The following is a 57,671-nucleotide window of genomic DNA, read 5'->3' on the forward strand; positions in this document are numbered from 1 at the left end:
CCGCGAAATACTGCATGTACCAGCCCTGTCCGGCGGGATCGTAGATCTCGGCCCGCGGCCAGGCGATGTTGATCATCAACGCTGCGCCCATGACCACGGCCACGACGTTGACCGGCAGACCCCAGCGCCCCAGCGACATCACGCCCGGCCCGCCCGACAACGTCTCACCCCGCAGGCGGCGGATCAGCGCGGGCACGGTGACCATCAGATACGCGCTGTACACGATGACGACCGACACGCTGGTGATCGCCGTGAACACGCCCGCCTGCCCGACGTTGAGCAGCAGGATCGCGATGGCCAGCACACTGACGGTGACACCCGTCGCCAACGGAGTCCCGGTCCGCTTGTTGACTTTCGCGAGAACCTTCGCGCCCGGCAGCCGACCGTCGCGCGCCATCGAGAACATCACCCGCGACGCCGACGTCTGGATCGCGAGGGTCGCCGAGAAGATCGACGTCGCGACGATGGTCAGCAGAGCCTTTCCCAGCCATGTGTCGAGCTGGCTGGTGATGATCCAGGCGATGCCCTGGGTCGACATCTCCGGGGCGTCGAGCGACGGCGCCGCCATCACCGCGGCGATGATCATCAACCCGCCTCCGATGCCTGAGACGAGCAGCGCTCCGACGATGGCCCGCGGCGCGGTGCGCCGTGGATTGGTCGTTTCCTCGGACAACTCCGCGGCGCTGTCGAACCCGTACATGACATAGGCCGCCATCAGCATCGACGCCAGAAACGCCCACACGTATCCGCCGCCGTGCCCGTGCCCGCCGGTGTCGAGCACGGCCGACGGCCCGCGCCGCGCCGTCACGAACATCGCCCCGACGATCAGGAACACCCCGACGATCTCCAGGGTCACACCGATGACGGTGATCCTGCCCATCAGTGCGACGCCGACCGAGCTGATTGCCGTGCATGCGACGATTGTCACCGACCCGAGCAGAATGCCGTTCGACGCCCCGCTGATCGAGGTCAACGACGGATCGTCGCCGATGATCTGGAAGCCGCTCCAGATCGACGGCAGCACGCTCTGCATCGCGATCGCGAGCGCCGCGACGCTCACGATGTAGCCGATCAGCATGAACCAGCCGGCGAACCAGCCGACCGTCTCACCGGCCAGCCGACGCGACCATTGATAGATGGCGCCGGCCACCGGAAACTTGCCCGACAGTTCCGCGAACACCAGGCAGACCGCGAACTGGCACACGAACACGATCGGCCAGGTGAACACGAAGGCCGGTCCGCCCAGCCCGAATCCCAGTGCGAACAAGGCGAATACGGTCGTCAGGATGGAGACGAAGGAGAACCCCGCCGCGAAGGCCGCATACCCGCCGATCCCGCGATGCAGTTCCTGCTCGTAACCGAATTCTTCGAGTGTGGCGGTGTCTTCGGCGGAGGAGAACTGCGCCGACGGTGGGTCGATGGTGGTGGACATGAGTACGTTCCTGCCTGTCAGTTGATAGAAATGCTGGTGCACGACGATGTGCGGAGGATTGCCTGAAGATGAGCGCGGTGTTACGAACCGGCCGCGACGGCCGCCGACCGGAACGCGACCCACCCGCCGAACGCGGTGATGTCCTCGGCGTCGACGAGTGCGTCTGCGCTGCAACCGAATCCGGTCACCCAGCTGCCGTCGGCCCGCTCGACGTTCCCGAGCATCATCGGCGCGGGCAGTGCGGCGAGAAACCGCCCCAGTGCGGCGGGGGAGAGCAGCCACTCTTCGCCGATGATCGACGCCCCGCCGTCGCCGACGCGCACCAGCCCCGGCTTGGCGGGCGTCGTGTCGAGACTGCTGAGCCGATACGACGCCGCGGTGCGCATCGGCCCGGCCCAGTGGGCCCCGAGGTCGGTCAATTGGTGAGCCAGCGGCTGCCCGCGCAGGTGTGCACCGAACACCGCGAGCCGGACCGTGTCCACGACGCCGCCGACCCACGGCTCGGCCGACGACCCGGCGCCGAAAATGCGCCGCGCAATATCCTCGACGACTCCGTCGTGAAACGCCCGGCCTAGCAGGGTCACCCCGAACTGTGCGGTACCGCGGTCGTCTTCGTCGACGACCCCGGCCGGCACGGAGATCGCGCACAGGTCGAACAGATTGCAGAAGTTCGTGTAGGTGCCCATCAGCGAGTTCACGCCGACCGGATCGGCGGCCACCTCGTCGAGTCGTGGATGTGTGGGAGCGGTCGGTACGAGCAGCGCGTCGCAGTCGGCGATCAGCCCCATCGCGGCCGTTCGCAACGCGGCCACCCGACGCCGGTCCGCGAGCAACTCGACGGCACTGAAGTCCTTGCCGCCCTTGATGATTCGTGCAACCGTCGGATCCAGCGACACGGCCCCGCCACTGACGAATTCACCGACCGCCGCGAACCGCTCGGCAACCAGGGCGCCGTCGTACAGCAGCCGAGCTGCGGCGAGGAAGTCGTCGAACGGGATTCGCTTGATCTGCGCGCCCGCTGACCGAGCCCGATCCACCGCGCTCTCGAAGGCGTTGCGCCACAGCGTGTTCAGACCAGGCAACTCGACGGGCACGGCGAGAACCGGCGTGGTCCGCGCAGCCAGCCGCACGTCCGACGGCCACTCCCGGTCGGGGGCGCCCGCCGCCATCGCCGCCATCGCGGTCGACGCCGTGTCCAGATCGCGGGCGAAAATCGTGACGCAGTCATAACTCTCGCACGCCGGAACCACACCCCGCGTCCCGACCACCCCGACCGTCGCCTTGATCCCGACGATCCCCTGCAAGCCGGCCGGCACCCGTCCTGACCCGGCGGTGTCGGTGCCGATCGCGATGTCGGCGAAACCCAGCGCCACCGCAACCGCCGAACCCGAACTCGACCCACCCGAGATGTAGTCGTCGCGACGCGAATCACGCACCGCCCCATACGGACTGCGCGTCCCGACCAGCCCGGTCGCGAACTGGTCCAGATTCGTCTTGCCGATCACCACCGCGCCGGCCGACCGCAACGCGGACACCGCGGGCGCATCGGACTCGGGCGTGTAGGCGTAGTCCGGACACGCGGCCGTCGTCGGGAGTCCCGCGACGTCGACATTGTCTTTCACCGCCAGCACCAAACCGGCCAGCGGCCCGGTCGCGGCGTCGAACTCGCGTTGTACCTGCGCCTGCGGCCGCAGCGTGAGGAACACCCCGTCGCGGCCGGATCGGGCGATCGCCGTGTAGATGTCGCCGATGCGTGTCATGCGCTCTCCCGATCGACCGTGGTATCCGATGCCGGTGCGGCGGGTCCCAACTCGCCGCTGGCGCGCCAGCGCTCGCGTTCGTCGGCCCGCGCGGACTCCATCTGCGCCTGGGTCGCCGCGATCGATCCGGCGTTGGCGGCCAGGAACGCGTCGTAGTCGGCGATGCTGAACTCGCCGTCGGTGATGTCGACGCTGCCGCGACCGGCCGCGGTGTCGGCGCGCAGGTCGAGCAATTCCTCGGCGGTGACCGGGAACCAGCGGATCCGGTCGAAATGCCTGAGCAGCCACGGATGTTCGGGGTCGAAGCCCGGTGCGGGCAGCGGATGGCGGTGATTCCACACCTGTGTGGTCCGCCCTACGAACTGGTAGCCGCCGGGCCCTTCCATGCCGTACACGCACAGGTAGGCGCCCCCGATGCCGACGGCGTTCTCCGGCGTCCAGGTCCGCGCCGGATTGTATTTGGTGGTCACCAGACGATGCCGCGGATCCAGCGGCGTCGCCACCGGCGCGCCGAGATACACGTCACCGAGACCGAGCACGAGGTACTCGGCGTCGAAGACGACGTCGTGCACGTCGTCGACGCTGCCGAGGCCGTTCATCCGCCGAATGAACTCGATGTTCCACGGGCACCACGGCGCGTCGGAGCGGACGCCGTGCATGTACCGTTGGATCGCCTCGCGCGTCGCCGGATCATCCCAGCTCAACGGCAGCGACACGGTCCGGCTGGGTACGCGCAGCTCGGTGAGCGGCGCCAACCCGGCTTCGACGTCGACGAGCATGTCCAACACCGCCGCACTAGACCGGTGCCGCGGATCGAACTTCACCTGCACCGAGCGCACCCCCGGCGTCAGATCGAGTCCGGGTTCGGCGTCGGCCAGCGCCGACGTCAGCGCGTGCCCGCGTACCCGCAGCTTGAGATCGAGTTCCATCTCGCCGTATTCGACGAGGATGTTATCGTCGCCGCTGCGGCGATAGGTGATCGACGCCGCCCCGTCCGCCGTGACCCCGCGTCGGAGGATCCCGTCGTCGGCGGCCGCGAATCCGCCGACCAGGACCGGACCGGATGCCCGACGCCGGACGTCGACCGCCGCGAGCGGCGCTGCCGCCGCGGTATCCACGGGCACGAACCGCAGCGTCGCATCGGGCGCCAGCTGACCGAGTTTCCACCGGTCGGCGCTGGTCACCGTCACCGGACACACGAAGCCGCCCAGGCTCGGGCCGTCCGGTCCCAGCAGGATCGGGGTGTCGCCGGTGAAGTCCACCGCGCCGACCGAATACGCGTTGTCGTGGATATTCGACGGGTGCAGCCCGGCCTCGCCGCCGTCGGGCCGCGCCCACTGCGGTTTGGGCCCGATCAGGCGCACGCCGGTGCGATCGGAGTTGAAGTGCACCGTGTAGGTCGCGGTGTAGAGCGTCGCGATGTCGTCGTCGGTGAAGAACTCCGGCGCCGAATGCGGCCCGACCGTCACCGCAAGATGCCAGTCCGCGCCGATCGCCGGTTGCCATTCGTTGGGAATGCGGCTGGGTTCGCCCGTCGGCGCGAGTGCGGCCGTCAACACGTCACCGTCGACGAGGGTGCGGCCCAGGTGCCCGCCGAATCGTCCGAGCGTGAACGTCGACGCACTCCCGAGATAGTCGTCGGCGGCCAGCCCGCCGCCGACCGCGAGATAGGTTCGCAGGCCCGCGGTCACCATCCCGACGTCGAGCACGTCCCCGGCGTCGAGGTGGATCGGCTTGTACTGCGAGACCCGACGCCCGTTGCGGGTCACCGGCGCCGGCGCTCCGGTGACGCACACCCACAGCGGCCGGGTAACCCGCAGTGCCGGACCGAGCAGCGTCGCCTCCAGCCCGGAAGCGCCCTCGGGATTCCCGACGGCGATGTTGGCGAGCCGGAACGACAGGTCGTCCATCGGGCCCGACGGCGGCACGCCGACCTGCCAATACCCGGTTCGCCCCGGCCAGTCCTGGATCGACGTCGCCATTCCGGCGCGCAGCACCTCAATCGACGCGGCGCCCGTCACGACAGCCCGCCGTCGGAGTCGTCGGCGCGAACGCTGTCCGGTCGTGTCACGATCATCCGCACCGGTGTCGGGTCGAATCCGTTGCACGGATTGTTGATCTGCGGGCAGTTCGACACCAGCACGAGGATGTCGATCTCGGCCCGCACCGCGACGCGTTTGCCCGGGGCCGACAGTCCGTCGACGATGCCCAGCGTGCCGTCGGCGTCGACCGGCACGTTCATGAAGAAGTTGATGTTCGGCACGATGTGCTGCTTGGTCAACCCCAGCCGCAGGCCCTGCGCGAGGAAGTTCTCCAGACAGGCGTGCTGGTGTTTGGTGTGCTGCCCGTAGCGCAGGGTGTTGGACTCCTGCGAACAGGCGCCGGCGACGGTGTCGTGATTGCCGACCTCGTCGGCGATCACGGTGAGCATCGGCGCGCCGTCGTCGTCACGCAGCACCGAACCGGCGGTCAGAAAGATATTCCCTTGCGCGGCAATGGTTGCCGACGCGCTGTAGCGGATGGTGGGGTCGTCGGCGCCGAAGAACAGGGTGTCGACGGCCTGGTTGCCGTCGAGGTCGACGATGGTGAGGACGTCACCTGCCGCGATGCGCGCGGACCACGGTGCGCGTGCGGCGGCGATCTCGTCGAGGATCACCGAACCCGGTGCGAGAGAGAGGGTTTCGGCGGTGAGATCAGCGGGGGAGAGGAGGGTCATGTCCGGCCTATCGGTTGGTGGCGGATGCGGGATGGGTTGCGGCCCAGTCGTCTTCGGTATTGGCGAAGGCACGCTGGTACTCCGGGTCGGTGCCGGGCAGGCTCGTTCGCAGTGCGTCGATCTCGGCGCCGGTATGCCAGGCCAGGATCTCCAGGCCACCCACGCGGTACTCCGGCGACGGGTCGAGGGGATGATTGGCATTGGCCACCGCGACGATGAGCGGCACATGAGCCACCAGCTCGACGTCCGCGGGCGTCCCGACATTTCCGTTCGCCCGCAGCGTCCCGTCGGCATCCACCGTCACGCCGAAGAAGAACGACACCGGTGCTCCGACGTCGAGTCGGGTCAGACCGTGTTTCGCGGCGGCCAGCGCCAGTAGTTCGCGGCCCGCCGGTGACTCCGATTCCGGTTGTCCCGCACCGTATTTCGCGGTGTTGTGACCGATGGTCGACGCCCCGGTCAGTGCGTCGTGCCGACGCGCGGTGTCGGCGACGACCGTGGCGAGCAGGCGTCCCTGATCGCTGAGCAGTGGATGTCCGACGCCGAGGTAGGCCTGCCAGGGCACTTTCACGGTGTCCGCGCTGTTGAGTCGTTCGGACGGTTTGTCGGCGCGCCACAGGAACACCTGCGCGCAGGCGCTGCCCGTCAGGTCCCGCAGCCGCAACCGGGTGCCGCGAGCGAGCACCTTCGTCGCGTACCGCCCGCCGGGGACGGTCTCCGCCCAGGTGAGCTGTTGTGCCGCAACGCCGTCCGGCGGAGTGGCCCAATCGCTCGCGGGGACGGTCGGCATGTCGGCGGTCAGCGTCGCTTGGCCCCGCGCATGAGCACGAGCGGCCCGCGTGGTCGCGGTGTCGATGGTGGTCGGCATGGAATCTCCCTGCTCGATGATTATCTGTCGAGTGATAGTTAATGTGTCGATCGTGAAGCCGGTGAGGCAGCCGCGTTTCGGATTCGCTACCGCGGGTTACGACTGTGTTTCCCACTTGTGAGTGCGGCCGCGGGAGACCAGAATCGTCGCCATGACCTCCGTATTCGACGATGTGCTGGGCGACGTCTGCCGTGCGCACGACGCCGAGGAGTTCGCGGCGGCGGCGCTTGCGGCACACGACGAGGCACTCGAACTCGGCCCCACCCGTACCCGCGACGTCGTCGCACTGACGCAGCGGTGGTCGGCGTTCGCCCGCTCCGCGGTCGCCGGCGCCGCCGACATCGTCGCGGCCGCGCACCCGGGCCTGCGCTGGCAGTGGTACGTCTCGGGCAGTTGTGGCCGCAGCGACGCGTTGCCCGGCGCCGACGTCGAGACCCTGATCGTCGTCGACACCGATCGGACGGCCGCGCTCGCCGCCGCGGCGCAGGTCCATGCGCTCCTCGACTCCGTCGGCCTGCGCGCCGACACCAATGGCGCCATCGCCAGCCGGTCCCGCTTCGCCCGCGACACGCACGCCTGGCAGCGGGGCATCGACGCGTGGCTCGCCGACCCGGCAGCCGACCGCGGCGTCGTGATGACCGGACTGCTCGCGGACGCCGCCCCGGCTCATCTGCATGCGAACGGTCTTCGGACGCACCTGCTGGGGGCGTTGAGCCCCGACCGTCCCGACGCCTTGTCGGCCATGCTCGACGACACCCTGGTGATCCGGGAGACCGTTCCCTCCCGCCTGCGCGTGGTCGCCGGGGGCCGCGATGCCGTCGACGTCAAGCGTGCCGTCGTCGAGCCGATCACGAAGATCGCCCGCTGGGCCGCATTGAGCACCGGGTCATCGGCGTCGAGCACGCTCGACCGACTCCACGACGGCGCCGCGCTGCTGCCCGACGACGCCGCGGACACCCTCGCCGACTGCTGGTGCATCGCCACCCGGCTGCGTTGGGCGATCCGCTCCGACTCGGTCCGCGCCGGCGGCGTCGTCCGCGACGACGCGACGCTGTCGACACTCTCGCCGCAGGACCGCGCACAATTGCGTACCGCGGGGCGCGAGGTCTCCGGAGTGCTCCGGATACTCAACTACACCCGCCCCGACCGATTCGCGGGCCGATGACGCAGACGAGTCGACGCCACTTAATCGTCGCCGACGTCGTCGCCGCGGAAGCACTCGAAGGCTGGCGACCCGACGAGGCCGAGACGGCCGCTCTGCACGCACTGGCCGCGGGCGACGTCTCGATGACCGACTACCTCGCCGGATGCCGTGCGCGCTACCGGGATCCCGACGATGTTCGCCGCCCCGCCCTCGCGCGTCGACGTCCCTACCTGATCCGCGGTACGACGGTGCTGGAGAACAACTTCCGTCTGTGCACCCACCACGCGCTGCAGGCGGCGGAGTTCGCCGTCACGGCCGGCCGACTCGTCCAGGCGCACCTGCGCGACGAGCCCGTCGGCACCACCGTCACCGATCTGCACCGCCACGTCTTCGCCGACGTCTACGCGTGGGCCGGCGAACCGCGAATCACCGGAATCAGCAAGGGCGGCACCGTCTTCGCACCCGTCGACGAGATCGCCGAAGCGCTGCGTCGCCTCCACGACGACGTCGACGAGGCCTTCACCTGCGCCGACGGCTACAGCACCACCGCGCTCACGTATCGGCTGTCGCGAATATACGCCGACTACAACATGATTCACCCGTTCCGGGAGGGCAACGGCCGCACCGGAACGCTGCTGCTGACATTGATCGCGCGTACCGCCGGACGACGCCTGGACCTGTCCGGAGTCACCCGCGAGAGATGGATCTACGTCGCCCGTGCAGCCGCCACCGGACTCGACACCCGGGGCGACCTCGCGCCGCTGCGAGCCGTCATCTGCGCGGCGCTGGTCGACGCCGACGTAGCGGGGCTGCATCGCATCACCGCCTGAACGGGTATGTTTGCGTCGGGCCAGCCCGGCCCCTTGCCGACCAGGAGACGATGTCGTGCGCAATTACGATCCCGCCGATCCCGCGGTCCACATGCACACCCTGCTCAACGCCGTGGTCCTGCCACGTCCGATCGCCTGGGTCGGTTCCCGCAGCGCCGACGGCGTCGACAACCTCGCGCCGCACTCGTATTTCACCGTCTCCTCGCTCACGCCGCCGGTGCTGCAGTTCACCTCGATCGGCACCAAGGACACCTTGCGCAATGTGCGCGAAACCGGTGAGTTCACCGTCAGTCTGGCCAATCGTCCGCTGATGTCGCAGGTCAACACGTCGTCGGCGCCGGTCGGGCCGCAAATCAGTGAGTTCGACGTCGCCGGGCTCACCCGGCGTGCCAGCATCAAGGTCGAGCCGCCGTCGGTCGCCGAGTCGCCGGTGGCCATCGAGTGCCAGCTGTTCGACACCATGGAATTCGCCGGCGGCGACGTCGTCGTGTTCGGTGAGGTGGTCTGGCTGCGCGTCGACGAGAACTGCCTGACCCGGGGCTACCCCGACGTCGAACTGCTCGAACCGATCTCACGTCTGGGTGGTCCGTTCTGGGGCGACATCGGCACCGTCAGCGCACTGACCCGCCCGTCCGCCGACGACGCGCTGCGCGGCAACGACAATTAGTAGGTGCCTCTGCGCTGGTTGAGCCGGGCACGACGCGCCGTGCTGAGCGAGCGCAGCGAGACGCGCCCGTGCGACGGCACCACCCTCCCGCTGGTTGAGCCGGCCCCGACGCGCCGTGCTGAGCGAGCGCAGCGAGTCGAAGTAAGCGCAGCGAGACGCGCCCGTGTCGCGGCACCCCCCGCTGGTTGAGCCGGGCCCGACGAGCGCAGCGAGACGCGCCCGCGTCGAAACCATTGGCGAGATGAATTGCCAACTGTCGCTTTGAGTTTGGTGCGGTGACGTGGTCGGCGTGCGTGGTTTCGACACGCTCGTCGCTAGCGCTCCTCGCGACTCAACCAGCAGATGGAGTGGCCCCGACCGGTGAAACCCGGCTCAACCAGCGGGGACGGCCCAACCCCCACCTACGCGCCCAGCACGATCAGTGGCACGAGTTGTTCGGCCGTCGTCCAGGCGCCGTGATGCCCGGCCATCGACGACTCGAGCGGCTCACCGACGCTGCGCGTCAGCAACGCATGGCCCCGTGCGACCGCCACGACGTCGCCGATCCGTGCGGCGACGTCGGCGGACACCTGCGCGCCGAACCAGTGCTCGTCGATCGCCTGTGACCGCGTCACCACATGCGCATGCTCGCCCAAGGTCGACGCCCAGGCGTCGCGGACCTGCGACGCCGCGCCGGATGCCGCGTACACGTGCCGCACCCGGGCCTCGCCGGCGACCGCGTCCACACCGGCGAGCAGCTCTGGACTGGTATCGATGTCGATGACGTGCCCGGCGGGCACCATGCCGTGATCAGCGGTGACCACCAGGGTGCACGTCGGCGGCAGATCCGACGCCAGCTCCGCGACCATCGCATCGACGGCGCCCAGCTCGGCGAGCCATTCGGCGGACCCCGGACCGTGCAGGTGCCCCTGAAAGTCGACGTTGCCGTAGTACGCGTAGGTGAAGCGGCGCACGGCGTCGGCCGGGGCGCAGATCGCGCGTACGGCGTCACGGATCTCCGCCGTCGTCGACGCCGGGTGATGCGTCCCGCGCTCACGGAACACGGCCTGCGTCAACGGTGAGTCGCGCTGATAGCCGGGCGTCACGTAGTGCACCTCGACGCCGGCCGCGCCGAAACGCTGCAGGAACGAGGCGTTCACCTGCACCCGCTGCGGGGGATATGCCTCGACCGCCGTCGGCCCCTCGGCGTGATCGAGCGTCCACCGCAACGAATTGAGCAGTCTTCGATCCGACGCGGGGCCGTCGGGCGCGCCGTCGGGTACAAAGCTGTAGCCGATGATGCCGTGTACCCCGCAGGGGGCGCCCACCGACAGGCTGGTCAGACTGGTCGCCGTCGTGGCCGGAAAGCCTGCGCGAATCGTCGTCGACGCCGCGGCGGCCAAGGTCGGTGCCCGATCGGCGTGTGCTGCAAGCAGTTCGGCCCCGAGTCCGTCGATCAGCAACACCACGACGTCGCGGCGCACCGGGATCCGCAGTGCTCCGCCGCCCCCGAATCCGAGTCCCGCGGCGACGGCGGGCAACACGTCGGCAAGCGCCGCGGCGGGCAATGCGCTCAGCGGGTTCGCAGCGGTACTCATGTCGTCTCCTCGACGGGTCGTCGTGCTACCTCAGACAATTGGCGTACCAGGACGACCGCGGTGAGGGCGCCGGCCGCCATGATCGAGGCGAGCACGATGATCTGGAACCGCCCTGCCTCCACCGGCGACGCGCCGCCGAACAGGGCACCGACGAAAGCTCCGGGCAGCGTCACGAGCCCGGTCGTCTTGGTTTGATCGGTCGACGGAATCAAGGCCTGCCGCACGGCCTTTCGGGCGAACCGGGCCGTCGCCTGCCGCGCGGTGGCGCCGATCGACAGCCAGCCCTCCACCTCCTCCCAGCCGGTCGCGATGTCAGTGGTGAAATGCTGCGATGTCAGGGTCGCCACCGTCATCGTCGCCCCGATGACGATGCCGCCGGCCGCCAGCACGTAGCGGCCTTCGAGATGCAGTGCGCCACTGGCGAATACCGTCGTCAACGCGGTACCCGCACCCGCGGCCATCGCCGTCCCGGTCGCGATCAGATGAGGCATCGACCAGCCGACCCGCCGCGTGGCCGTCACCACGGCGACCGAGAACATCACCGCCAGTGCGGCTCCCACCAGGATGCCGTTCGTCAGCACTCCGGAGAGAATCATGCTCAGAGCGACCAGTTGGGCGGCGCCGCGGGCCAGCGCGGTGACCTGTTTCCACGGAGCTCGAACATCGTAGGCGCGCAACAGGATTACGGTGACCGTTGACAGGACCACCACCGCGATGAGTGTGCGCAGCCAGACGGCCGCCGGTACGCCCGTGGCCGCCGTGATCATCGCCACCCCATCTCAGTCCTGGAATTCTCCCACCCTAACGCAGTCGTGGCGTGCGCAACCTGCTCGTCACGCGGTTCGGGTAAAGCGACTGCGCCAGTTCGGTTTTCCGCTCGACGTTGGCGCGGCGGGCGGCCGGCGCGAATCCGCCCGCCGCGGGCTTCGACGGTGATTGCCCGGGACCGGTGACCAGACTCCACCGCGACCCGACGTCGACCAGCGACTGATGTTTCGTCGCGTAATAGTCGGGATGTCCGGCGATCGCGACCCCGCTGTCCCCGGCGGCCGCGGCGAGCAGGTGCGGGTGAAACCGTGTGCTGATCCAGGTGTGGCCCACCCCGATCGGCAGCCCGTCACGCCACACGTCGAGAAACGGGACGAAGGTAGCGCCGTCGAGCCGGTCGCCCATCAGGTGCGGCACGGTGTAGTCGATGCCGGGAATGCATTCGATCACCGTGATCTGCGACGCGGCGACGTCCCACTCGTCGAGCAGCGCGGTCACCAGCGCGGCGACGGCCTCGACGCCGGTCTTGCCGTGCGCGGTGAAGTCAGCGGTGAGATCGGATTGCAGGCACAGCACCACCCCGTCGCCGTCCGCCGTCGCAGGCGCCTTCGCCGGCATCGAAAGCCACGCGTCGTCGCCGGAATGGCTCGGTGCGATGCTCGCGAACGCCTCCGCCGACGCTCGGTCGCGCACGTCGACGACGTGAAAGCGACTCAGCGCCTCGGTGAGGATCGCGGCGCGCTCGTCGTCGAAGGTCGGCGTCAGTCCCTGGCCGGTCGCGTAGGTCGGCGCGCCGGTGCGCCCGCCGACTGCGGCGATCGCGGTCGCGAGCGAAAGGTGTTGCGGCCAAATGCCGTTCACGTATCCGCCGCCGAGCAGATGAATCGATGCCGCCCGCAGCAGCAGATCGATGCCGACGTCGAGATGCGACGCGACGCCGAGGTTGCTCGCCGCGCGGGCGACCCATTCCCACCCGCGGTCGGGGTCGAGGCCGTCGGGCCGATCGATGTCAGGGCGTTCGGTGCCCGCCGCGAACAGGGTCAAACGCCATAGTGTGTCGACGAACACGGCACGAGGATGACTGCGCCGCAACATGATCGACGCCTGGCCGGGGGAGTGGCAGTCGAGCACCACCAGCGCGTGCGGACGCACCCGGGCCAGATACTCCAGCCAGGTCTTGGCGATCAGCTCGTCGCCGAAGTTGGGGTTGCCCGACGGCGCGACGAGGTAGATGATCTCGTCGCGGGTCAGGCGATTGCGTACCCGCGCGGGCAAGTCCGTTAGCTGCACCCGGAAATGCTATCCGGTGCGGTGTCGTCGGCGGTGTGCCGCATCAACGTTCGACATCGCCCGTCAACGTCGCGACGTGGTCGGGAACATACTTCGACAACGACCGCGGCGGCCGATGATAGTTGCCGCTGTGTATCGGCTTGAGCGGCAACGTGACTGGCGAATGGTCGACCGCCTCGTAGGGGATCGTCGAGAGCAGATGCGCGATCATGTTCAGTCGCGCATGCTTCTTGATGTCGGATTCGACGACGTTCCACGGGCTCTGCGCGGTGTCGGTGTGCACCATCATCTCGTCCTTCGCCCGCGAGTAGTCCTCCCAGCGGTTGATCGACTCGAGATCCATCGGACTCAATTTCCATTGCCGCACGGGGTCGTTCATGCGGGAGCGGAAGCGGCGCAGCTGTTCTTCCTCGGACACCGAGAACCAGTACTTGCGCAACATGATGCCGTCGTCGATCAGCATCTGCTCGAATTGCGGCGTCTGCCGCAGGAACCGACTGTGCTCCTCGGGCGTACAGAAGCCCATCACCTTCTCGACACCGGCCCGGTTGTACCAGGATCGGTCGAACAGCACGATCTCACCGCGCGCGGGCAGATGCGCCACGTATCGCTGGTAGTACCACTGCCCGCGTTCGCGATCGGTCGGGGCGGGCAACGCGGCGATCCGGGCGATGCGGGGACTCAAGTACTCGGTGAGCCGCTTGATCGTGCCGCCCTTGCCCGCGGCGTCGCGTCCTTCGAAGACCACGACGACCCGCGAGTCGGTGGCCTTCACCCATTCCTGCAGTTTCACCAGCTCGGTCTGCAGGCGGAACAGTTCCGCCTCATAGATCGAATTGGAGATCTTGCGTGACGGCTTCGCCTTCTTCGCGTTGTTCGCGGACTTCTTCGACTTGGCTGCCATGTCGCGCTACCGATCGGTTCGCGCGATGAAGCCGACGCCCGAGGTGTTGACCACGGTGAGCTTCTTGCCGTCGATGACGTAGGTCTGCAACCCGTTCATCGCAGCGACGAGTCCGGCGTCGACCCGACGCCTGCCGGCGTCCTTGCAGACACGGCCCGAGGAGAACACCGGACCGAACACGATCATCGACGTCACCGGCACCGCGGGGCCGGTCAATCCGTTGCAGCCGGTGTTGGCGTTGACCTGAAAGTCGCTGAAACGCACCGTCGGTGCCGGCGTGACGGTCGTCGGTAGGTCGACCACCGCGCCCTTCTGAATCAATGCGGTGACCGACCACTGCGTGCCGACGAGCGGGCGGTCGGCGGCTTCCTTGCGGTCGACCAGGCGCATCCGAACGTCGCGGTTGGCCAGCACGAGGTCGGCGTCGGAAAGTCGCCACACGGGCTTGGAGGTCAGAAACGCGGTCAGCCACTGGTCGGCGCCGGTCGGGCAGAAGTTCTTGGTCGACGCCATCGGCTGCGCGACGGTGAAGTGGTTCTTGGCCAGGTCGACGGTGGACCGCATCGTGTTGCAGCCCGAATTGATGCTGATCTGATTGGTCGAGCCGAACCTCATCGTGATCGACGCACCGCCGGGCAACGGGTTGTTGCCGCTGACGGTATCGGAGATGAAGGTCCGTCCCGACAGCGCCGTCTTGACCGCCGGGGCCGGCTTCGCGGGCTTTGCCGGAGCCGTCGACGGTGCCGCGGCAGCCACCGAGCTCACGACGATGGCGATCGTCGCCGCAACCGCGGCGACGGCTACGCCGAAAGCCGTTCTGTTGGCGAACGATAGGGTGTAGTGAGGTCGCGTCGGCGCAGGCATGGAGATAATTTACCAAGCGCTACGTGGGGAGAAATCGCAACTCGCCCTAAGGAGCGTGCAGTGACAGCCGTGACATGCCGCACCGAGTACCTGACGGCACGCCACACGTGGGGTGCGCGCGGTGCGTGGATCGCCTTGCTCGCCGGATTGATCGCGTTCCTGGTGCTCGGAATGGTCGACGCCGAGCCGTCTACCCGGTCGACGATCGCGTTCGCCGCCGTCGCCGTGTCCCTGGCCGTCGCAGCGTGGGGACGTCTCGGGGCTCGCGGTGCTTTCCTGCTGTCCGTGGCCGACGACACCGTCACCCTGGGCAACGAGAGTGAACGCCTCGTCGAATACCCGACGTCGATGCTGGTATCGGTGACGACCCGAGGTCCGGCGCAGGCGACGTCGACGACCGGCCGCAACCTCACCGTCGCCGGCTTGAAGTACCTGGTCCTGGACTTCGCCGACGGGTCGTCGGGCGTCGGGGAGCAGTGGAATTTCGCCGTCGTCGACGCCGACCCCGCCGTGCGGGCCGTCCTTGATCGGCTGCGACCGCGGCCGGCGGCACCGGCGCCACCGGTGTCGGTCGGTGCGGCCACGTCGGCTCGTGAGATCGTCGAGCCGGTCGTGGCCGCCCGCGCCGTGCGCAGCGGTGACAAGGTGGATCTGAATAAGCAGCCCGGCGCCGCGTCGACTCCGAGTACCGGCTACGACGCCCCGTCGATCGCTACCGCGGGCAGCGACCAAGCGGCCGAACGACTCTGGGAGGCGGCCGTGGCACGGCACAACGAGATCCTGCGCAGCTATGGCACCTACGAACTTCAACCCGAATTGATGCTCCGCTACCCGGCGGTGACCGACGTCACTCTGCCACCGGTACAGGATTTCCACGATGCCCTCGGTGACGCGCAAGCCCTGCGCACCGAGCGCTTTCCGGCCGATCGCGGCGTCGCCGACACCTATCAGCAGAAGGTGAAACTGCTGTCGAGGGCGTGGGTCGCCTGCGAGACCAACGGCAAACGGCTGGGCACCGACTATCTCGGCGACGACGAGAAGGCCGGCCTCGACACCGCACTCAAACTGGTCGATCATGCCCGTGGCGGCGGGTCGACTCCTCAGGAGCAGGCGTCGTATTTCCGGCGCGCGCATTCGATCGTCACCGAACTACGTGATCAGGGAGCCGTCCACCTGCCCCCGGGCGGCGTGGCGCAGCTCGAAGCCAGCGCGCGTCGGGCGCTGCGGTAGCGGTCGCCCTCGGTGGTGGTCGTCCCTCGAGTAGCGGTCGTCCGCAAGTGATAGCCGGCCCTCAGTGATAGTCGCTCAATAGGAACTTCGCGGTCATCGAGTAGCGGCCGCTCGCGGCGTCCGACTTCGACATGCTGACCCGGATGAACGGCGGCGGCACGTCGTAGGCGGTGTCGTCGACGGCTTCGATGTCGATGGCGTCGCGGTCGAATGCCTTGATGCCGCCGCGCTGCATGGCCTGGGTACGGACCGATTCGAAGATCGGCGCGCCCAGGTCGCCAAAACTGAATCCGTGCTCCGGCGGGCCGGAGCGCCCCGACCACCTCTGGACCTGGGGGAACTGGCCCGGTACGACCGCGACGCTGCCCGACGACGCGGTCGAGCGGTACTGGATGTAGACACCGCCGCTGGACTGGATCGATCCGGCGTACATCGTCGGCGTCGCGGGCGCCGTGCCTCGGACCTCGAACCGCTCGAGCACCGGGGAATTGAGTGGAACTCGTTGTGAGACAAGGGCTTCCCGTGCGACTCGGAACGACGTCGGGAAGTCGCCGGGGTTGAAGTACTCGGCCACCGTGCCGTCGGCGTGCGCTTGCATCTCGGTGCTGGGTACGCCGACGTCGGTGTCGAAGGAGACCTTCAGCACACCGACCGACGATGCCGTCGAGGTGCGGCGGAATTCCACCGTGCCGGCGGTGGCGGACACCCCGGCCTTCGCCAGCTGCATCTTCATCGCGGCCACAATCGAGTCGATCTTGGTAGCGGTGAACGGAGTGAGGTCGAAGGCGTCGTCGTCGCGCTGCGTAGTCGCCCGGCGCTGCGGCTCGGCGAAATCGCCGTCCGACGTGCGGTAGAGCGAGATCTCCTGCCCGGTGCCGGGGTCGTAGAACGATCCGTAGTCCGACCCGGAGTCGGTCAGGCGGACGCTCAGTGTCGTCGCAACGGTCGCCGGGGCAATGGCGCGCATCTTCCCGATCATCGCCTTCAGCCGGGCGTCCAACGACTCCGCGGCGTTGTCGGTGGTGCGTCCGCCGCCGTCGTCACTGTGACTCCCGCCTCCGAACGTCGACGCCGAAGGCAGTTTCGCGTCGACGCGCCATACGTCGGTCGGCACGCCGAACAGCACGGCCGCGCATACGCCGACGGTCACCGCCGGGTAGATCAGCGCCCATCGGCCGGGATAGTCGGCGAACTGGGGCGTCGAGGATCGACGTCCGCCTGTGGGCCGCGGCGGCACCGACTCCGGCAGCAGTTTCCCGCCGCCGGAAGACAGCACGGCGTCGGTGTAGGACTTCGTCATCGACGTGATCCAGGTCGTTCGATAGGACGTGTCATCCGCGGGCGTCACCCTCGCGGTCACCGACGTCGGTTGCACGCTGGCCGAATTGAGCGCACTGCGAGTGATCGACTCGACATGCACCCGGACGCCCGGCGCGCCGCCGGCCAGCTCCCACTCGGGCATCTCGGTCAGTCGCGACGGTCGGGGCGCGAGCGCCAGGCCCGCGACGATCCCAGCGGCACCGAGGAACGCCACCCAGAACGCGTTGTGGGCACCCAGGCCGATGGTCACCGCGATGACCGCGCCGGCGATCGCCGCGATCGCGAGTCTCCTGATCACTCGGCGCCGCGTAGCAGAACGAGCCGATGTCGCCATCACAGCACCTCACAGTCTCGGCGGTCCCCGGTGACGCGGTTGCGGCGACATCGTCAACTCCCATGGCGAATCCCCGTCCGTCGGATCGGACAAGTACCGTGGAGGCCGTCAGGTGCGCCGCCTCCGGGAATTTTCGGCGGCCGCGGCGTTGAAAGCCGACATTAGCGCGCTCAGAGGAGAAGGTCACCGGTGGGAAAGCTTTCCAACAGCATGTGGCGGTTGCTGGGGTCGCAGACGACCCGCAATCAGTCCAAGTCGATCAGCCTGATCAAGGATGCGGCGGCTCACGACAAGTGGGCGGCGAAACTCGACGACGCCGACTTCGTCACCGAGGCGGAGAAGCTGGACATCGGAGCCGACCTCGGCGACCGCGCGAAGTTTCTGGCACTCGTCCGCGAGGCCTCCGACCGTGCGCTGGACATGCGCGCCTTCGACGTCCAGTTGCAGGGTGCGCTGCGCCTGCTGGAGGGTGACATCGTCGAAATGGCCACCGGTGAGGGCAAGACGCTCGCCGGCGCCATCGCCGCGATCGGCCACGTACTCAGCGGCCACCACGTGCACGTCATCTCGGTCAACGACTACCTCGCGACCCGCGATGCTAAGTGGATGAAGCCGATCTTCGAGCTCTTCGGCATCGACGCCGCCTCGATCGACGAGAATTCCACCCGCGAGGAGCGCAAGGCCGCCTACGCCGCCGACATCACCTATGCCTCGGTCAACGAGATCGGCTTCGACGTGCTGCGCGACCAACTCGCCCAGACCGAAGACGACCTGGTGGCTCCCACACCCGACGTCGCCATCATCGACGAGGCGGACTCCGTCCTCGTCGACGAGGCGCTCGTGCCGCTGGTTCTCGCCGGCTCCACCGAAGGCGACGTCCCCGACCAGGCCATTCACGCCGTCGTCGCGGGCTTGAAGAAGAAGCACTACGACGTCGACGCCGACGGCCGCAATGTGACGCTCACCGACGAGGGCGCCGAGCACGTCGAGGCCGAGCTGGGAGGTATCAACCTCTACAGCGAGCAGCACGTGGGCACCACGCTGGTACACGTCAACGTCGCGCTGCACGCGCACTACCTCCTCGAGCGCGACGTGCACTATATCGTCCGCGACGGCGGCGTACACCTGATCAACGCCTCGCGCGGCCGCGTCGCCCAGCTGCAGCGTTGGCCCGACGGTGTGCAGGCCGCCGTCGAGCTGAAAGAGGGTCTCGCGCAGACGGATTCGGGTGAGGTCATCGACACGATGACGGTGCAGGCGCTGATCGGCCGCTACCCGAAGGTGTGCGGCATGACGGGTACCGCACTCGCGGCGGGCGAACAGTTCCGCCAGTTCTACAAACTCGCCGTCTCGCAGATCCCGCCGAATACCAAGAACATCCGGGTCGACGAAGTAGACCGTGTCTACGACTCCAAGGCCAACAAGGTCGAGGCGATCGTGGCCTATGTGGCACAGGTGCACGAGACCGGTCAGCCCGTCCTGATCGGCACCCACGACGTCGCCGAGTCCGAGGAACTCGCGTACTTCCTGGAGAAGGCGGGCGTGACCTGTGTGGTCCTCAACGCCAAGAACGACGCTCAGGAAGCCGCGATCATCGCCGAGGCGGGCAAGAAGGACGCGGTCACCGTGTCCACCCAGATGGCCGGCCGCGGTACCGACATCCGGCTCGGCGGATCCGGCGACGACGAGCAGGCCCGCACGGAGATCGTCGAACTGGGCGGACTGTGCGTCGTCGGGACCGGGCGCCACGAAACCGAACGCCTCGACAATCAGCTGCGCGGTCGTGCCGGCCGCCAGGGCGATCCGGGTGTGTCGGTGTTCTTCTCCAGCCTCGAAGACCCCGTCGTCACCAAAAACCTTGCGTTCAAACGGGATCCGGTTTCCCAGTCGGACGACGGCTCGATGGGATCCAAGGGCGTCGAACTGATCGAACAGGCCCAGCGCATCGCCGAGGGCGTCATGCTGGAACTGCACGCGAACACCTGGCGCTACAACCAGCTCGTCAACCAGCAGCGCGACATCGTCGTCGCCCGCCGCATGGAAGTCCTCACCACCGACGCCGCGATCGACGAACTGCGCAGCGCCGAGCCGGACCGCTACGCGCAACTGCGTGGTGAGAAGAAGGCAGACGAGAAAGCCGACACCGACGAGGCGGTCGAGGCGAAGGCCGACACCGAGAAGGCTGCCGCAGCGAAAGTTGACGAGCAGGCCGACGACGACAAGACAGCGGCCGTGGACGGCGGTGACGACAATTCCGCGGATGCGGACACCCCCGAGCAGGCCGACACCGTCGAACAGTCCCACGACGCCGACGCGACAGACAACGACACGACAGGCGACGACACGACGGATGCCGAGACCACAGGCGACGCCGACGTCGCTGCCGAACCGGTCGACGAGGACGTTCTCGCCGCCGCGGCTCGCGAGATCGTGCTGTTTCACCTCGACCGTGCATGGGCCGATCACCTCGCGTTCGTCGCCGACGTCCGGGCCAGCATCCATCTGCGCGCCATCGGCAAGGAGAGTCCCCTCGACGAGTTCCACCGCCTGATCGTCGACGAGTTCAACCGATTGCCCGACGACGCGATCGCCAACGCGCGCAAGACTTTCCGGGAGGCGACCATCACCGCCGACGGCGTCGATCTGGGCACCGCCGATCTGCATCGATCGACCACCACATGGACCTACATGGTGCACGACAATCTCTTCTCCTCCGGCGGCGCCAAGACCCTGCAGGGGATCATCGGTGTCTTCCGCTGAGCCGAGCGCGAACGAAGCGAAAGATCAGATCTGGACGGTGCCCAACGCGCTGAGCGTCGGGCGCCTGATCCTGATTCCGGTCTTCATCTACGTACTGCTGGTCGCCAAGGCCGACGGCTGGGCGTTCGTCATCCTGCTGGTGTCGGGCTTCACCGACTGGCTCGACGGCAAACTCGCCCGGCTGCTCGATCAAGGCTCGAAGCTCGGCGCGCTGCTCGACCCCGCCGCCGACCGCCTCTACATCATCGTGATCCCGATCTGCATGGGCATCCGCGAGTTCGTTCCCTGGTGGTTGATCGCGGTGATCATCGGTCGTGATGTACTACTGTTCGCCACCGCACCGTTGTTGAAGTCGCGGGGGCTCGTGGCGCTGCCGGTCCTCTACATCGGCAAGGCCGCGACCTTCGCGTTGATGAGTGCGTTCCCATGGATCCTTGCCGGACAACTGGATTCGTTGTTCGGCGACATCGCCTATCCGATCGGGTGGGCGTTCATGGTGTGGGGGGTCGGACTGTATCTTTGGTCCTTCGTCCTCTACTGGATCCAGACCGTGCTGGTGGTAACGAAGATGCCACGAGCTGGCCGTTCGGCTGTGTGATCCGAGCAATACTTGACACAATCTCATGCGAGCAACAGGAAGGTTTGACCTCGTGACCAATGTGCCCGATTCCCTGCGTTACACCGCTGAGCACGAATGGGTGGAGAAGATCGACGCCGAGCACGTGCGTGTCGGAATCACCGCCTTCGCCGCCGAACAACTCGGCGACGTGGTGTTCGTTCAGTCGCCCAGCGTCGACGACGAGGTGACCCCGGGCGAGTCGTTCGCCGAGGTCGAGTCGACCAAGAGCGTCTCCGACATCTACGGTCCGCTCTCGGGCACCGTCACCGAGGTGAACAACGCACTCGACGACGCGCCCGACCTGGTCAACTCCGAGCCCTACGGGCAGGGGTGGCTCGCGGTGATCCGGGTGTCCGGCGACGTCGACGCGGAGTTGGCACAGATGCTCGACGCCGCCGCATACCAGGCGCTGATCGCCGAGTAACGCTGCGGGCGACTTCAACCACCGCCCGCCCGATACACGACTATGCTGAACCTGATCACCGCACCCTCACTCGACGGCACGTGCACCCGGCCGCGATACGGTTTAGGTGAACCAGCAAACGGCTTATGAAGATTTATGGCGTTGAAGTGGGCGGGCCGCAATCGGCCTGATCGCTTCTCGCCACCCGTGACGCGTGCCAGCCAGGTCGCTGCGGGGCAGCGAAACGAATTGACGACGATAGACCGACGACGACAGGAGACGTGGTGAGCGAGAGCGACAACGGCTACGAAGCACCGGTGGAGACAACTTCGGTATTCCGTGAGGACTTCATCAATGAGGTCAATGCGGCCCCGCAGGCGGCGAGTGCACCCACCGACACGGGTGTCGAGCGCCTCGCGCCGGGGACGGCGCTGCTGGTAGTCAAGCGCGGGCCCAACGCGGGTTCGCGGTTCCTGCTCGACCAGGCGACCACTTCGGCCGGACGCCACCCCGACAGCGACATCTTCCTCGACGACGTCACCGTGAGTCGTCGCCACGCGGAGTTCCGGCTCGGCGACAACGACTTTCAGGTCGTCGACGTCGGCAGCCTCAACGGCACCTACGTCAACCGCGAGCCGGTCGACACCGCTGCGCTCAGCAACGGCGACGAGGTTCAGATCGGTAAGTTCCGCTTGGTGTTCCTGAGCGGTCCGCGCGACGGCGAGAGCGCCTAACAGTCGTGACCGCAGCGTCGGCGGGGCAGCGCGGCGACGGGGTCATGTCCATTGGCACCGTCCTGGGCCGCCTACGCGAGGATTTCCCGGACGTCACCATCTCCAAGATCCGCTTTCTGGAGTCTGAGGGGCTGGTGACGCCCGAGCGGGCACCGTCGGGTTACCGGCGGTTCTCCGAGTCTGACTACGATCGTCTGCGCTTCGTACTGACCGCTCAGCGGGACCGCTACCTTCCGCTGAAGGTCATCAAGGAACAACTCGACGAGATGGACGCCGGCCGTGCCGCGGTCGGCAGCGCACCCACCCTGCTGTCGAGCGCTCGCGGCGCGGTCGCGCCGGCCACCGACTTCGGGACGCGTGGTTCTCGGGTCTCGCGCGACGATCTGATCGAGCGCACCGGCGTGGACAGCGCTTTCATCACCGAGCTCATGCGTAACGGCTTGCTGTCGGCCGGTCCCGGGGGTTTCTTCGACGAGGACGCCGTGCGCCTCGTCGAGGCCGCCGGATCACTCGCCAGCTACGGCCTGGAGACGCGTCACCTACGCGCGTTCAAGGTCTCAGCCGATCGCGAAGCCGGTCTGGTCGGACAGATCGCCGGACCCATCGCGAAGGGACGCGGCACCGGCGCGCGTGATCGCGCCGAAGAGCTGGTCCGCGAGATCGCCGCACTGTCGGTCACCCTGCATACTCAGCTGGTGAAGGCCGCCGTCCGAGATATTCTGGACTAGCCACGTCGCCCACCCAGCGGGTTTGCGAACGCGCTCGCCCAGCTGGGCGAGCGCGGTCACTCACCCGGCTGGGCGGGCGAGCGTGGCCGTCCAGCCTGTTGGTTGAGCGAGTGTGGTCGTCCAGCCTGTTGGTTGAGCGAGCGTACTCGTCCAGCCTGGTGGTTGAGCGAGTGTGGTCGTTCAGCCTGCTGGTTGAGCGAGCGTAGCGAGTCGAAACCGAACCATCACGGTCCACGCGGACATCACGAGAGGTGGGAGTCATGGGTGAAATGAAGGTCGTCGGCATTCGTGTCGAGCCGCCGCAGAGCCAGCCGGTTCTCCTGCTACGTGAGACCGACGGCGAGCGGTACCTGGCCATTTGGATCGGGCAAAGTGAAGCTGCCTCGATTGCATTGCGGCAGAAGGGGATTGAGCCGCCGCGGCCGCTCACCCACGATCTGATCGTGAATCTGGTGAAAGCTTTCGGCCGCCGGCTGGTGCGGGTGCGCATCGTCGACATGCAAGAGGGCACGTTCTACGCCGAGATGGTCTTCGACGACGACCTGTCGGTGTCGGCCCGGCCGTCGGACGCCATCGCCGTCGCACTGCGCGTCGGTGTCCCGATTCTCGCCGACGAGGACGTCCTCGTCGAAGCGGGCCTGATCATTCCGGATGAAGACACCGACGCCGACGAGGAAACGGCCGCCGCGGCCGACGACGGTGAACTGTCCGAGGACGAAGTCGAGCGATTCAAAGAGTTCCTCGACAGCGTGTCGCCGGACGACTTCAAAGCAGGCGAATAGAATGGGACAGGTAACGGAACGGCTTCTGCGGAGTCACGATAAACCCTAGATCTCAAGTTTAGGTTTAACCTTCAGCGCGTCGCATTGAAGTCGTTTCAGCCCGGGCATACGGTCTACACATCGCAGGCCAGTTCGGGCACGCGATAGGAAAGAATGGCCGACGCGGGTACCGTGAAGGTCGGTGTGCGAACTTCTGCGTACACCGCCTGACGCAGTTGAGGCCATCCGAGTGCTGCGAGGAGTGTTCCAGTGGGCGACCAGCCGATCGAAGACAACCGTACCTACACGGGTGCGAGTGGGCAGCAAGCCACCCTCAACGACATCGCACCGGGCCTGTTCCCCAACGACATCGTGCCCGACGAACTGGTCGGCTATCGGGTGCCCAGTGCCTGTCAGATCGCGGGCATCACCTATCGGCAGCTGGATTATTGGGCGCGCACCTCGCTGGTGGTCCCGTCGATCCGCAGCGCGGCCGGGTCGGGCAGCCAGCGACTGTACTCGTTCAAAGACATCCTCGTCCTCAAGATCGTCAAGCGCCTCCTCGACACCGGCATCTCCCTGCAGAACATCCGCGTCGCCGTCGATCATCTGCGCTCCCGCGGCGTCGAAGACCTCGCTCGCATCACCCTGTTCTCCGACGGCACCACCGTCTATGAATGCACCTCCGCCGAAGAGGTCGTCGACCTGCTGCAGGGCGGGCAGGGTGTGTTCGGCATAGCGGTAGGCGGTGCGATGCGCGAATTGTCGGGCACCATCGCCGACTTCCCGGGCGAGCGCGCCGACGGCGCCATCACCGAGACCGCTCCCGAAGACGAGTTGGCCGCGCGCCGTAGCAATCGCACGCGCAAGACGGGATAGCTGGGCGACACGCGTGACGGCCGGTGCCCGACGGGTTTTCGGCCCGAATGCGGTCGCAGTCGACGGGCCACTCGATACGCTGGACACCATGCGCAATCTTGTCCTATCGGTGATCGGCGACGATCGTGCCGGTCTTGTCAGCGCCCTCGCCGACGCGATCGCCACCAACGGCGGCTCCTGGGATCGCAGCCAATTGGCAAGGCTCGCGGGCAAATTCGCCGGCATCGTCGTGGTGACGGTGCCCGGCGGCGACGCCGAACGGCTCATCGCGGCGGTCACCGCGCTCGACGGCCTGCTCGAGGTCGAGGTGCACGACGGCGACGCCGCACCCAGCCCCGCCTGGACGTCGCTGCATATCGAACTGCTCGGCAACGACCGTCCCGGCATCGTGCAGGAGATCTCGACGGCGCTCAGTACCTCGGGCGCCAGCATCGAGCACATGACGACTGGTACCCGCGAGGCTCCGATGGCCGGTGGGCTGCTGTTCGAAGCGCAGTTCGACGTCCGGGTTCCGCCCGGCACCGAACTCGCGGCGGTGCGTGCCGACCTGGAGCTGTTGGCCGCCGAACTGCTCGTCGACCTCGACATCGACGCGGCGTAGCCCCCGCATCGGGCACTGTGACGCACTCGACCCCGCTCGCGGTGAGGTTGTCCCGGTGCACCGTCTAGACTTGACACGCATCGCTACGCAGCGGGAGAGCGTCGGCCCGTAACTCGGGACCCGGCCGCCGAAGGAGCAACACCTCTCCGTCAATCTCTCAGGCACCCTGGACCGCGGCGTTGACGATGTCTCTGGAAAGTGGCGCTCACCAGCGATGGTGAACGTCCGCCCACGGTGAAAAGTCGTGGTCGTCTGCCCTCACCGGGCGCAGCGGCGCGACCGAAACTCTCAGGCGCCGCGAGTCGGCAGTGACAGAGGGAGAGGGCCCCGTCGTCGATGCGCCGGCATCGGCTCTGCGAGAGGCTGCCCTCATGGCACACGACTCCCATTCCGCTGTCTTCGCCGACCGCCATGTCGGCCCGAACGCCGACGAGACCGCCCGCATCCTCGCGGCCATCGGCGTCGCCGACTTCGACGAACTCGCCGCCAAGGTCGTACCGGCGACCATCGCCGACGCCGCCGACAGCAACGGACTCGACGCCCTGCCGCGCGCACTGTCCGAGGCGCAAGCCGGCGCCGAACTCGCAGCGCTGGCCGCGAAGAACACGGTCGCCCGCTCGATGATCGGCCTCGGTTACTACGACACCCATACGCCCGGCGTGATTCTGCGCAACGTCGTCGAGAACCCCGCGTGGTACACCGCTTACACGCCGTATCAGCCGGAGATCAGCCAGGGGCGCCTCGAGGCGCTGCTCAACTTCCAGACGATGGTCTCCGACCTCACCGGCATGGAGATCGCCAACGCCTCCATGCTCGACGAGGCGACTGCCGCCGCCGAGGCGATGACGCTGCTGCGGCGCGCCGGCAAGTCGAAGTCACCGCGGCTGGTCATCGACGCCGACCTCTTCCCCCAGACCAAGGCGGTCATCGGCACACGTGCCGAGCCACTGGGCATCGAAGTGGTCGAGGCGGTTCTCGACCCGGCCGCAGCCGACGCGGGGCTGCCCGGCGGTGAATTCTTCGGCGTCATCACGCAGGTCCCCGGGGCGTCGGGGCGCATCGTCGACGCCGCGCCCGTCATCAGTGCGGCACACGAACGTGGTGCACTGGTCGCGGTCGGCGCCGACCTCCTCGCGCTGACCCTGCTGACCCCACCCGGCGAGCAGGGCGCCGACGCGTGCTTCGGAACCACTCAACGCTTCGGCGTCCCGATGGGTTTCGGCGGACCGCACGCCGGTTACCTGTCGGTGCACACCAAGCATGCCCGTCAACTCCCGGGCCGACTGGTCGGCGTGTCCAAGGACGACGACGGCAACCTCGCCTATCGTCTGTCGCTTCAGACCCGTGAGCAGCACATTCGTCGGGAGAAGGCCACCAGCAACATCTGTACCGCGCAGGTCCTGCTCGCCGTTGTCGCGGCCATGTACGCGAGCTACCACGGCCCCGAGGGGCTCATCGCCATCGCCCGCCGCGTGCACGCCCACGCCGACACCATCGCCGCCTCCCTCGGTGCCGCGGTAGTGCACGCCGACTACTTCGACACCGTTCTCGTCAGCGTCGCGGGCCGCGCGGACGAGGTCGTCGCGCAGGCGAAGTCGCGTGGAGTGAACTTGTGGAGAGTCGACGCCGATCATGTCTCGATCGCCTGCGACGAGACGACGACCGACGCCGACGTCGCCGCGGTGACCGAGGCCTTCGGCGTCACCGTGGCCCCGGGCCACACCGACATCGTCACCCGCACGTCGGAGTTCCTCACGCACCCGGCGTTTCACCGGTACCGCACCGAGACGGCGATGTTGCGTTACCTGCGCAAACTGTCGGACAAGGATATCGCCTTGGACCGCAGCATGATTCCGCTGGGATCGTGCACGATGAAGCTCAACGCCACGGCTGAGATGGAGCCCATCACGTGGCCCGAGTTCGCGCGGCTGCACCCGTTCGCACCGTTGACCGACACCGTCGGCATCCGCGAATTGATCACCACGCTCGAAGGCTGGCTGGCCGCGATCACCGGCTACGACCGAATCAGTTTGCAGCCCAACGCCGGATCGCAGGGGGAGTACGCCGGACTCCTCGCCATCCGCCGCTATCATCGCTCACGCGGCGACGAGCAGCGCACGATCTGCCTGATCCCGTCGAGCGCCCACGGCACCAATGCGGCGTCGGCCGTCATGGCCGGCATGCGGGTGGTCGTGGTGACGTGCCGCGAGAACGGCGACGTCGACACCGCCGACCTCAAGGAGAAGATCGCCGAGCACGGTGACGCGCTGGCCGCCGTGATGATCACCTATCCGTCGACGCACGGTGTGTTCGAGCACGAGATCACCGAGATCTGCGGCGCCATCCACGACGCGGGTGGTCAGGTGTACCTCGATGGCGCCAACTTGAATGCCCTGGTGGGAGTCGCGCGTCCGGGTCATTTCGGCGGCGACGTCAGTCACCTCAACCTGCACAAGACGTTCTGCATCCCGCACGGCGGTGGCGGCCCCGGCGTCGGGCCGATCGGTGTGCGCGAGCACCTCGCGCCGTTCCTGCCGGGACATCCGCTGGCCGCCGAACTGGGATCGGATCTCACCATCTCGGCTGCGCCGTACGGTTCGGCGTCGATCTTGCCGATCACCTACGCGTATATCGCGATGATGGGCGCCGACGGTCTGCGGCGAGCAACGTTGACCGCGATCGCCTCCGCCAACTACATCGCCCGGCGCCTCGGCGACTCGTATCCCGTGCTGTACACCGGCGACGGCGACATGGTCGCCCATGAGTGCATCCTGGATCTACGTGGTCTCACCAAGGAGACCGGCGTCACCGTCGACGATGTCGCAAAACGGCTGGCGGACTACGGTTTCCACGCTCCGACGATGAGCTTCCCGGTGGCCGGCACGCTGATGGTCGAGCCGACCGAGAGTGAGAACCTCGACGAGATCGACGCGTTCATCGACGCGATGATCGCCATCCGCGGCGAGATCGACAAAGTCGGAACAGGGCAGTGGCCGGTAGACGACAATCCGCTGCGCGGCGCTCCGCACACAGCGGAATGCCTTGTCGCCGAATGGAATCACCCGTACAGCCGGGAGCAGGCCGTGTACCCGAACGGTCTACCGTCAGCCGGTGGCCGCGAAAAGGTGTGGCCGAGCGTGCGCCGCATCGACGGAGCCTTCGGCGACCGCAACCTCGTGTGCAGCTGCCCCCCGATCGAGGCCTTCGCGGAGTAGGGTCGCTTCGAGTGTCGCTGTGCGCTCACCCACCTCGCTGAGTGCACCCACCTCGCTCGCCGAGTGGAATAGCCCGCTCCCCGAGCCCACCCACCCCGCTCGCCGAGTGGAATAGCCCGCTCCCCGAGCCCACCCACGCCGCTCGCCGAGTGGAATAGCCCGCTCCCCGAGCGCACCCACCCTGCTCGCCGAGTGGAATAGCCCGCTCCCCGAGTGCCGAAGCGAGGTACGAGCTTCGGTGTAACGAGGGGTAGGTGACCCGAAATGCCAACTGGGGGACGGGGTTTCGGGACGCGGTGGTCCGCACGGTGAGTGTCGCGCCGACGGGCGTTGCGGGGTGCGGCGTCTCGCTACACCGAAGCTCGTACCTCGCTCCAGCACTCGACGAGCGGGTGGACCGTGCCGAGCGACTGCTTCGGCCCAGCCCCGACCTACTTGCCGTACACCGCCGCGTTCACCGCGACGACCGCGCCGGGCTCGGGCACCGGCATCGGGTCGGGGAGTACGGGGAATGTCACCGCCGCGGTCGCCGCAGGCAGAGCGGCGTCGCCGCGGAAGCCCAGCGCGGTCAACTTCTTCATCTGATCCGGTTGCCGGACGTAGGTGAAGAATTCGGCGACGCCGTCGGACTGCGCCGACGACACCTTGTCACCCTTGAGGTGGGTGACGGGGAAGTCGGCGAGCGGCGACGACCCGGTGAGCATCAGCTCGCGCAGCTTCGTGCCGTTTCCGGCCCGACTGAGGATGTAGAGCTGCGCCTCGGTGATCGGTGTCGCGTGAATCGCGGCCTTCGCCGGATCGGGCGCGCCGGCGATGGCCTGCGCCGCCCACGCGGACGTGTTCTCATCGAGCGTCGGTCCGGCGTCGAGCAGGATCTTGATACTCGAGCTCACCCGCGTCGACTCGGCATCCGACGTCGCGAGGAGCCCCTGCGTGCGGGTTACCTCGGTGGCCACGGCCTGCGCGGCGAGTGCGGTGGCGTCGCTGTTCGGCCCGGTGGGCATCGCCATCTTCAGCGAGCCCCACCCGTCGAGACCGAAGCGCGACAGACTGTTCGCGGACCGGGCGAGCGTCGGCAGCTGCCCCCAGTCGATCTTTCCGTCGGCCTTCTCTTTGAACTCGGGTGCGACGGCCAGCACGATCGGCGAGGTCACCAGCGACTCGGGCGTTCCGTCGATGAGATCGGGCTTGGTCACCGACAATTGCGACGTCCATACCGAGGACTGTGGCACCCACGCCGCCGGGAAGGCACCCAGCGTCTGCGAGTCCCACTGCCCTTCGTTCAAGCCCTGGTAGGTGATGCGGGAATCGCCGGGCCGCACGTCCACCGTGATGCAGTGGTCGCGGACCACCGGGTGCGTGTCGTTGTAGGTCTTCGCGATGCCGCGCAGTGTGTCGGTGATGTCCGGATCGGCGATGATCGACACCACCGACTTACCCTCGACACACGTACCTGCGGCCTGATCGCCCTGCTTGTCGACGCGATCGCCGAGCTGCCACCACAGCAAACCGGCGGCGACGATCAATACAACGCAGAGCGCCGCGAAGATCAGTCCTCGACTGACTCCGCGGCGCCCAGCGTCTGTCCGGTGGTGGGCCACCTATTGACTCCTTATGGCTTCGGGCGAGCGCAGCGACTCCGGTCGTTGCGCAGGCTGTCAGCTGTTGGCAGCCTTGTATTCGCGACGGCGACGATGCAGGATCGGCTCGGTGTAGCCGCTGGGCTGCTTCGTGCCTTCGAGAATAAGCTCTTTGGCGGCCTGGAATGCGATGTTGGTATCGAAATCCGGTGCCAGCGGGCGGTAGTCGGGGTCACCGGCGTTCTGCCGATCGACCACCGGAGCCATCCGCTTGAGAGCCTCGACGACGTCGTCTTCACTCACAATGCCATGCCGTAGCCAGTTGGCCAGCAACTGGCTGGAGATTCGCAGCGTCGCGCGGTCTTCCATCAGTGCGACGTCGTGGATGTCGGGAACCTTCGAACAGCCGACGCCCGCGTCGATCCAGCGGACCACGTAACCCAGGATGGACTGCGCGTTGTTGTCGAGCTCCTCGCGCTTCTCCGCGTCCGACCAGTTGGTGTTCGCGGCCAGCGGGATGGTGAGCACGTCGTCGACCGACGCCGGGTCGCGCTTGGCGATCTCATCCTGCCGCTCGAACACATCCACCTCGTGGTAGTGCAGCGCGTGCAGGGTGGCGGCGGTGGGCGAGGGCACCCACGCGGTGTTGGCGCCGGCCTTCGGGTGCGCGATCTTCTGCTCGAGCATGTCGTGCATCAGGTCGGGCATCGCCCACATGCCCTTGCCGATCTGCGCCTTGTGCTGCAGACCGGCGTGCAGACCGGTGTCGACGTTGAAGTCCTCGTAGGCCTTGATCCAGGTCTGCTGCTTCATCTCGCCCTTGCGCACCACGGCGCCGGCTTCCATCGAGGTGTGGATCTCGTCGCCGGTGCGATCGAGGAAGCCGGTGTTGATGAACACGACGCGGTTCTCGGCGGCCTTGATCGCGGCCTTGAGATTCACCGTCGTGCGGCGCTCCTCATCCATGATGCCGACCTTGATGGTGTTCTCCGGCAGGCCGAGGACCTTCTCCACGGCGCCGAACAGTGCCGCGGTGAGCGCCACCTCGTCTGGACCGTGCATCTTCGGCTTCACGATGTAGATCGAACCGGTACGCGAGTTCTGCAGTCCTTCTGAGGACAGCCCGTGGATACCGATCAGCGAGGTGATCAGCGCGTCGAGGATGCCCTCGCCGATCTCGTTGCCGTCGGCGTCGAGGATCGCGTCGGTGGTCATCAGATGCCCGACGTTGCGCACGAATAGCAGCGAGCGACCGTGCAGCTCCAAGGTGGAACCGTCGGGTGCGGTGTACACCCGGTTCGGGTTGAGCGTGCGGGTGAAGGTCTTGCCGCCCTTGGCGACTTCCTCGGACAGGTCACCCTTGTTGAGGCCCAGCCAGTTGTGGTAGCCGAGCACCTTGTCGTCGGCGTCGACGGCGGCGACGGAGTCCTCGAAGTCCATGATCGTGGTGATCGCGGACTCGACGAGCACGTCCTTGACGCCCGCGGCGTCGGTGGAGCCGATCGGCGAGGAGGCGTCGATCTGGATCTCCAGGTGAAGTCCGTGGTGGCGCAACAGGATCGCCGACGGTGCCAGCGCATCGCCGCGATAGCCGACGAAGGCCGACGGATCGGCGAAGGTCGTGGTGTCACTGGGTGGGGTGGCGGGAGAGTCAGACTCAGTGTCGCCGAGCACGACGGTCACCTTGTCGCCGTCGACGACGTAGCGCGTCGCGTCTGCGTGCGATCCGTGCTCCAGCGGAACGGCCTTGTCCAGGAACGCCTTTGCGAATGCGATGACTTTGTCGCCGCGAACCTTGTTGTACGACTTACCCTTTTCCGCGCCGTCGGTCTCCGGGATGGCGTCGGTGCCGTACAGGGCGTCGTAGAGCGAACCCCAGCGGGCATTGGAGGCGTTCAACGCGAAGCGGGCGTTGAGGATCGGCACCACTAGCTGCGGACCCGCGGTGTCGGTGATCTCGACGTCGACGCCTTCGGTCCCGATGGCGAAGTCCTCGGGCTCGGGGACGAGGTAGCCGATCTCGGTGAGGAACGCCTTGTACTCGGCGAAGTCGATGTCGGACGCCGCGTCGCCCCGGTGATCACGGTGCCACGCGTCGATCTTCGCCTGCAGGTCGTCGCGGACGGCGAGCAGTTCGCGGTTGCGCGGTCCGAGCTCGTTGATGACCGACGCGGCGCCGGCCCAGAAAGCATCCTGGTCTACTCCGGTGCCCGGGAGCGCTTCGTTGTTGACGAAGTCGTAGAGAACGGGAGCGACCTGCAAACCATGGACGGTGACGCGTTGCGACATGAGAGCCTTTCTATGCCCGGCGAGCACGTCGTAGTCGGCGTGCCGCGCAGCCTTGTGATATTCGACCTTCGAGATGGCCGACGACGCCGGCGCGCCGCGTGATTCGCGCTGCGGTGCGCTGAAGCCGTCATCTATGCTACTCGACCTGTTTTCGCAGTTCCCAGCGGCTACCAGGCGGTAACTTCAGGGTCGGTGAGGGCCTGCGCCAAGCCCGTGACACGGTCGAGCAGGGCCTGGCGCACCACCGCCGCGCGTTCGGCCACCGCAGACTGCGCGCGCACGTAGTCCGCGCGGCCGGCCGCGGTCTCGATGGGGATCGGCGCATATCCGTACTCGCGCAGGTCATAGGGACTCGCCCGCATGTCGATCTCCCGGGCCGCATATGCAAGCTCGAAACTCCGCAACAGCAGGTTCGAATCCACCAGCGGCATCAGCTTGGCGGTGAGCCGATACAGATCCATCGATGCGTGCAGGCATCCCGGCTGTTCCCGGTCGATCTGTGACTCGCGCGTCAACTCCAGCGCATTGCGCCCGACGGCGGGCTCGGTGAAGAACCGGAACGCGTCATAGTGCGTGCACTGCAACGACATCGATTCGACGACGGCGTCGGTGCCCACGGCGCCGAGTCGCAGTGGTGCCGAGTGGCGTCGAGCGTCGCCTTCGCGGTACACCATCGCCCACTCGTGCAGACCGAAGCAGCCTAGCCGCGGCGTGCGTGACGCCGTCGCCGACAACAACTCCGACGTATAGGCGATCGTCGACGCCCGCTTGTGCAGGTAGGCGCGCGAGGCGGTGACTCCTCCGGCGACACGTTCGTAACCGCGCGGTGCGGCATGGGAATCGGCGCCGGCGTCGCCATCGCCCAGCACGACGCCGAAACCCGGGTGCCAGCGTTGCAGCGACGCCGGCCGGTACGGGTAGTAGGTGAACAGGAAGTCGATCACCGGATGGGTGGCACCGGACTGCCGCGCGTGCAGATAGTCGCCGATCAACGCGTCGACGCGTGCGCGGTGCTCCCGCGCGGCGGCCCGCCAGGTGTCGGCGGGCAACCGCACCCCGGCGTCGATCGTCACAGCCGATTCGTCTCGTCGCGCACGGTGCCGACCACTTCTTCGACCAAGTCGGCCAGGGCGACGACGCCGATGGTGCGCCCGGAGTCGTCGACGACGGCGCCCAGGTGCGAGCTGGCCCGCCGCAGCGCCGAGGTTCCCTCGTCGATCGGTGTCGCCGAGGCCAGCACCGGCAGCGGACGGATCTTGTCGATGCCGATGATGGTGTCGGGCCCCACCTGTTCGTCGAGGATGTCGTCGAGGACGTCCTTGAGGTGCAGGTAGCCGGTGTAGGTGCCGTTCGGCGAGCGGACCGGGAACCGCGAGAACCCGGTGTCGGAGACGGCGCGCTCCACCGAACCGAGCCGCGGTCCCAGTCCACCGGTGATCGGATCGCGGCGTGCCTGGACCGAGCGCAGACTCTCCAGCGGAATCATCACCTCGGCCACGGTGCGCCCGACGCTCTCCAGCGCACGGGTCAGCCGTTCATGCTCCTCGGCGTCGATCAGCCCTTCGGCCTTCGACTCGCTGATCATCTGTGCCAGTTCGCCGGTCGACACGGTGGCGTCGAGCTCATCTTTCGGCTCGACGCGCAGTACCCACAGGCCGATGTTCGCCAGCCAGTTGTAGAACGTGATGAGCGGTCGGACCAGCTTGATGAACGCCAGGTGCGCAGGGACCAGCAGCATCGCCGACGATTCCGGCCCGGCCAGCGCGATGTTCTTGGGGACCATTTCGCCGAGCAGAATATGCAGCACGACGACCAGCGACAACGCGATGGTGAAGGCGATCGGATGTAGGAAACTCTCCGGGACGTGCATCAGTTTCAGCGGCTCGGCGATCAGATGCGCGACGGCGGGCTCGCCGATCCGGCCGAGCAGGATCGAACAGATGGTGATGCCCAACTGTGCGCCGGCCAGCATCAGACCGAGGTTCTCCGACGCCCGAATCACCGTACGCGCCCGACTCTTTCCACTGTCGACGAGTGCTTCGAGACGGTCTCGCCGCGCGGAGATCAGGGAGAATTCGGCGGCGACGAAGAAGGCATTGCCGGCGAGCAACACGCCGGTCAGCACGACGCCCCACAGGTCGTTCATCGCGGTGTCTCCTCGTGCTCGGACGCGTCGTCGGCGATCGGCTGCAGCGACACGACGTCGATGCGTCGACCGTCCATCGTGGTGACCGTGGCGAGCCAGCGGGTCGCGGGCGGCTCGTCGTCGAAGGTGTCGTGGGCATCGACGTGTTCGGAGTCGCCGTGATCGGCGGTCGGCAGCTCGACGCTGTCGCCGACCTCCGCGATCCGGCCCAGACCGAACATCACCAGGCCACCGAGTGTGTCGTATGCACCTTCGGGAGCGCGGTAGCCGATGGCCTCGGTCAGCTCGTCGAGCCGCAGCAGCCCGGCGCACAGATATCCGGCGCCGTCGCGGGTGACGTCGGCGCGCTCGTTGTCGTGTTCGTCGGTGACGTCACCGACGATCTCCTCGATCACATCCTCACTGGTCACGATGCCCGCGGTGCCGCCGTATTCGTCGATCACCACGCAGACCTCCAGGCCGTCGGCGCGCAGCTGCTCCATCACCGCGTCGCCGTCGAGGCTGGTCGGGACGGTGGTCACCGGGCGGGCGATGGCGGCCAGGGTCGTCGAACGTTGCGCCTCGGGTGCCACGGTGAACGCCTGTTTGATGTGCACCACACCGAGCAGATTGTCGAGGTCGCCGTCCATCACGATGGGAAACCGGGAGTGTCCGGTCCGCGCCGACGCCTCGATGAGGTCGCGGATGGAGTCGTCGCCCTCCAGGCATTCGACGGTCACGCGCGGTGTCATCAGGTCTTCCGCGGTGAGTTCCCCGAAGCGCAGCGACCGGTCGACGAGTCGTGCCGTCGTCGAATCGATGGATCCGTGCAGCGCCGAGTTGCGGACCAACGACCCCAGTTCCTGCGGCGAGCGTGCCGACCGCAGTTCTTCGGCGGGTTCGATCCCGAGCCGCCGGACCATCCAGTTCGCGGTTCCGTTGAGGAAATTGATGGTGAAGCGGAAGACCCGGGAGAACGCCGATATCGCGCCCGCGGTTAAGCGTGCGACGTCCATCGGACGCGCGATCGCCAAGTTCTTCGGAATGAGTTCGCCGAGCACCATCGACAACGACGTCGCGACGACCAGCGCGAAGACCACCGCGACGGCGGTGACCGCGGCGTCGGGCAGGTGCATCAGCCGCAGCAGCGGGCGGATCGCAGTCGCCACCACCGGCTCGGCGATGTAGCCGGTGATCAGGGTGGTGATGGTGATGCCCAGCTGTGCGCCGGACAGTTGGAAGGACAGGGTCTTATGGGCGTGCTCGACCTGCCGGGAGCGTCGGTCGCCGCGAGTGGCGACGTCGTCGGCGATGGTCGAACGTTCCAGCGCCGTCAGCGAGAACTCGGCCGCGACGAACACGGCGGTCCCGAGTGTCAGCGCGATGAACCCGATGACGCCGAGGACGTACAGCGCGATGTCCACGATGGTTTTACCAGCCTCCCGGCAGGGGGCGGCCCTCGGCGAAACCGGCGGCGGATTGGATTCCCAACACGACCTTGTCGTGCAGCTGCGCCAAGGTCCGTGCGCCGGTGTACGTCGCGGTGCTGCGGACACCCGCGCAGATCTGGTCGATCAGATCCTCGACGCTGGGCCGGTCCGGATCGACACGGATGCGCGAAGACGAGATGCCCTCCTCGAACAGGCTCTTGCGGGCCCGGTCGAAGGCGCTGTCCGACGCCGAGCGCGCCGCGACCGCACGCTTGGACGCCATGCCGAAGCTCTCCTTGTAGAAGCCCTGCGCGTCTTGTTTGAGGTCGCCGGGTGACTCGTAGGTGCCGGCGAACCACGATCCGATCATCACATTCGACGCCCCCGCGGCAAGTGCGAGCGCAACGTCGCGTGGGTGCCGAACGCCGCCGTCAGCCCAGACGTGAGCATTGAGCGCCCGTGCGGCGGTAGCGCACTCGACGACCGCGGAGAACTGTGGCCGGCCGACGCCGGTCATCATCCGGGTGGTGCACATGGCACCCGGCCCGACGCCGACCTTGACGATCGTCGCTCCGGCGTTGATCAGGTCACGGGTGCCCGCGGCCGAGACGACGTTGCCGGCGGCCAGTGGCACGCCGAGGTCGAGGGAGGCCACCGATTCGAGCGCGGTGAGCATCTTCTCCTGATGACCGTGGGCGGTGTCCATGACCAGAACGTCGGCGCCCGCTTCGGCGAGTGCGCGAGCCTTCCCTACGACGTCGCCGTTGATTCCGACGGCCGCGGCGATCCGCAGGTGTCCGGCGGCGTCGACGTTGGGGTCGTAGATGCCGGCGCGCAGCGCGCCGACCCGAGTGAGCACGCCGGCGAGGGTTCCGTCGTCGCGGGTGAGAACGGCGAGCCCGACGTGCAGTTCGGCCACCGCGTCGAACACCTCGCGGGGCGGCGTGTCGACGCTCATCGTGACGAGGTCGGGGTCGAGGACTTCGCTGACCCGGGTGAATCGGTCCATGTCGCGGCAGCGTTTCTCGCTGACGAGACCGATCGGTTTGCCGGAGTCGTCGACGACGACGGCTACGCCGTGTGCCCGCTTGGGGATCAGGGCGAGCGCGTCGGCGACGGAATTCTGCACGGTCAGGGTGACCGCGGTGTCGGCGACGAGATGGCGCGACTTGACGAAGGCGATGGCCTCCGACGCGGCGGGGATCGGCACGTCCTGGGGGAGGACCACCAATCCGCCGCGGCGGGCCACGGTCTCGGCCATCCGCTTGCCGGCGACGGCGGTCATGTTGGCGACGACGATCGGAATCGTGTTGCCGGTACCGTCCGACGTCGACAGGTCGACGTCGAAGCGCGACGACGCGTCGGACCGGTTGGGGACGATGAACAGGTCGTCGTAGGTCAGGTCGTGATCGGGACGATGGCCTTCGAGAAACTGCACTGAGGGCGTGCCTCCTACTTTCTGTCTTCAGATCTGCTCGCTGGTTGAGCCGGGGGAGTGCTCGGCATTCCCACCTGCTCGCTGGTTGAGCCGGGACGGAGCGCTCAGCGCTCCCATCTGCTCGCTGGTTGAGCCGGGACGGAGCGCTAGCGAAGTCCCGTGTCGAAACCCCGTACCCCGACTACGCCTCGACCTCACTTCGGTCCTCGCTCCAGAGGGTGTGGAACGTTCCGGGCTTGTCGACGCGCTTGTAGGTGTGTGCGCCGAAGAAGTCGCGCAGACCCTGCGTGAGAGCGGCGGGCAGCCGCTCGCTACGCAGCGCGTCGTAGTACGACAACGACGAGGCGAACGCGGGAACCGGCACACCCATCGTGGTGGCGGTGGCGACGACGCGGCGCCAGGCGTCGACGCCGTTCTCGACGGCCTCGCGGAAGTACGGCGCGAGCAGCAGGCTCGGCAGTTCGGGGTCGGTGGCGTAGGCCTCGCGGATGCGGTTGAGGAACTGTGCGCGGATGATGCAGCCGCCGCGCCAGATGGTGGCCAGTGATCCGCGGTCGACGTTCCAGCCGTATTCCGCGCTGCCCGCGGAGATCTCGTCGAAGCCCTGCGCGTAGGCGACGACCTTGGACGCGTAGAGCGCGGCCTTGATGTCGTCGACGAATGCCTTCTTGTCGGCGGGCGCGGCGGAGAGCGTACCCGATGCCAGGCCCTGGGCGGCCGTGCGTTGGCTCGTCGAACTCGACAGTGCACGCGCGAAGACGGCCTCGGCGATGCCGGTGGTCGGGATGCCGAGGTCGAGGGCCGCCTTCACGGTCCACCGGCCGGTGCCCTTCTGACCGGCCTCGTCGACGATGACGTCGACGAGGGGTTTGCCGGTCTCGGCGTCGACCTGCGAGAGCACTTCGGCGGTGATCTCGATCAGATAGCTCTCCAGCTCGGTGGAGTTCCACTCGCGGAACACGTCGGCGATCTCGGCGACCGGAAGATCCAGCGCGCGGCGCATCAGATCGTAGGCTTCGCCGATGAGCTGCATGTCGGCGTACTCGATGCCGTTGTGCACCATCTTGACGAAGTGGCCCGAGCCGTCGGGTCCGATGTGGGTGCAGCAGGGTTCGCCGTCGACTTGTGCCGCGACGGCTTCGAGCAGCGGACCCACCGACTCGTACGACTTCGCCGGTCCGCCGGGCATGATCGACGGTCCGTTGAGCGCGCCTTCCTCGCCGCCGGAGATGCCCGCGCCGATGAACAGCAGACCACGCTCAGCCATGGCGGCTTCGCGTCGGATGGTGTCGGTGTAGAGGGCGTTGCCGCCGTCGATGATGATGTCGCCGGCCTCCATGGCGTCGGCGAGCTCATTGATCACGGCATCGGTGGCCGCACCGGCCTGCACCATGATCAAGACGCGGCGCGGACGCTCCAGCGCGCCCACGAACTCTTCCACGGTCTCGGTCCGCACGAAATCACCGTCGTCGCCGTGCTTTTCCAGCAGTGCGTCGGTCTTGGCGATGCTCCGGTTGTGCAGCGCGACGGTGTAACCGTGGCTGGCGAAGTTGCGGGCGATGTTCGAGCCCATGACCGCGAGACCGGTGACGCCGATCTGGGCGGTCCCGGTGGGAACAGGTGACGAGGACGCAGACGATGACGGCGAGTTCATGGACCCTAGCCTATTGCCTCGCGCTTGCGACTGTGGGAGGGGAGCCTAGTTTGCCGCCGCGATCAACCGCGACAATTCGGTGAGCCACGGAATGGCGACCGCCAGCGTCGGGACGATCAGGACGGCTGCGGCGCCCAGATAGACGACGACGGTGAGCGTCGGCGACGGACGGTCGCACAGCCGGGTGATGCGGGTGAGGGTCGTCGGTCCGCCGACGGCCATCGCGCCGCGCGGCGCGACGGCGTCGGCACACGCGACGAGCGCGCGACCCAGCGTCGTCGGGGTGGTCGCCTTGACGGCTTGGTCGTCGGCGAGTGCCTCGACGAGCAGTTCGACGGCACCCAGTGCCGAACCGCTGCGAACGAACCGGGGGAATGCCTCCTGCAGTGCGATGAATGCTTCGAGCACGAGGTCGTGACGTGCGCGCAGGTGGGCACGCTCGTGGACGATCACCGCGGTCAATTCGTCGATCGACAGACGCATGACAACGCCTTCGCTGATCACCACGCGCTGGCGCAGCCCGGGCAGGCAGTACGCGAGTGGCTGCTCGACCTCGATCATGCGGACGTCGCGCGCGGAAAGCGGATTCGACGCTGCCGCATCCCGGCGGTCGACGCTGTCGAGCAGGTCGATGAGCTGGCGATGGGCGGTTCGGCGGGCGCGGGTACGGGTGGCGACACGGATCGCGGTGTAGATCATCCGTGCGCCGATGACGAGGGTCAGGACGAACACGCCGACGTAGGCGAGCCACAGCGGAAGTCCGAGGTGATTGATCTCATCGAGCGGATTGGTGGTGGGTGCGCCGTCGGGTCCGGGCGTCAGCAGGTTGGCGGCGATGGCCAGCCCGCAACTGAACGCGGACAGGACCGCGGCCAGGGCGATCGACTGCCAGAGGACCATCGCGGCTCGCGGGGTGCGCAGCGGCCACGTGGCACGGGAGAGCAGCTCGGGAACGGGACCAACGAGCAAGACGGTGAGGATACCGAAGAGCAGCGCGGTCATTTGAGCGTTCCTTGGGCTGGTGAAACGTTGGTACACGCGTGTGCGCGCACCTTCGAGCTTAGTCGGACTTATGGTCGCGTTGCGACGCTTCGAGCTGATCGAGTGCACGTCGCAGTGCTGCGGCTTCGTCGGCGCCGACGCGTCCGACGAAGGAGACGAGCGCGGCGTGTCGCGAACCGGGCGCGTCGGCCTCCGACAGGGCGTCGACCATCAGGTTGGCGACGAGGTCTTCGCGCGGGTGGGTGGCGGTGTATTTGTGGGCGCGGTCGTCGCGGATCTGGCGGACCAGATTCTTCTTGGCGAGACGTTGCAGCACAGTCATCACGGTGGTGTAGGCGAGCGAACGATCTTGCGACAGGGTCTCATGCACCTGACGCACGGTCTGCGCATCCGGACTTGCCCAGAGGGTGTCCATGACGGCACGTTCGAGCTCACCCAATCCATTCATTCTTCTCATTTTACTGCTGTTCTCCGTATCGGTGAATTCGGCGTCTCAGGCGGGGTTGACATGTTGGTAAGGCTAGCCTACATTAATAACCACGCGGACCGCGAGAGAGTCCTGAGGGCTGCAGTGACCCCCGGTCCACGCCACGGCAGGCCCCACGTTGATCAACGTGGGGTCTGCCGATTTAGTGCCCGGCTCTCTTCCGTCGACGCTGACGTGGGTAACTTCAAACTATGAGTGCAGACATCCCGACTGGGCAGGCTTTATCCGTCGCTGATTTGAAAGCGGTCGGTTTCGACGAGACCCTGGGACTTGAGATGAGATCGGCGACACCCGATGAGATCGTCGCCACGATGGAGATCGGTGCCAAGCACCACCAGCCCTACGGCATCGTCCACGGCGGGGTGTACTGCGCAATCGCCGAAAGTGTTGCGAGCACCTCGGGTGTGGTCTGGCTGATGCACACCGGGCTGGGCACCGGAGCGGTCGGCGTCAACAACAACACCGACTTCCTCAAGTCGGTACCGTCGGGCACCATCACCGCTACCTCGAAGCCCGTGCACCGCGGCAAGCGTCAGCAGTTGTGGCAGGTCGACATGACCGATGATCAGGGACAACTGCTCGCCACGTCACGGGTGCGCCTGCAGAACCTCGCCTGAGACAGCCTGAGGCAAACGCACAGCGCCCGCCGGTACTCCGGCGGGCGCTGGGCGTCGAATGTGCTCGGGGTCGAGCCGTAGGGCGTGGGTTCCCTAACTGGCCTCGGACTCCTCCTTCTCGATGGTTTCCTCCACCGCGGCCTCGGCGCGCTCGATCTCTTGTTCGGCGGCCTCGTCGGCTTCGATCTCGACTTCGGACTTCTTCGCGAGCTCGCTGAGGTGCCCGATGGCGGTGCGCGCATACACCTGCTGCTCGGTGATAGCGAGCTGAGCGCGCCCCCGCGTACTGAATGCGAAGAACCAGTTGATGATCGTGCTCAACCGGTTTCGGAAGCCGACCAGATACACCAGGTGCAGGGCCAGCCACCCCAGCCATGCGAAGTAGCCCTCGGTCTCGAATTTCTTCTTCGTGCCGGGGATCGGGACCTGCATGACGGCGCTGAACCGTGACACGGTCGCCATCGAGCCCTTGTCGAAGTACGCGAACGGCTTGCGCTGATCGGGTGTCTGCCCACCGGACAGTTCCGCCTTGATCGCGTCGGCCGCGTAGCGTCCGCCCTGGATGGCGCCCTGCGCGACGCCGGGTACTCCGTCGACGGCCATCATGTCGCCCACGACGAAGACGTTCGGATTGTCCGGAATCGAGAGGTCGGGCAGCACCTTCACCCGGCCGGCCCGGTCGAGTTCGACGCCGGACTGCTCGGCGAGCTGCTTGCCCAGCGGGCTCGCCTGCACGCCCGCAGACCACACCTTGCACTGCGACTCGATGCGGCGGGTAGTGCCGTCTTTCTCCTTGACGACCATGCCGTCGTAGTCGAGGTCGACGACCATCGCGTTCAGCTGAACGTCCACACCGAGCTTCTCCAGGCGGGCGGCGGCCTTGCGGCCCAACTTCTCACCGAACGGCGGCAGCACCGCGGGTGCGGCGTCGAGCAGAATGACCTTCGCCTCGGTGGGGTCGATGTTGCGGAAGGTGCCCTTGAGGGTCTTGTGCGCCATTTCGGCGATCTGGCCGGCCAGCTCGACGCCGGTCGGGCCCGCGCCGATGACGACGAAGGTCAGCAGCTTGTCCCGCTCGTCCGGATCGTCGGACAGTTCCGCCTGCTCGAAGGCGCCGAGAATGCGGCCGCGCAGTTCGAGGGCGTGGTCGATCGTCTTCATGCCGGGTGCGTACTCGGCGAAATGGTCGTTGCCGAAGTACGACTGGTCGGCGCCCGCGGCGATGATCAGACTGTCGTAGGGCGTCTCGGTGATCCGCTCCAGCAACTGTGAGGTCACCGTCTTGTTCTTCAGGTCGATCTTGTTGACGTCACCGAGCAGCACCCGGGCGTTCGCCTGGTTGCGCATCACGATGCGCGTCGCCGGAGCGATCTCGCCTTCGGACACGATGCCGGTCGCGACCTGGTAGAGCATCGGCTGGAACAGGTGTTGAGTGGTCTTCGCGATGATGGTGACATCGACGTCGGCCTTCTTCAAACGCTGAGCGGCGAAGAGTCCGCCGAAGCCGGACCCCACGATCACGACGTGATGACGACCGGATGCGTTCTGACTAGGGGTGCTCATATGTGTGAACATCTTCCTATTGCTGGGCGTGCAAGAATGCGGAGCGTGCTGAGCCGGTTGGGCCCGTGCGATAACGGTATCGTCATGCGGTGTGCCGCGCGTGCTTAGGTGGCCACGAAGTCCGATGCGTGACCGGTTCCGAGGAGTGACGCGGTCCCCGGTTGAACCATTGTTCGCTCATCAATTCGTATTCCACCTCGTCGCGCTCGAATCCCGACAGAATCTGTTCGTCGCTGATGTGGATCGCCGACAGGCGCATGCCGAGCTTCTGCATCACCCGGCGCGATGCCGTGTTGGCGGCTAGCGTGGACGCGAAAATCCGTTGTGTCGCAAGGTGTTCGAATGACATCCCGACAACCGCGCGGGTCGCTTCGGTGGCGATCCCGCGGCCCCAGCCGTCGCTGCGCAATCGGTACGACAGTTCCAGTTCTCGTTGATTGCTGTGCCGTGGTGTCCGTAGCGACACCCATCCGACGAATACGCCGCCCGCTCGGCGTCGAATCGTCCACAGCCCCGTTCCGTATGCCTCGTACTCTGCTTGGGCACGCGGAATCACCCAATCGGCCACGTCGCGCCGCGGAGTGGGAAGCCCGCCGTTGACGAAACGCATCACCGAGGAATCGGTGTCGAGGTAGAAGAGGTCGTCGAGGTCGGCGTCGGAGACCGGTGCGAGCATCAGTCGGGCGGTGCCGAGGAACAACATGCCTCCCTGAATGCGACTACGCGGAAACTCGAACCGTCAGTGTACGACGATCCGCCCCTCCGACGACACCCGACACAGCTGCCCGCACGGTGTGAACCTAATGTGACATTCGTGACCGAATCCCCAGTTGAGCCCGTCGAAACCAACGCCGACGCCGACCAGTTCGAGTTGCCGATCCATCTGCGATGGGGCGACATGGACTCGCTGGCGCACGTCAACAACGTTCAAGTGGCGCGACTGTTCGAGGAGGCCCGGGTACGGGCGTTCGCCGAGTGGTTCGGCGAGCGACGCGAGGGCATCTCGATGCTCGTGGCACGTCAGGACATCGAATACCACTCGCCGCTGGCCTATACCCAAGAACCGGTCCGCATCCTGGTGCGCATCAGCCGAATCGGCAGGTCCTCCTTCCAGTGGGGTTACACCCTCGTCGACCCGAACGGCGTGACCTGCGCCATCGCCCAGACCTCGATGGTGGTGATCGACCGGACGACCGGTCGTCCCACGCCGATCCCGGACCGGATCCGCGCCATTCTGGAAAGCCACCACGGGGCGCCGGTGAACTTTCGGCGTTGACACGCGCACCGCGCCACCGCCAAGCGCGGCTCGACGTGCCAAGCGCCGCTCGACCGGCTCAGCCGGCGAGCCCGACGGTGGCAACCTCCGTGCGAGGTGAACATCCCGCGCGCCAATGCTGTTGTGTCCGAACCTATTTCCTGGATCGTCGGCCACGATGTCGGCGCTCGCGGCGCGGTGGAGTGTACGGGGTCTCCCAGTCGAACAGGCCGTCGGCGCCGGGGGTCACGATGAGCATCACGTCGGGCTCGGCGATGAAGTGGTCGAGACGCGCGTACACGTAGTTGATGAACCACAGGGGCATGGGGTGCTCTGGCACGATCGCCTTGTACGGGTGATCGGCGCACCCGACTCCACATAACGTCTCGCGGTGCTCGGGCCGTCCGTGGGCCAGCACCGACTCGGTCGCGCCGGTCAGCACCGCGGAGTGATTGTCGTGTGGATAGTCGAGCAATGCCAGCTCGGGCAGACCGAATGATGTCAGCCCGACCGTGTGTATCAGCTGCCGGCCGGCGAGCGCGGCGTGCACGATACGCCCTTCGCCGACGAGCCCCGAGGCTTGTTCGACCACCGCGTCGAGCAGGGCGCCTTCGAACTCGTCCTGAATGTCGGCCAGCCGGTCGAAGATTACCTCGCCTGCGATGTCCCGCGGGTCTTCGTCGAGCGGAATCGGCCGACCCGCCGCGTCGAACAGACTGAACATCGGTGCCGCTGTGAGGTCGAGAAGTGGTTGTGCCATGGTTCCCCCCATGTCCTTGTGCGGTGAGCCGAGGGAAATCGACTCACCGCGAAGATACGACGACCCCCTGACAATGTGCGTGGCGCGCCGACCCAAAGCGCGGCGACGTCAGATCACCGTGGCATGCCGGCGCGCGCCCTCCGTGATCTACCCGCGGCCGCGAGCGCTACGACCTCAGATCACGCCGTCGTCGGACAGTTGTGCGATCTCGGCGTCGGACAGTCCCAGCAGCCGCCCGTAGACATCGCTGTTGTGCGCGCCCGGAGTCGGCGGCCCGGCGTTGCGGATGCGTCCGGGCGTCGACGAGAATTTCGGCACGATGCCGGGACCGAGCACATCGCGTCCGGTGCGCTCGTCGTGATGCGGCGTGATCATGTCGCGGGCACGCAGCTGTGGGTCGTCGAACACTTCGGCGACGGTATTCACCGGCCCGACGACAACACCCGCGGCACTGAGGATCTCGCCGAGTTCCGCGGACGAGAACCCGCTCGACCAGCGGCCGATGATGTCGTCGATCTCGTCTTGATTGCGACCACGCGCCGCGTGATCGACGAACCGTTCGTCGGTCGCCAACTCGGGCTGACCCATTGCCGCGCACAGCCGCGCGAAGACAGTGTCCTGGTTGGCCGCGATGATCACGTGCGAACCGTCGGCGGTGGGGTAGAGGTTCGACGGCGCGATCCCGTTGAGCCGAGTGCCCGACGGCCCGCGCACCACCCCTCCCATCGCATAGTCGGCGATCGTCGATTCCTGAACTGCCACACAGGAATCCAGCAATGCGGTGTCGACCACCTGGCCATCGCCGGTGACCGTCCGACGATAGAGTGCGGCCAACGCGCCCTGCGCGGCATACATGCCGGCCAGCGTGTCGCCCAGGGACAATGACAGTCGGGGCGGCAGCTGGCCCGGATACCCGTTGATGTAGCGCAGCCCGCTCGCCGCCTCGGCTACCGAGGCGTACCCGGCGCGCATGGCATCCGGTCCGGTCTGTCCGTAGCCGGAGACCCGAACCAGGATGATGCCACGGTTGCGTCGGCGCAGTTGGTCATACCCGAGGCCGAGGCGTTCGAGCGTTCCCGGGCGAAAATTCTCCACGATGATGTCGGCGTCGTCGACCAACCGCAGGAACAGCTCTTTGCCGCGCTCGGAGCGTAGGTCGAGGGTGATCGCCTTCTTGTTGCGCGCATGCACCGTCCAGTAGAAGCGGTGCCCGTCGATCTCGGCTTCGCCCCAGGTGCGGATCGGGTCGGGACGATTCGGCGGCTCGATTTTGATCACGTCGGCGCCCATATCGCCGAGCAGCCGTGCGCCGTGCGGCCCGGCGATCAGCGTGCCGAGTTCGAGCACCCGGATTCCGTCGAGCGGACCGGTCGGCGTCGAGGGAGAATCAGTCGTCATCGCTACAGACTCGCAAAGTCTCGTTGGACAAACCACCCGGTGTCCGTGGCGCCCGAGCTGCCGACCAGATACAACACCTCCGTGCCATGCTGTAGCGCAAAACCGGTCCCCCTCAGCCGAGCAAACGCTGGGGGAGCATGGCGAACTCTCACGGGGACCGGTTTCGCGATACCCGTGCCGATTTCTTCAATACCGCACCTCACAGTCTCTGCGATCGTTGATTCATGAACACGAGAACAGACACCAACATCTGGCCCGGACTCTCCTACGACGACCCGCTTGCCCAACGACGCTGGCTCGCCGACCTCGGCTTCGACGAGGGAATCTGCGTCGACGGCGACGGCCCCGGCGAGGTCACCCACTCCGAAATGCTCTGGCCCGACGGCGGGCGCGTCATGATCTCGAGCATCTGCAAACAGGACCCGACGTTCACCACGCCCAGCGGTAGCGGCAGCGTGTACGTCGTCGTCGCCGACCCCGACGCGGTATGGGCCAGAGCCGAGAAGCTCGGGGCGACGGTTGTCCGCGAGATGCGCGACGAGGACTATGGATCGCGAGGGTTCTCCATCGCCGATCCGGAGGGCAACAAGTGGAGCTTCGGGACCTACGCGGGCTGACCGCGTCGGCGGGCGTCTCGTCGGTCGTCGCCTATGACATCACCGGCGCGCTCCCGGGCACCCACCTGGGGATTCCCTCGCCGAGCGTCACGGTCGTGGTCGACCTCCGTGACGGCCTGGACCTGTCGGGTCCAGGCCTTTCCGGCGTCACGCGGTTTCGCGTCTGCCTCGGCGGGCTGCACTCGACGCCGTATGTCATCCACCACGATGGGACGCAGGTGGGTGTGCAGATCGGGCTGTCGCCGGCCGGCGTACGCCGACTGTTCGGCCTGCCCGTCGCCGAATTGTCCGACCGCGCAATCGATCTCGACGAAGTCAACCCGACGTTGGCCGGTGAACTGGCCGGCCGGATCGCCGACGCGGTACCCGGTGATCGCGCGGAGGCCGCGGCGTCGACGTTGATGGGCTGGGTCGACGACCCCGGCACCGCCAGCGGTCGGTGGGCTCCGCAGCCCGACGCCGCCGCGGCGTGGGACCACATCGTCGCCACCGGCGGACGATGCACCGTCGCGGAGTTGACCGAGCGGTCGGGATGGTCGGCCCGGTACCTCACCACACGCTTCGTCACCGAATACGGCATCGGCCCCAAGCACGCGGCCCGACTCGTGCGCTTCGATCGAGCGATGGGCGCGCTGCGTGCCGGCGTGACCATCGACGCCGCGGCCGCCGACGCCGGCTATGCCGATCAGGCCCACCTCACCCGTGAATTCTCCGAATTCGCGTCGATGTCACCGGCGAGATACCTTGCGCGCGAGGAGTTCGCGCCAGCCTGATCGCCACTGCCGTTCGGTCACGGCATCGACCTGCCGTACCGCGACTTCCCGAGCCGATCCGGTGTGGGTAAGACGAACGCAAGCCGACCGACCCGAACACGCTCGTCGGACTCGCTGGAGCAAAGCCGGACCCGGCCGCAATCGATGAGGCATGATGGACCACCGGACTGTCAGACCAGCAGGGGAGTGACCAATGTCGAGAATCCGGATCGCCGTCGCCGCGAGCGCGCTGGCCGTCTCCGCCGCGGCGATGATCGGGTCACCGGCCGACGCCGCTCCGGCCGGCCGGGTCGACCCGGGTGCGATGTTCTCGTCCGTGCACTACGGCACCGGATGCCTGTACCAGATGTCGGTGCCGGTGAACTCGTCCGGCTGGGTGGCCTTCTACGAGCGCAAGGCCAAGGGTTACCCGGTCCGTTTCATCGGCCGGTCCCGGGCGAACGGGGCGATGGCCTCGGTCGATTGGGTTCCGAATCGCCAGGGACTGCGTGAGCTGTACGCGGTGCAGAACGGCAAGCGCTCGCCGATCACCTACGCGCAGGTCACCCAGGGATACGGTTCTGGCGGAGCGTGTTTCGCCTGGCCGTGAGCCATGCTCGACACCCTGGCGACTGTTGCCGGATTCGCTGTGGTCTTCGTCGGCGTAGTGCTCGCCTTCGGTTACGCACCGTTGTTTCTCATGGTCGGTGACACCGTCACCCCGCGATCGTCGACGCTCAAGGTCGCGTTGGTCTACGTGTTGGTCGCGGTTCCACCGCTCGCGGTGTCGGCGGTCTACCTCGGTGCGATAGTGCTCGCGGCCCTCGCGGACGGTCTGACCTACTTCTATCCGTGGGCCGCGCTCGCGATCGGCGCGGCCACCTGGTTCGCAGCGGTCGCCGGCATCGGCGAGTGGCAGAAGCGGGCGCACTGACGAATAGCGGCACCGAAGTTCCCGTCGGCGGATTGGTTAGCGGTCAGCGGAACCGTCACGCGATCTCGGAATCACGTTGTAATCGACATCGGCGACGACGGTGCCCAGCGTGAGCCGGTGAGGCGCGCAGAGTGTCCGTCGGGGTCGACGCGTGAGACGAAGAGATAGGACCGGCAGACCACACGGACCAACCCAATCAGCGGAGACACTAGGATTGACCGCGATGTTCATAGTGCACAGGGCGGAGCGGGCCGACACGCTGGCGGACGCGTTGGCGGGGGAGTTGGCCACTCCGTTGGCCGACCCGATGCAGACCGAAATCGTGGCGGTACCGGCGCGCGGCGTCGAACGTTGGCTGCAGCAGCATCTCGCGACCACCCTCGGCGCCCTCGCCGGTGAAGGCGACGGCATCGCCGCCAACATCGACTTCTCCTCGCCCACCCGGATCGTCGCCGACATCGTCGAGAGACTCTCCAAAGATCCTGCGGCAGCGGAGAACTGGCGTGCCGACCGGCTCGTGTGGCCGGTCCTGGCCACCCTCGACGACCACCTGCACGACCCCCGGCTGGCCGTCATCGCTCACCACATCGGCCACGACGAATCGCGCGGCGCGCGCCTGCGGCGAGGCCGGCGACTATCCACCGCCCGGACCATCGCCAACCTGTTCGACGGCTACGCGTGGCAACGTCCTGGCATGCTGCGCGATTGGGCCGCCGGCCACGACACCGACGGCGCGGGTAGCGGCACCGACCTTCCCGATTCCCTGGCCTGGCAACCGTGGTTCTGGCGGCTCGTGCGGGAGCGCGTCGGCGTCGCCCATCTCGCCGAAGAGCTCGATACCATCACCGCTCATCTACGCGAGCACCCCGACGTCGTCGACCTTCCCGACCGTCTCGCGGTCTTCGGGCCCACCCGCATCCCGCAGATGATGCGCGACGTCCTGCACGCGCTCGCGCTGCATCGTCGGGTCAATCTGTATCTCCCGCACCCCAGCGACGCGTTGTGGCAGGCGGTGGCAACCGACGGAGCAAGCTCGGGCCCGACGCACCGCGGCGCGAATGGTGTTGTCGCGCTGAATAATCCGCTTCTCGCGAGCCTGTCGCGCGACGTCGCCGAATTGCAGCGGTGCCTCGGCGACACCGACACCGTTTACCACCCTTCACGAGCTCCGCGAGCCGACACGCTCCTGGCTCAGGTCCAAGCCGCGCTGCGTACCGATGTGAGCGCCTCCGTCGACGGCGCCACACCGGACACCTCGTTGGAGATCCATTCCTGCCACGGTCCCGAACGGCAGGTCGAGGTGCTGCGCGACCGCCTCCTGCGACTCTTCGCCGACGACGAGACACTGCAACCCCGCGACGTCCTGATCATGTGCCCGGACGTCGAGGTGTACGCGCCGCTCATCCGCGGCGCCTTCGGTCAGACCGGCTTGGGTCACCCGGCCTTCGCGTTGCGGGTCCGACTCGCCGACCGCGGACTCCGGCAGACCAACGACGTGCTCGACGCCGTCGCTGCGCTCCTCGAACTCGCCGCCGGCCGGGCGAGGATCGGCGAACTGCTCGACTTCGCCGCACGCGAATCCGTTCGTGCCCGCTTCGGTTTCACCGACGACGACCTCGACGCTCTCGCAAACTGGTCCGAACGGGCCAACATTCGCTGGGGCATCGACAACACCCAGCGAAATCGCTTCGGGCTCAGCGGTTTTCCGCAAGGGACGGCGCAGACCGGACTCGATCGGATCGTGCTCGGCGTCGTCGCCGACGAGTCGGAGGACGAGTGGTTGTCGACGGCCCTGCCGCTGTCCGGCGTCGACTCCACCGACACCGATCTCGTCGGTCGTTTCGCCGAGTTCGTCGAGCGCCTCGGCGAGCTGATGGCGACCTTGTCCGGCCCGCGGTCGGCGAGCGAGTGGGCCGAGGTGCTCGTCGCCTCGATCGACCTGCTCACCGACACCGACTACGAGTCGGAATGGCAACGCGCGCAGGCGGTCGGCCTGCTGGGCGATGCCCTGGCGTTGCCGGCCGGAATCGACCCGCCCGACCTCGAGCTCAACGACATCCGCGACCTCATGTCGAGCCTGCTCGCCGCCCGGCCCACCCGCTCGAACTTCCGCACCGGCGAACTCACCGTCTGCTCGATGGTGCCGATGCGGTCGGTGCCGCACCGGGCGATCATCCTGCTGGGCATGGACGACGGCGCCTTCCCGCGCAGTCAGGGCGTCGACGGCGATGACATCCTCGCCGTCGTCCCCCTCATCGGCGAGCGAGATGTCCGCAACGAGGATCGGCAGGTCTTCCTCGACGCCATCACCGCCGCTCGTGACCACCTCCTCGTCTTCTACAGCGGGGCGGATCCGGTGTCGGGCACGGTGATCCCGCCCGCCGTCGTCGTCAGCGAACTGATCGACGCCGCCAACGCCGTCCTCGACGTCGCGCCCGGCGTCGGATCACCTGTCGTACAACGACATTCATTGCACGCTTTCGAGTCGCGCAACTTCGTCGGGTCGGCCGGTTCGACGCCGTGCAGCTTCGACGCCGCGCTGCTGCCGGGGGCGCGAGCACTCGCCGCACTCACCGCCGGCGGTGTCAAAGGCGAACCTCGAGTCCTGCTCGCGGATGCTCGACTGCCGCCGAACGAATCCGCCGACATCGAACTCGACGACCTCGTCCGCTTCCTCGCCAATCCGCTGGAAGGGTTTGTGCGACAACGGCTCGGCGGACAGATTCCGGAGACCGTCGACGCCCATCCCGACCAACTGCAGGTGAAGCTCGACCCGCTCGACGCGTGGGGTATCGGCGACAGGTTCCTCGCGGCACTGCTCGCCGGCGACGACGTCGGCGTCGCACAGCAGGCGGAACTGCGACGAGGAACGTTGCCGCCGTTCAGTTTCGGGGCTCAGGAGATGCGCCCCATCGTCGAACGCGCCCAAGCGGTGTACTACGCCGCGCAGGGGCTGCGGTCGGGTGCCGCCGATGCGATCGACGTCCGCGTCGAGTTGCCCGACGGTCGCCGAATCTATGGGACCGTCGGCGACATCTACCCGTCGGGTGTCGGAGCCAAGCGGCTGTGCACGGTGACCTACTCGTCGCTGTCGAGCAAGCACCGTCTGCAGACCTGGATCAAACTCCTTGCGCTGACGGCGAATACGTCGCCGGCGCCAGCGGTAGCCGAGGCCGTCGTCATCGGGCGCGGCAAGCGGGGACAGCCCACGGCGTCGAGCACGTTTCGTCCACCGGCCGACGCACTCGACATCCTGACCATGCTCGTCGCCTTCCGCGACGCCGCGCTGCAACGGCCCATCTCGCTGCCGCTGTCCGCGGCGAACGCATGCGCGCAGGAGTTCGACCGCAGCGGCAATCATACGAGTGCCATGCGCCGCGCGTCGTATGCCTTCCGCAACGCGTTCTCCGACTTCGACGACGACTACCTCGGGCTCGTCTTCGACGATCGACCCAGTGCCGCAGTCGATTTCGAGAGAATCGTCGACGCTGTGCCGGCCGACCTCGACTCGCCCACCCCTTGGCTGCCGGGCAACTCGACGGCACCGATGTTCGTGCGGATCTCGTCGGCGATCTTCGGACCCCTGCTGCAGAACGAGGAGGCCCGATGACCGGCTCCGCACCCATTCCCTTCGACCTCGCCGGACCGCTGCCGACCGGCACCACCGTCCTCGAGGCGAGCGCGGGGACCGGCAAGACCTACGCGATCGTCAGTCTCGCCGTGCGCTACATCGCCGACGGGATACCGATCTCGCGACTGCTGATGGCCACCTTCTCCAACGCGGCGTCGGCCGAACTGCGCGACCGCACCCGCTCACGACTCCGCGAAGCCGTTGTGGCACTGGACGATCCAGCGGCAGCCGCAGCCGGCGACGACAAGCTCCATCGGCTGCTCGCGACCGGTTCGGCCGACGACATCGCGCTGCGCCGCGCGCGGATCGTCGTCGCATTGTCGGACTTCGACTCGGCCACCATGGCAACGACTCACACCTTCTGCAACCGGATGCTCGCGGCGCTCGGATTCCTCGGCGAACGTGAACAGCAGTTCCCGATCGTGGAGAATGTCGACGAGTTGGTCGCCGACGTCGCCCGGGATCTCTACATCCGCAAATTCGCCGGGGCGCCGGACGACTCGCTCGATTTCAAAGTCGCCGAGACCATCGCCAAGGACGCCGTGCGCAATCCGGTGGCGACCCTCGCCCCAACACCGGCCGACGGCAAGCCGATCGCCGAATCGACGCGGTTGCGCATTCGCTTCGCCGAGGCCGTCCGCGCGACGACGGCGGAACGCAAGCGACTCGCCCGCGTCCGAACCTACGACGACCTGCAAGGCACGCTGCACCACATCGTCACCGACGAGCATGTGGGCGAGCAGGCGCGTAGGCGGATCAGAGAACAATTCGACGTCGTGCTGATCGACGAGTTCCAGGACACCGACCCGCAGCAGTGGGAGATCGTCGAACGGTGTTTTCACGACGTGCCCGACGCCGAGAGCGACGCGAGCGGACCGAGTTCAGCCAGCGTGACCCTTATCCTCGTCGGCGACCCCAAGCAGTCCATCTACGCGTTTCGCGGCGCCGAGGTGCTCAGCTACCTCAACGCCGTCGAGATTGCCGGCAACCGGCAGATCCTCACCACCAATTTCCGTTCCGACGAGGATGTCGTGCACGGCGTCGGAACGCTTTTCGCCGATGCGACGCTGGGACACCCGATGATCGCGGTGCATCCGGTGGACGCCCGACACAAAGGCAGCAGGTTGTCGGGTGCGCCGGCGGTGCGCGTGCGCGCATTCACTCGCCGTGATTTCACCCTGCACACCAAGGACGGCTCCACGCCACTCGTGCCCGGGGTACGAGACAAGGTCATCGCCGACGTCGCCGCCGACATCGCGGCCCAACTCGCCGCCGGCATCACGCTCGACGTCGACGGCGAGCAGCGACCGATCCAGCCGGGCGACATCGCAATCCTGTTGCGGTTCAACAAGACCATCGAACCGCTGCAACACGCGCTGACCGAGCTGGGGATCGCGTCGGTGGTGCGGTCGGGGACGTCGATCTTCCAGACGTCGGCCGCACGGCACTGGTGGTACGTCCTGCAGGCGATGGAACAACCCGCCCGCGTCACACGTGTCCGGATGGCCGCGCTGACTCCGATTCTCGGATTCGACGCCGCGTCGCTCGACGCGCAGGGCGACGCCGGGGTCGGCGAGCTGTCCGGGGAGTTGGCCCAATCGGCGCGGGTCTTCGCCGAGGGCGGTTTTGCGGCGATGTCGGCGCGGTTGATGCATCAGCGCCGGACCCATGAGCGGGTCCTGGCGTCGGAGAACGGGGAGCGGCTGCTGACCGACCTGTTGCAGGTGTCGGCGTTATGCAATCGGCACGTGGCCGAAACATCCTGTGGCCTTTCGGGTTTGGTGGCCTGGTTGGGGGAGCATATCTCCGATGACTCGAAGTGGAGCCAGCACGCCGAGGCCACTCGTCGGTTGGACCGCGATACCCAGGCCGTGCAGATCATGACCATTCACGGCAGCAAGGGCCTGGAGTTCCCGATCGTCTACGTTCCGTTCGGCTGGGACGGCGCACGCCAGATGAAGCCGACGACGTTCGTCTACCACGAGGGCAGTGAGAAGCGCTTCCTCGACGTCGGCGGACAGTCCGCGGCAGGATTCGCCAAGCGGTGGGCAGCCAACACCGCGGAGAACGCGGGGGAGGACCTGCGGCTGCTGTACGTCGCGATGACCCGCGCGCGCTCGCAGCTCGTGCTGTGGTGGGCGCCGAGCACCACAACGCGCCCCGGACCATTGCACCGGCTGTTGTTCACGAATGCCGAGCGCACGGCGGCCGCACGGTCTGGGGTGGTGAGCCCCATCGCCGAGTCGGTGGAGATCCCCGACGACCGCCAGTGTGTGCAGACACTGCGCGACCTCGCCGCCCGCGACCCGATGATCACCATCGAGCAGGCGGGCAAGCACGGAGAACAGCCGCGGTGGAAGTCCGACGACGCGGGAAGCTCGGCGCCGACGCTGTCGGTGTCGGTCTTCGACCGGAGGATCGACCAGGACTGGCGGCGCACGTCGTACTCGGCCATCACGGCGGCGGCACACGCGGCACACGGTGCGGCCGTGGTGAATTCGGGCAGTGAGCCGGAGGAAGGTCAGATCGTTGACGAGCCGGTGCCGACGGCGGTCGACGGCGAGGACTACGTGTCGAGCGCGGGCGATCCCACCGATCGTCGAGTGTTGTCGGACGGTGCGGGCGATCCCACCGATCGTCGAGTAGCCACGACGAGCCCCCGAGTCGGGGCGTATCGAGACGCCGCAACATCATCGACCGACGCAACCACCGCGGTCCCCGCACAAACCCCGTCCCTCATGAACGGCCTCCCGTTCGGCGCCGCCTTCGGAACGCTCGTCCACGAGGTACTCGAGAACGTGGACACTTCGTCGTCGGACATGGATCGCCACGTGCGTGAGCAAGTGACCGAGGGCGCCCACCGTCGTGGATTCGTCGTCGACACCGCACAACTCACCAGCGCATTGATCGGCGTTTTGACCACGCCGCTCGGTCTGGGCGACGGCTCGGCAACTCTGTGGGATGTGTCCCCGCGCGACCGACTCAGCGAGATGGACTTCGAGATCCCGCTGTCGGACACCGGTGGAGGGTTCTCCCTCGGTCAGGTCGCCGACCTCCTCGACCGCCACCTCGCCGTCGACGATCCGCTGCGCAGCTTCGCCGACGTCGTGCGGACCGTCAACGACGACCGCTTTCACGGCTACTTGACCGGCAGCATCGACTCGGTGCTGCGGACGGACGTGGGGTACGTCGTCGTCGACTACAAGACGAACCGGCTCATGCCGGGTGATCTCGTCGTCGAGGATTTCACGCAGGAGACGATGGCGCAGGAGATGATTCGCGAGAACTATCCGCTGCAGGCGCTGTTGTATTCGGTTGCGCTGCATCGGTATCTGCGGTGGCGGCTGCCCGGTTACGATCCGGCGGTGCATCTCGGCCCGGTGCAGTATCACTTCGTACGCGGGATGGCCGGGCCGCAAACACCGTCGGGCTGCGGCGTTTTCGAGTGGAGGATCCCCTCGACGTTGGTAGTCGAATTGTCGGATCTGTTGGCGGGCAAGGTGAGTGCACATGTCTGACCCTCAAGGCACCGTCGCCGGGAGCGGAGCGAGCGGGACGAAGGTTTCGGTCGCCGGGAGCGGAGCGAGCGGGACGGGGGTTTCGGTCGCCGGGAGCGGAGCGAGCGGGACGGGGGTTTCGGTCGCCGGGAGCGGAGCGAGCGGGACGGGGGTTTCGGTCGCCGGGAGCGGAGCGAGCGGTGGGCAGCAGGTGCGCAGGGCGACCGGTGTGTTGAAGGAGTTCAACGACGCCGGCGTGCTGTCCGCGGCGGATGTGCATGTGGCGATGCGGGTGGCGGCGTTGTCGAAGGGCGACGTCGGCGATGAGGTGTTGCTGGCGTCGGCGCTCGCTGTTCGGGCGGTGCGCACCGGGTCGACGTGTTTGGAGCTTCGTCGGGTCGATGAACTCGCGGCCGACCACGCCGATGACGACTTGCGTTGGCCCACCGCCGAGGCCATGGTTGCGGCGTTGACGAGCAGCGCGCTGGTGGTCGGGGGCGATGCGGGGCCGTTGCGTCCGTTGGCGTTGGCGGAGTCGGAGGACGGCCCGCTGTTGTATTTGCAGAAGTATTTTCGGCAAGAGTCGACGATTCGCAAGATTCTCACCGATCGTGTGGCGACGAGGCCGACCGTCGATGTCGAGCGGCTGCGCGCAGCGATGCGCGAGGTGTTTCACGCCGTCGACCCGATGGCGCAGACGCAGAACGGCGAGCTGTTCTACAACCGGCAATTTTCGGCAGCGGTTCTGGCCGCGACGTCGTGGACGACGGTGCTTGCCGGCGGCCCGGGTACCGGCAAGACCTACACGGTTGCGCGCGTGCTCCATGTACTGGAGTTGCTCGGCGGCGAGTCGCTCCGCATCGGACTGTGCGCGCCGACCGGCCGGGCGGCGGCGCAGCTCCAATCGTCGGTCACCGACTATGGGCGACTGCCTGCGGGGACGTCGGCGGTCACCGTGCACCGGTTGCTCGGGTCGCGCCCGGATGGGACGTTCAGGCACGGGCCGTCGAATCGGCTGCCGTATGACGTGGTGGTGGTCGACGAGACATCGATGTTGCCGATGACGATGATGAGTCGGTTGATTGCGTCGTTGCGGTCGGACACGAGGCTGATCCTGGTGGGGGATCCGCACCAGTTGGCCTCGGTGGAGGCGGGCGCGGTGCTCGCCGACCTTGTCGCACGCGACGCGTCGGGGCCGTCGAACCCGATCTTCGATCAGGTGGCGCTGACCGGGCGCGGCGACTTTTCGGTCGAGGAACGACGAGTCCTGGCGGACGGCGTGATCACGTTAGCGCGCGGGCACCGATTCGGCGAGCAGATCGGAGACGTCGCCGACGCGGTGAATGCCGGCGATGCCGAGAAGGTGCTGGCGTACGCCGCGGATCCCGCATACGACCGGATCACGATGGTCGATCCGGCCGATCTCGACGGCGTCCGCGACGACGTTCTCGCCTGGGCCAGAGAATTGCACGACACGGCAGCGGTGGGGGACGCGTCAGGCGCGTTGAATGCGCTCGACCGACACCGAGTTCTCTGTGCCCATCGAGATGGCGGCTCGGGCGTCGGCGGGTGGTCGAGGCGGATAGTCGAATGGATCTCGACCGTCGACGGATATCAGCACGTGTCGTTGGAGACCGCGAATTGGTATGCGGGACAGCCACTCTTGGTGACGGCGAATGACCGCCAGAACGACATTTACAACGGTGACAGCGGTGTTGTGGTGACGTCGGGTAACGGTGCAGGGGGGACGGGTTCTGGGGGCAGGGGTACTACCGCGGTATTCCGGCGTGGGAAGAAGATCAAAGAACTGCACCCCAGCCAATTGGGTGACGCGATGCCGGTGTACGCCATGACGATTCACCGATCGCAGGGCAGCCAGTTCGACGTCGTGACCGTGGTGCTGCCGCCGGAGCGGTCGGAGCTGCTGACCAGGGAGTTGCTCTACACCGCGTTGACGCGGGCGAAGGAGCGGGTGCGGATCGTCGGAACGCCGGAATCATTGCGCGCGGCGGTGAGTCGTCGAGTGCAGCGAGCGAGCGGGTTGAGAGGCGAGGTGACGGCGATAGAAGTTCCCCCGCTCGCCGAGTAGATCAAGCGAGCTTGTGAGCTTGATCTTATCGAGGTGTCGCAAGCCGAACTACCCAGCGCAACAACAGTTTCGGACCAATTCACCCGCCTCGCCACTCACCAACGCGCCTCGACCGCCACAACCACCGGCGCCAAGTCCGGCCTCTTCGC

At 67.2% G+C, this 57,671-nt stretch carries 47 protein-coding genes and 1 riboswitch (2 of these 48 cut by a window edge); of the genes, 22 read left to right on the forward strand and 25 right to left on the reverse strand.

What is annotated here, in order from left to right:
* The 5 genes from HH308_RS03585 to HH308_RS03605 form a co-directional block, all read right to left on the reverse strand.
* Positions 1-1,432, reverse strand: partial view of an amino acid permease gene (locus tag HH308_RS03585; RefSeq protein ID WP_170192803.1) — the 5' portion only. 89 nt of this gene lie to the left of the window's left edge; 1,432 of the gene's 1,521 nt are visible here — the first part of the coding sequence; the start codon lies at positions 1,430-1,432; the stop codon falls past the left edge of the window.
* Between the two features lie 80 nt (positions 1,433-1,512).
* Positions 1,513-3,192 carry an allophanate hydrolase gene (atzF, locus tag HH308_RS03590; RefSeq protein ID WP_170192804.1) on the reverse strand — a complete coding sequence of 560 codons (1,680 nt, stop codon included), beginning with the start codon at positions 3,190-3,192 and terminating at the stop codon, positions 1,513-1,515.
* Complete coding sequence (locus HH308_RS03595) at positions 3,189-5,213, reverse strand: 5-oxoprolinase/urea amidolyase family protein (RefSeq protein WP_312870335.1); 2,025 nt, start codon at positions 5,211-5,213, stop codon at positions 3,189-3,191. The genes atzF and HH308_RS03595 overlap by 4 nt, the downstream gene beginning before the upstream one ends.
* Complete coding sequence (locus tag HH308_RS03600; RefSeq protein ID WP_170192805.1) at positions 5,210-5,908, reverse strand: urea amidolyase associated protein UAAP2; 699 nt, start codon at positions 5,906-5,908, stop codon at positions 5,210-5,212. Before HH308_RS03600 ends, HH308_RS03595 begins: the two co-directional genes overlap by 4 nt.
* Positions 5,909-5,915: 7 nt before the next feature.
* Complete coding sequence (locus HH308_RS03605) at positions 5,916-6,776, reverse strand: urea amidolyase associated protein UAAP1 (RefSeq protein ID WP_170192806.1); 861 nt, start codon at positions 6,774-6,776, stop codon at positions 5,916-5,918.
* A gap of 151 nt (positions 6,777-6,927) precedes the next feature.
* On the opposite strand from HH308_RS03605, the gene HH308_RS03610 reads away from it, so the two are divergent.
* Genes HH308_RS03610 through HH308_RS03620 form a run of 3 tightly spaced genes read left to right on the forward strand, consistent with a single transcriptional unit; the run spans position 6,928 to position 9,417 of the window.
* A complete protein-coding gene (locus tag HH308_RS03610; RefSeq protein WP_170192807.1) occupies positions 6,928-7,941 on the forward strand; it encodes a putative nucleotidyltransferase substrate binding domain-containing protein in 1,014 nt (337 codons plus the stop codon).
* Positions 7,938-8,750 (forward strand): Fic/DOC family protein, encoded by an 813-nt coding sequence (locus tag HH308_RS03615; protein WP_170192808.1) that lies wholly within the window; start codon positions 7,938-7,940, stop codon positions 8,748-8,750. The genes HH308_RS03610 and HH308_RS03615 overlap by 4 nt, the downstream gene beginning before the upstream one ends.
* A gap of 55 nt (positions 8,751-8,805) precedes the next feature.
* Complete coding sequence (locus HH308_RS03620; RefSeq protein WP_312870337.1) at positions 8,806-9,417, forward strand: flavin reductase family protein; 612 nt, start codon at positions 8,806-8,808, stop codon at positions 9,415-9,417.
* A gap of 401 nt (positions 9,418-9,818) precedes the next feature.
* On the opposite strand, the gene HH308_RS03625 is transcribed toward HH308_RS03620, so the two are convergent.
* Genes HH308_RS03625 through HH308_RS03645 form a run of 5 tightly spaced genes read right to left on the reverse strand, consistent with a single transcriptional unit; the run spans position 9,819 to position 14,820 of the window.
* A complete protein-coding gene (locus HH308_RS03625) occupies positions 9,819-10,994 on the reverse strand; it encodes an alkaline phosphatase family protein (RefSeq protein WP_170192809.1) in 1,176 nt (391 codons plus the stop codon).
* Positions 10,991-11,761: an ABC transporter permease gene (locus tag HH308_RS03630; protein ID WP_170192810.1), complete on the reverse strand. Its 771-nt coding sequence runs from the start codon at positions 11,759-11,761 to the stop codon at positions 10,991-10,993. The genes HH308_RS03625 and HH308_RS03630 overlap by 4 nt, the downstream gene beginning before the upstream one ends.
* 34 nt (positions 11,762-11,795) lie before the next feature.
* Positions 11,796-13,052 (reverse strand): polysaccharide pyruvyl transferase family protein, encoded by a 1,257-nt coding sequence (locus HH308_RS03635; RefSeq protein WP_170192811.1) that lies wholly within the window; start codon positions 13,050-13,052, stop codon positions 11,796-11,798.
* A 43-nt stretch (positions 13,053-13,095) separates the two neighbouring features.
* Positions 13,096-13,956 (reverse strand): polyphosphate kinase 2, encoded by an 861-nt coding sequence (gene ppk2, locus HH308_RS03640; protein WP_170192812.1) that lies wholly within the window; start codon positions 13,954-13,956, stop codon positions 13,096-13,098.
* A 6-nt stretch (positions 13,957-13,962) separates the two neighbouring features.
* On the reverse strand, positions 13,963-14,820 hold the full coding sequence (locus HH308_RS03645; protein ID WP_170192813.1) for an META domain-containing protein: 858 nt from the start codon (positions 14,818-14,820) through the stop codon (positions 13,963-13,965).
* Between the two features lie 60 nt (positions 14,821-14,880).
* Here HH308_RS03645 and HH308_RS03650 point away from each other — a divergent pair, with 60 nt between their 5' ends.
* Positions 14,881-16,050, forward strand: coding sequence for a hypothetical protein (locus tag HH308_RS03650; protein ID WP_170192814.1), 1,170 nt, complete (start codon positions 14,881-14,883; stop codon positions 16,048-16,050).
* A gap of 61 nt (positions 16,051-16,111) precedes the next feature.
* On the opposite strand, the gene HH308_RS03655 is transcribed toward HH308_RS03650, so the two are convergent.
* The gene (locus HH308_RS03655; protein ID WP_170192815.1) at positions 16,112-17,704 is read right to left on the reverse strand and encodes a hypothetical protein; all 1,593 of its coding nucleotides are present in this window, start codon (positions 17,702-17,704) and stop codon (positions 16,112-16,114) included.
* A gap of 189 nt (positions 17,705-17,893) precedes the next feature.
* On the opposite strand from HH308_RS03655, the gene secA2 reads away from it, so the two are divergent.
* The 9 genes from secA2 to gcvP all read left to right on the forward strand — a co-directional run bounded on the left by secA2 (position 17,894) and on the right by gcvP (position 28,404).
* Positions 17,894-20,464, forward strand: coding sequence for an accessory Sec system translocase SecA2 (gene secA2 / locus HH308_RS03660; RefSeq protein WP_170192816.1), 2,571 nt, complete (start codon positions 17,894-17,896; stop codon positions 20,462-20,464).
* The gene (locus HH308_RS03665; protein ID WP_170192817.1) at positions 20,451-21,062 is read left to right on the forward strand and encodes a CDP-alcohol phosphatidyltransferase family protein; all 612 of its coding nucleotides are present in this window, start codon (positions 20,451-20,453) and stop codon (positions 21,060-21,062) included. The genes secA2 and HH308_RS03665 overlap by 14 nt, the downstream gene beginning before the upstream one ends.
* 25 nt (positions 21,063-21,087) lie before the next feature.
* Positions 21,088-21,507 carry a glycine cleavage system protein GcvH gene (gcvH, locus tag HH308_RS03670; RefSeq protein ID WP_211188133.1) on the forward strand — a complete coding sequence of 140 codons (420 nt, stop codon included), beginning with the start codon at positions 21,088-21,090 and terminating at the stop codon, positions 21,505-21,507.
* Positions 21,508-21,767: 260 nt separating this feature from the next.
* The gene (garA, locus tag HH308_RS03675; protein ID WP_170192819.1) at positions 21,768-22,220 is read left to right on the forward strand and encodes a glycogen accumulation regulator GarA; all 453 of its coding nucleotides are present in this window, start codon (positions 21,768-21,770) and stop codon (positions 22,218-22,220) included.
* Positions 22,221-22,264: 44 nt separating this feature from the next.
* Positions 22,265-22,948, forward strand: a complete 684-nt coding sequence (gene ftsR / locus HH308_RS03680) for a transcriptional regulator FtsR (protein ID WP_170192820.1) — start codon at positions 22,265-22,267, stop codon at positions 22,946-22,948.
* A gap of 260 nt (positions 22,949-23,208) precedes the next feature.
* Positions 23,209-23,730: a bifunctional nuclease family protein gene (locus HH308_RS03685; RefSeq protein ID WP_170192821.1), complete on the forward strand. Its 522-nt coding sequence runs from the start codon at positions 23,209-23,211 to the stop codon at positions 23,728-23,730.
* Positions 23,731-23,994: 264 nt separating this feature from the next.
* Positions 23,995-24,588 carry a MerR family transcriptional regulator gene (locus HH308_RS03690; protein ID WP_376767162.1) on the forward strand — a complete coding sequence of 198 codons (594 nt, stop codon included), beginning with the start codon at positions 23,995-23,997 and terminating at the stop codon, positions 24,586-24,588.
* Between the two features lie 88 nt (positions 24,589-24,676).
* The gene (locus HH308_RS03695; protein ID WP_170192823.1) at positions 24,677-25,189 is read left to right on the forward strand and encodes a glycine cleavage system transcriptional repressor; all 513 of its coding nucleotides are present in this window, start codon (positions 24,677-24,679) and stop codon (positions 25,187-25,189) included.
* Between the two features lie 81 nt (positions 25,190-25,270).
* A riboswitch (glycine riboswitch) is annotated at positions 25,271-25,373 on the forward strand.
* 187 nt (positions 25,374-25,560) lie between these two features.
* Positions 25,561-28,404 (forward strand): aminomethyl-transferring glycine dehydrogenase, encoded by a 2,844-nt coding sequence (gcvP, locus tag HH308_RS03700; RefSeq protein ID WP_170192824.1) that lies wholly within the window; start codon positions 25,561-25,563, stop codon positions 28,402-28,404.
* Positions 28,405-28,835: 431 nt separating this feature from the next.
* On the opposite strand, the gene HH308_RS03705 is transcribed toward gcvP, so the two are convergent.
* From HH308_RS03705 to HH308_RS03745, 9 genes are all read right to left on the reverse strand, one after another.
* Positions 28,836-30,005, reverse strand: a complete 1,170-nt coding sequence (locus tag HH308_RS03705) for a hypothetical protein (RefSeq protein WP_170192825.1) — start codon at positions 30,003-30,005, stop codon at positions 28,836-28,838.
* 57 nt (positions 30,006-30,062) lie between these two features.
* Positions 30,063-32,273, reverse strand: a complete 2,211-nt coding sequence (locus tag HH308_RS03710) for a malate synthase G (RefSeq protein ID WP_170192826.1) — start codon at positions 32,271-32,273, stop codon at positions 30,063-30,065.
* A gap of 167 nt (positions 32,274-32,440) precedes the next feature.
* Positions 32,441-33,346: a 3-methyladenine DNA glycosylase gene (locus HH308_RS03715; RefSeq protein ID WP_312870342.1), complete on the reverse strand. Its 906-nt coding sequence runs from the start codon at positions 33,344-33,346 to the stop codon at positions 32,441-32,443.
* The gene (locus HH308_RS03720; protein ID WP_170192827.1) at positions 33,343-34,419 is read right to left on the reverse strand and encodes a hemolysin family protein; all 1,077 of its coding nucleotides are present in this window, start codon (positions 34,417-34,419) and stop codon (positions 33,343-33,345) included. Before HH308_RS03720 ends, HH308_RS03715 begins: the two co-directional genes overlap by 4 nt.
* The gene (locus HH308_RS03725) at positions 34,416-35,822 is read right to left on the reverse strand and encodes a hemolysin family protein (RefSeq protein WP_170192828.1); all 1,407 of its coding nucleotides are present in this window, start codon (positions 35,820-35,822) and stop codon (positions 34,416-34,418) included. The genes HH308_RS03720 and HH308_RS03725 overlap by 4 nt, the downstream gene beginning before the upstream one ends.
* Positions 35,823-35,829: 7 nt before the next feature.
* Complete coding sequence (guaB1, locus tag HH308_RS03730) at positions 35,830-37,266, reverse strand: GMP reductase (protein WP_170192829.1); 1,437 nt, start codon at positions 37,264-37,266, stop codon at positions 35,830-35,832.
* A 181-nt stretch (positions 37,267-37,447) separates the two neighbouring features.
* Entirely contained in the window at positions 37,448-38,920 is a 1,473-nt protein-coding gene (gene gnd, locus HH308_RS03735) for an NADP-dependent phosphogluconate dehydrogenase (RefSeq protein WP_170192830.1), read from the reverse strand.
* A gap of 45 nt (positions 38,921-38,965) precedes the next feature.
* Complete coding sequence (locus tag HH308_RS03740; protein WP_170192831.1) at positions 38,966-39,922, reverse strand: M56 family metallopeptidase; 957 nt, start codon at positions 39,920-39,922, stop codon at positions 38,966-38,968.
* A gap of 58 nt (positions 39,923-39,980) precedes the next feature.
* Positions 39,981-40,379, reverse strand: coding sequence for a BlaI/MecI/CopY family transcriptional regulator (locus HH308_RS03745; protein ID WP_170192832.1), 399 nt, complete (start codon positions 40,377-40,379; stop codon positions 39,981-39,983).
* A 221-nt stretch (positions 40,380-40,600) separates the two neighbouring features.
* Between HH308_RS03745 and HH308_RS03750 the strand changes: the two genes are divergently transcribed.
* On the forward strand, positions 40,601-41,026 hold the full coding sequence (locus tag HH308_RS03750) for a PaaI family thioesterase (protein ID WP_170192833.1): 426 nt from the start codon (positions 40,601-40,603) through the stop codon (positions 41,024-41,026).
* 93 nt (positions 41,027-41,119) lie between these two features.
* On the opposite strand, the gene HH308_RS03755 is transcribed toward HH308_RS03750, so the two are convergent.
* Together HH308_RS03755 and HH308_RS03760 are read right to left on the reverse strand one after the other, a co-directional pair.
* Positions 41,120-42,589: an NAD(P)/FAD-dependent oxidoreductase gene (locus HH308_RS03755; protein WP_170192834.1), complete on the reverse strand. Its 1,470-nt coding sequence runs from the start codon at positions 42,587-42,589 to the stop codon at positions 41,120-41,122.
* An 82-nt stretch (positions 42,590-42,671) separates the two neighbouring features.
* Positions 42,672-43,292, reverse strand: coding sequence for a GNAT family N-acetyltransferase (locus HH308_RS03760; protein WP_376767158.1), 621 nt, complete (start codon positions 43,290-43,292; stop codon positions 42,672-42,674).
* A 111-nt stretch (positions 43,293-43,403) separates the two neighbouring features.
* Between HH308_RS03760 and HH308_RS03765 the strand changes: the two genes are divergently transcribed.
* Complete coding sequence (locus HH308_RS03765; protein ID WP_312870344.1) at positions 43,404-43,865, forward strand: acyl-CoA thioesterase; 462 nt, start codon at positions 43,404-43,406, stop codon at positions 43,863-43,865.
* Positions 43,866-43,998: 133 nt separating this feature from the next.
* Here HH308_RS03765 and HH308_RS03770 read toward each other — a convergent pair whose 3' ends face one another.
* Complete coding sequence (locus HH308_RS03770) at positions 43,999-44,604, reverse strand: hypothetical protein (protein WP_170192835.1); 606 nt, start codon at positions 44,602-44,604, stop codon at positions 43,999-44,001.
* A gap of 174 nt (positions 44,605-44,778) precedes the next feature.
* Positions 44,779-46,002 carry a CaiB/BaiF CoA transferase family protein gene (locus HH308_RS03775; RefSeq protein WP_170192836.1) on the reverse strand — a complete coding sequence of 408 codons (1,224 nt, stop codon included), beginning with the start codon at positions 46,000-46,002 and terminating at the stop codon, positions 44,779-44,781.
* Positions 46,003-46,226: 224 nt separating this feature from the next.
* Here HH308_RS03775 and HH308_RS03780 point away from each other — a divergent pair, with 224 nt between their 5' ends.
* From HH308_RS03780 to recD, 7 genes are all read left to right on the forward strand, one after another.
* Positions 46,227-46,619, forward strand: coding sequence for a VOC family protein (locus tag HH308_RS03780; protein ID WP_170192837.1), 393 nt, complete (start codon positions 46,227-46,229; stop codon positions 46,617-46,619).
* Complete coding sequence (locus tag HH308_RS03785; RefSeq protein ID WP_170192838.1) at positions 46,592-47,392, forward strand: helix-turn-helix domain-containing protein; 801 nt, start codon at positions 46,592-46,594, stop codon at positions 47,390-47,392. Before HH308_RS03780 ends, HH308_RS03785 begins: the two co-directional genes overlap by 28 nt.
* Positions 47,393-47,585: 193 nt before the next feature.
* A complete protein-coding gene (locus HH308_RS03790; protein WP_170192839.1) occupies positions 47,586-47,981 on the forward strand; it encodes a hypothetical protein in 396 nt (131 codons plus the stop codon).
* Between the two features lie 3 nt (positions 47,982-47,984).
* Positions 47,985-48,305, forward strand: a complete 321-nt coding sequence (locus tag HH308_RS03795) for a hypothetical protein (protein ID WP_170192840.1) — start codon at positions 47,985-47,987, stop codon at positions 48,303-48,305.
* A gap of 223 nt (positions 48,306-48,528) precedes the next feature.
* The gene (gene recC, locus HH308_RS03800; RefSeq protein WP_170192841.1) at positions 48,529-51,915 is read left to right on the forward strand and encodes an exodeoxyribonuclease V subunit gamma; all 3,387 of its coding nucleotides are present in this window, start codon (positions 48,529-48,531) and stop codon (positions 51,913-51,915) included.
* Entirely contained in the window at positions 51,912-55,454 is a 3,543-nt protein-coding gene (locus HH308_RS03805) for a UvrD-helicase domain-containing protein (RefSeq protein ID WP_170192842.1), read from the forward strand. Before recC ends, HH308_RS03805 begins: the two co-directional genes overlap by 4 nt.
* A gap of 190 nt (positions 55,455-55,644) precedes the next feature.
* Positions 55,645-57,522, forward strand: a complete 1,878-nt coding sequence (gene recD / locus HH308_RS03810; RefSeq protein WP_170192843.1) for an exodeoxyribonuclease V subunit alpha — start codon at positions 55,645-55,647, stop codon at positions 57,520-57,522.
* 95 nt (positions 57,523-57,617) lie between these two features.
* Here recD and HH308_RS03815 read toward each other — a convergent pair whose 3' ends face one another.
* Positions 57,618-57,671, reverse strand: the 3' portion of a protein-coding gene (locus HH308_RS03815; protein ID WP_170192844.1) for an SGNH/GDSL hydrolase family protein. It continues 744 nt past the right edge of the window; only the last 54 of its 798 coding nucleotides appear in the window; its start codon lies beyond the right edge, outside the window; it ends in the stop codon at positions 57,618-57,620.

This window comes from Gordonia asplenii (assembly GCF_012933505.1).
GTDB lineage: Bacteria > Actinomycetota > Actinomycetes > Mycobacteriales > Mycobacteriaceae > Gordonia > Gordonia asplenii.

Coding starts and splice junctions, on each gene's coding strand:
- atzF (WP_170192804.1), bottom strand. CDS start 3,192: ATGACACGCATCGGCGACATCTACACGGCGATCGCCCGATCCGGCCGC.
- HH308_RS03600 (WP_170192805.1), bottom strand. CDS start 5,908: ATGACCCTCCTCTCCCCCGCTGATCTCACCGCCGAAACCCTCTCTCTC.
- HH308_RS03605 (WP_170192806.1), bottom strand. CDS start 6,776: ATGCCGACCACCATCGACACCGCGACCACGCGGGCCGCTCGTGCTCAT.
- HH308_RS03610 (WP_170192807.1), top strand. CDS start 6,928: ATGACCTCCGTATTCGACGATGTGCTGGGCGACGTCTGCCGTGCGCAC.
- HH308_RS03615 (WP_170192808.1), top strand. CDS start 7,938: ATGACGCAGACGAGTCGACGCCACTTAATCGTCGCCGACGTCGTCGCC.
- HH308_RS03625 (WP_170192809.1), bottom strand. CDS start 10,994: ATGAGTACCGCTGCGAACCCGCTGAGCGCATTGCCCGCCGCGGCGCTT.
- HH308_RS03630 (WP_170192810.1), bottom strand. CDS start 11,761: ATGATCACGGCGGCCACGGGCGTACCGGCGGCCGTCTGGCTGCGCACA.
- ppk2 (WP_170192812.1), bottom strand. CDS start 13,956: ATGGCAGCCAAGTCGAAGAAGTCCGCGAACAACGCGAAGAAGGCGAAG.
- HH308_RS03645 (WP_170192813.1), bottom strand. CDS start 14,820: ATGCCTGCGCCGACGCGACCTCACTACACCCTATCGTTCGCCAACAGA.
- HH308_RS03655 (WP_170192815.1), bottom strand. CDS start 17,704: ATGGCGACATCGGCTCGTTCTGCTACGCGGCGCCGAGTGATCAGGAGA.
- gcvH (WP_211188133.1), top strand. CDS start 21,088: ATGCGAGCAACAGGAAGGTTTGACCTCGTGACCAATGTGCCCGATTCC.
- ftsR (WP_170192820.1), top strand. CDS start 22,265: ATGTCCATTGGCACCGTCCTGGGCCGCCTACGCGAGGATTTCCCGGAC.
- HH308_RS03685 (WP_170192821.1), top strand. CDS start 23,209: ATGGGTGAAATGAAGGTCGTCGGCATTCGTGTCGAGCCGCCGCAGAGC.
- HH308_RS03695 (WP_170192823.1), top strand. CDS start 24,677: ATGCGCAATCTTGTCCTATCGGTGATCGGCGACGATCGTGCCGGTCTT.
- gcvP (WP_170192824.1), top strand. CDS start 25,561: ATGGCACACGACTCCCATTCCGCTGTCTTCGCCGACCGCCATGTCGGC.
- HH308_RS03710 (WP_170192826.1), bottom strand. CDS start 32,273: ATGTCGCAACGCGTCACCGTCCATGGTTTGCAGGTCGCTCCCGTTCTC.
- HH308_RS03720 (WP_170192827.1), bottom strand. CDS start 34,419: ATGAACGACCTGTGGGGCGTCGTGCTGACCGGCGTGTTGCTCGCCGGC.
- gnd (WP_170192830.1), bottom strand. CDS start 38,920: ATGAACTCGCCGTCATCGTCTGCGTCCTCGTCACCTGTTCCCACCGGG.
- HH308_RS03740 (WP_170192831.1), bottom strand. CDS start 39,922: ATGACCGCGCTGCTCTTCGGTATCCTCACCGTCTTGCTCGTTGGTCCC.
- HH308_RS03745 (WP_170192832.1), bottom strand. CDS start 40,379: ATGAGAAGAATGAATGGATTGGGTGAGCTCGAACGTGCCGTCATGGAC.
- HH308_RS03750 (WP_170192833.1), top strand. CDS start 40,601: ATGAGTGCAGACATCCCGACTGGGCAGGCTTTATCCGTCGCTGATTTG.
- HH308_RS03755 (WP_170192834.1), bottom strand. CDS start 42,589: ATGAGCACCCCTAGTCAGAACGCATCCGGTCGTCATCACGTCGTGATC.
- HH308_RS03760 (WP_376767158.1), bottom strand. CDS start 43,292: ATGTTGTTCCTCGGCACCGCCCGACTGATGCTCGCACCGGTCTCCGAC.
- HH308_RS03770 (WP_170192835.1), bottom strand. CDS start 44,604: ATGGCACAACCACTTCTCGACCTCACAGCGGCACCGATGTTCAGTCTG.
- HH308_RS03775 (WP_170192836.1), bottom strand. CDS start 46,002: ATGACGACTGATTCTCCCTCGACGCCGACCGGTCCGCTCGACGGAATC.
- HH308_RS03780 (WP_170192837.1), top strand. CDS start 46,227: ATGAACACGAGAACAGACACCAACATCTGGCCCGGACTCTCCTACGAC.
- HH308_RS03790 (WP_170192839.1), top strand. CDS start 47,586: ATGTCGAGAATCCGGATCGCCGTCGCCGCGAGCGCGCTGGCCGTCTCC.
- HH308_RS03795 (WP_170192840.1), top strand. CDS start 47,985: ATGCTCGACACCCTGGCGACTGTTGCCGGATTCGCTGTGGTCTTCGTC.
- recC (WP_170192841.1), top strand. CDS start 48,529: ATGTTCATAGTGCACAGGGCGGAGCGGGCCGACACGCTGGCGGACGCG.
- HH308_RS03805 (WP_170192842.1), top strand. CDS start 51,912: ATGACCGGCTCCGCACCCATTCCCTTCGACCTCGCCGGACCGCTGCCG.